This is a genomic window from Rhodanobacteraceae bacterium, from assembly GCA_024234055.1.
In the GTDB taxonomy this organism is placed as follows: Bacteria; Pseudomonadota; Gammaproteobacteria; order Xanthomonadales; family SZUA-5; genus JADKFD01.
Map to the genome: position 1 here is coordinate 115,344 of JACKOW010000006.1, position 57,671 is coordinate 173,014.

At 63.4% G+C, this 57,671-nt stretch carries 41 protein-coding genes and 1 pseudogene (2 of these 42 cut by a window edge); 16 read left to right on the forward strand and 26 right to left on the reverse strand.

The window, feature by feature from the left end:
- The 8 genes from H7A19_12235 to H7A19_12270 all read left to right on the forward strand — a co-directional run.
- On the forward strand, positions 1-834 hold the 3' portion of the coding sequence (locus tag H7A19_12235; GenBank protein ID MCP5475596.1) for a phytanoyl-CoA dioxygenase family protein. The gene continues 66 nt to the left of window position 1, outside the view; 834 of the gene's 900 nt are visible here — the last part of the coding sequence; its start codon lies off the left edge, out of view; its stop codon occupies positions 832-834.
- 68 nt (positions 835-902) lie between these two features.
- A complete protein-coding gene (locus H7A19_12240) occupies positions 903-1,676 on the forward strand; it encodes a phytanoyl-CoA dioxygenase family protein (protein MCP5475597.1) in 774 nt (257 codons plus the stop codon).
- Positions 1,677-1,741: 65 nt separating this feature from the next.
- The gene (locus tag H7A19_12245; GenBank protein MCP5475598.1) at positions 1,742-2,638 is read left to right on the forward strand and encodes a phytanoyl-CoA dioxygenase family protein; all 897 of its coding nucleotides are present in this window, start codon (positions 1,742-1,744) and stop codon (positions 2,636-2,638) included.
- Positions 2,635-3,732, forward strand: a complete 1,098-nt coding sequence (locus H7A19_12250) for a glycosyltransferase family 4 protein (protein ID MCP5475599.1) — start codon at positions 2,635-2,637, stop codon at positions 3,730-3,732. Before H7A19_12245 ends, H7A19_12250 begins: the two co-directional genes overlap by 4 nt.
- 12 nt (positions 3,733-3,744) lie before the next feature.
- On the forward strand, positions 3,745-4,704 hold the full coding sequence (locus H7A19_12255; GenBank protein MCP5475600.1) for a phytanoyl-CoA dioxygenase family protein: 960 nt from the start codon (positions 3,745-3,747) through the stop codon (positions 4,702-4,704).
- A 10-nt stretch (positions 4,705-4,714) separates the two neighbouring features.
- Positions 4,715-5,584, forward strand: a complete 870-nt coding sequence (locus tag H7A19_12260; GenBank protein MCP5475601.1) for a phytanoyl-CoA dioxygenase family protein — start codon at positions 4,715-4,717, stop codon at positions 5,582-5,584.
- Positions 5,585-5,762: 178 nt separating this feature from the next.
- Positions 5,763-7,019 (forward strand): twitch domain-containing radical SAM protein, encoded by a 1,257-nt coding sequence (locus H7A19_12265; GenBank protein MCP5475602.1) that lies wholly within the window; start codon positions 5,763-5,765, stop codon positions 7,017-7,019.
- The gene (locus H7A19_12270) at positions 7,016-8,398 is read left to right on the forward strand and encodes a radical SAM protein (protein MCP5475603.1); all 1,383 of its coding nucleotides are present in this window, start codon (positions 7,016-7,018) and stop codon (positions 8,396-8,398) included. The genes H7A19_12265 and H7A19_12270 overlap by 4 nt, the downstream gene beginning before the upstream one ends.
- Before the next feature lie 127 nt (positions 8,399-8,525).
- Here H7A19_12270 and H7A19_12275 read toward each other — a convergent pair whose 3' ends face one another.
- The 11 genes from H7A19_12275 to H7A19_12325 all read right to left on the reverse strand — a co-directional run bounded on the left by H7A19_12275 (position 8,526) and on the right by H7A19_12325 (position 25,845).
- Positions 8,526-9,476: a hypothetical protein gene (locus H7A19_12275; protein ID MCP5475604.1), complete on the reverse strand. Its 951-nt coding sequence runs from the start codon at positions 9,474-9,476 to the stop codon at positions 8,526-8,528.
- A 53-nt stretch (positions 9,477-9,529) separates the two neighbouring features.
- The gene (locus H7A19_12280; protein MCP5475605.1) at positions 9,530-10,534 is read right to left on the reverse strand and encodes a glycosyltransferase family 2 protein; all 1,005 of its coding nucleotides are present in this window, start codon (positions 10,532-10,534) and stop codon (positions 9,530-9,532) included.
- 66 nt (positions 10,535-10,600) lie between these two features.
- On the reverse strand, positions 10,601-11,431 hold the full coding sequence (locus tag H7A19_12285) for a glycosyltransferase family 2 protein (GenBank protein MCP5475606.1): 831 nt from the start codon (positions 11,429-11,431) through the stop codon (positions 10,601-10,603).
- Entirely contained in the window at positions 11,428-12,453 is a 1,026-nt protein-coding gene (locus tag H7A19_12290) for a UbiA family prenyltransferase (GenBank protein MCP5475607.1), read from the reverse strand. The genes H7A19_12285 and H7A19_12290 overlap by 4 nt, the downstream gene beginning before the upstream one ends.
- Before the next feature lie 117 nt (positions 12,454-12,570).
- Positions 12,571-15,783: a glycosyltransferase gene (locus H7A19_12295; GenBank protein MCP5475608.1), complete on the reverse strand. Its 3,213-nt coding sequence runs from the start codon at positions 15,781-15,783 to the stop codon at positions 12,571-12,573.
- A 44-nt stretch (positions 15,784-15,827) separates the two neighbouring features.
- Entirely contained in the window at positions 15,828-17,051 is a 1,224-nt protein-coding gene (locus tag H7A19_12300; GenBank protein ID MCP5475609.1) for a glycosyltransferase family 4 protein, read from the reverse strand.
- Positions 17,048-18,490 carry a glycosyltransferase family 4 protein gene (locus tag H7A19_12305; GenBank protein ID MCP5475610.1) on the reverse strand — a complete coding sequence of 481 codons (1,443 nt, stop codon included), beginning with the start codon at positions 18,488-18,490 and terminating at the stop codon, positions 17,048-17,050. Before H7A19_12305 ends, H7A19_12300 begins: the two co-directional genes overlap by 4 nt.
- Positions 18,444-19,514, reverse strand: a complete 1,071-nt coding sequence (locus H7A19_12310) for a glycosyltransferase family 2 protein (protein ID MCP5475611.1) — start codon at positions 19,512-19,514, stop codon at positions 18,444-18,446. The genes H7A19_12305 and H7A19_12310 overlap by 47 nt, the downstream gene beginning before the upstream one ends.
- Positions 19,511-21,787: a glycosyltransferase family 4 protein gene (locus H7A19_12315; GenBank protein MCP5475612.1), complete on the reverse strand. Its 2,277-nt coding sequence runs from the start codon at positions 21,785-21,787 to the stop codon at positions 19,511-19,513. The genes H7A19_12310 and H7A19_12315 overlap by 4 nt, the downstream gene beginning before the upstream one ends.
- A 50-nt stretch (positions 21,788-21,837) precedes the next feature.
- Positions 21,838-23,655: a carbohydrate binding domain-containing protein gene (locus tag H7A19_12320; protein ID MCP5475613.1), complete on the reverse strand. Its 1,818-nt coding sequence runs from the start codon at positions 23,653-23,655 to the stop codon at positions 21,838-21,840.
- Between the two features lie 129 nt (positions 23,656-23,784).
- Positions 23,785-25,845: a carbohydrate binding domain-containing protein gene (locus tag H7A19_12325; GenBank protein ID MCP5475614.1), complete on the reverse strand. Its 2,061-nt coding sequence runs from the start codon at positions 25,843-25,845 to the stop codon at positions 23,785-23,787.
- Positions 25,846-26,106: 261 nt separating this feature from the next.
- Here H7A19_12325 and H7A19_12330 point away from each other — a divergent pair, with 261 nt between their 5' ends.
- Positions 26,107-27,141, forward strand: a complete 1,035-nt coding sequence (locus tag H7A19_12330; GenBank protein ID MCP5475615.1) for a LacI family DNA-binding transcriptional regulator — start codon at positions 26,107-26,109, stop codon at positions 27,139-27,141.
- 223 nt (positions 27,142-27,364) lie between these two features.
- Here the strand turns inward: H7A19_12330 and H7A19_12335 are convergent, their stop codons facing one another.
- Both H7A19_12335 and H7A19_12340 read right to left on the reverse strand, forming a co-directional pair.
- Positions 27,365-29,155: a cyclomaltodextrin glucanotransferase gene (locus tag H7A19_12335; protein ID MCP5475616.1), complete on the reverse strand. Its 1,791-nt coding sequence runs from the start codon at positions 29,153-29,155 to the stop codon at positions 27,365-27,367.
- 13 nt (positions 29,156-29,168) lie between these two features.
- Positions 29,169-30,659: an MFS transporter gene (locus tag H7A19_12340; GenBank protein MCP5475617.1), complete on the reverse strand. Its 1,491-nt coding sequence runs from the start codon at positions 30,657-30,659 to the stop codon at positions 29,169-29,171.
- Positions 30,660-31,266: 607 nt separating this feature from the next.
- Here H7A19_12340 and icd point away from each other — a divergent pair.
- The 4 genes from icd to H7A19_12360 all read left to right on the forward strand — a co-directional run bounded on the left by icd (position 31,267) and on the right by H7A19_12360 (position 36,524).
- Positions 31,267-32,568: an NADP-dependent isocitrate dehydrogenase gene (gene icd, locus H7A19_12345; GenBank protein MCP5475618.1), complete on the forward strand. Its 1,302-nt coding sequence runs from the start codon at positions 31,267-31,269 to the stop codon at positions 32,566-32,568.
- Positions 32,569-32,890: 322 nt separating this feature from the next.
- Entirely contained in the window at positions 32,891-33,838 is a 948-nt protein-coding gene (locus H7A19_12350; GenBank protein ID MCP5475619.1) for a complex I NDUFA9 subunit family protein, read from the forward strand.
- Positions 33,839-34,926: 1,088 nt separating this feature from the next.
- Positions 34,927-35,367 carry a peptidoglycan-binding protein LysM gene (gene lysM, locus H7A19_12355; GenBank protein ID MCP5475620.1) on the forward strand — a complete coding sequence of 147 codons (441 nt, stop codon included), beginning with the start codon at positions 34,927-34,929 and terminating at the stop codon, positions 35,365-35,367.
- 11 nt (positions 35,368-35,378) lie between these two features.
- The gene (locus H7A19_12360; GenBank protein ID MCP5475621.1) at positions 35,379-36,524 is read left to right on the forward strand and encodes a hypothetical protein; all 1,146 of its coding nucleotides are present in this window, start codon (positions 35,379-35,381) and stop codon (positions 36,522-36,524) included.
- A gap of 337 nt (positions 36,525-36,861) precedes the next feature.
- Here the strand turns inward: H7A19_12360 and H7A19_12365 are convergent, their stop codons facing one another.
- Positions 36,862-37,605 (reverse strand): DUF3379 family protein, encoded by a 744-nt coding sequence (locus tag H7A19_12365; protein ID MCP5475622.1) that lies wholly within the window; start codon positions 37,603-37,605, stop codon positions 36,862-36,864.
- The gene (locus tag H7A19_12370; protein ID MCP5475623.1) at positions 37,592-38,107 is read right to left on the reverse strand and encodes a sigma-70 family RNA polymerase sigma factor; all 516 of its coding nucleotides are present in this window, start codon (positions 38,105-38,107) and stop codon (positions 37,592-37,594) included. Before H7A19_12370 ends, H7A19_12365 begins: the two co-directional genes overlap by 14 nt.
- Positions 38,108-38,178: 71 nt before the next feature.
- On the opposite strand from H7A19_12370, the gene H7A19_12375 reads away from it, so the two are divergent.
- Complete coding sequence (locus tag H7A19_12375) at positions 38,179-38,886, forward strand: DUF3592 domain-containing protein (GenBank protein ID MCP5475624.1); 708 nt, start codon at positions 38,179-38,181, stop codon at positions 38,884-38,886.
- Between the two features lie 180 nt (positions 38,887-39,066).
- On the opposite strand, the gene H7A19_12380 is transcribed toward H7A19_12375, so the two are convergent.
- The 6 genes from H7A19_12380 to pyrF form a co-directional block, all read right to left on the reverse strand.
- Positions 39,067-39,495: a PIN domain-containing protein gene (locus tag H7A19_12380; GenBank protein ID MCP5475625.1), complete on the reverse strand. Its 429-nt coding sequence runs from the start codon at positions 39,493-39,495 to the stop codon at positions 39,067-39,069.
- Positions 39,496-39,500: 5 nt separating this feature from the next.
- Positions 39,501-39,740 (reverse strand): antitoxin, encoded by a 240-nt coding sequence (locus H7A19_12385; GenBank protein MCP5475626.1) that lies wholly within the window; start codon positions 39,738-39,740, stop codon positions 39,501-39,503.
- 340 nt (positions 39,741-40,080) lie between these two features.
- Positions 40,081-41,388 carry a PQQ-dependent sugar dehydrogenase gene (locus tag H7A19_12390; GenBank protein ID MCP5475627.1) on the reverse strand — a complete coding sequence of 436 codons (1,308 nt, stop codon included), beginning with the start codon at positions 41,386-41,388 and terminating at the stop codon, positions 40,081-40,083.
- 118 nt (positions 41,389-41,506) lie between these two features.
- A complete protein-coding gene (gene plsB, locus H7A19_12395) occupies positions 41,507-44,077 on the reverse strand; it encodes a glycerol-3-phosphate 1-O-acyltransferase PlsB (GenBank protein ID MCP5475628.1) in 2,571 nt (856 codons plus the stop codon).
- A 102-nt stretch (positions 44,078-44,179) separates the two neighbouring features.
- On the reverse strand, positions 44,180-45,106 hold the full coding sequence (locus tag H7A19_12400; GenBank protein MCP5475629.1) for a hypothetical protein: 927 nt from the start codon (positions 45,104-45,106) through the stop codon (positions 44,180-44,182).
- A 1,028-nt stretch (positions 45,107-46,134) separates the two neighbouring features.
- Positions 46,135-46,848: an orotidine-5'-phosphate decarboxylase gene (pyrF, locus tag H7A19_12405; GenBank protein ID MCP5475630.1), complete on the reverse strand. Its 714-nt coding sequence runs from the start codon at positions 46,846-46,848 to the stop codon at positions 46,135-46,137.
- 200 nt (positions 46,849-47,048) lie between these two features.
- Here pyrF and H7A19_12410 point away from each other — a divergent pair.
- Positions 47,049-48,430: pseudogene (locus H7A19_12410) on the forward strand (IS1380 family transposase).
- Between the two features lie 443 nt (positions 48,431-48,873).
- Here H7A19_12410 and H7A19_12415 read toward each other — a convergent pair.
- The 3 genes from H7A19_12415 to maiA form a co-directional block, all read right to left on the reverse strand.
- The gene (locus H7A19_12415; GenBank protein MCP5475631.1) at positions 48,874-50,703 is read right to left on the reverse strand and encodes a M1 family metallopeptidase; all 1,830 of its coding nucleotides are present in this window, start codon (positions 50,701-50,703) and stop codon (positions 48,874-48,876) included.
- A gap of 221 nt (positions 50,704-50,924) precedes the next feature.
- The gene (locus H7A19_12420; protein ID MCP5475632.1) at positions 50,925-54,410 is read right to left on the reverse strand and encodes a PAS-domain containing protein; all 3,486 of its coding nucleotides are present in this window, start codon (positions 54,408-54,410) and stop codon (positions 50,925-50,927) included.
- A gap of 102 nt (positions 54,411-54,512) precedes the next feature.
- The gene (maiA, locus tag H7A19_12425) at positions 54,513-55,178 is read right to left on the reverse strand and encodes a maleylacetoacetate isomerase (GenBank protein ID MCP5475633.1); all 666 of its coding nucleotides are present in this window, start codon (positions 55,176-55,178) and stop codon (positions 54,513-54,515) included.
- Between the two features lie 139 nt (positions 55,179-55,317).
- Between maiA and H7A19_12430 the strand changes: the two genes are divergently transcribed.
- Complete coding sequence (locus H7A19_12430) at positions 55,318-56,178, forward strand: hypothetical protein (protein MCP5475634.1); 861 nt, start codon at positions 55,318-55,320, stop codon at positions 56,176-56,178.
- A 245-nt stretch (positions 56,179-56,423) separates the two neighbouring features.
- On the opposite strand, the gene H7A19_12435 is transcribed toward H7A19_12430, so the two are convergent.
- Together H7A19_12435 and H7A19_12440 are read right to left on the reverse strand one after the other, a co-directional pair.
- Positions 56,424-56,675, reverse strand: a complete 252-nt coding sequence (locus H7A19_12435; protein MCP5475635.1) for a sensor histidine kinase — start codon at positions 56,673-56,675, stop codon at positions 56,424-56,426.
- Positions 56,618-57,671, reverse strand: partial view of an ATP-binding protein gene (locus H7A19_12440; protein ID MCP5475636.1) — the 3' portion only. It continues 95 nt past the right edge of the window; only the last 1,054 of its 1,149 coding nucleotides appear in the window; its start codon lies off the right edge, out of view; its stop codon occupies positions 56,618-56,620. Before H7A19_12440 ends, H7A19_12435 begins: the two co-directional genes overlap by 58 nt.

Consider the following 57,671-nt stretch of genomic DNA (forward strand, 5'->3'; position numbering starts at 1 on the left):
GACGATGGTTGCGTCCAGATTCCCCTGCTGCCCCCCTCAGCCGTAGCCGCGTTGCTGGAGGCCTTCCGGCACTTTCACCCGCAGCTTCCCGCCAGCGGCTTCGTGTCCAGCACCTATTCTCCCGACCTTGGCTACAAGCGCGCGGTCAGTGAGTGCATCACCCAGATCATCCGCCCTCACCTCGATCCGATCTTTCAGCGGAATCGGATACTGGGCGCTGCCTTTCTCTACAAGATGCCGGGTCCGCATTCTCAGCTACCCTTGCATCAGGACTGGACGGTGGTCGACGAGGACCGTTTCATTGCCGCCAATGTCTGGATCCCGCTGGTGGATGCCAACGCCGAAAACGGCACGCTCCATGTGCTGCCAGGTAGCCATCGCGTCATGCGCAGCATACGGGCGCCAACCCTGCCTTTCTGCTACTCCGGCCATGAATATCTGATGCAACAGCACATGCGCCCGCTGCCGACCAGAGCCGGTGAGGCCGTAGTGGTCAATCAGGCAACTGCGCATTACTCGCCGGCGAACATGAGCGAATCCATACGGCCTGCCATTACGGTCGGGGTGGTGTCGTCCGAGGCTCGGCTGCGATTCTATTATCGCGATCGCCAACGCAATGACGGACGCCTGGAGATGTTCGAGCAGGAGGATGATTTCTTCCTGCGCTTTGACGATTTCCACCGCGACATCTTTGCCCGGCCGAGCTTCGGTCGTGCCGTTGCCGAGCTGGACTACGTGGATCCCAGCCTGTCCGCGACCGAGGTCAAGGCGCGGATAGACGAATGTCGGCGCTTGTGCCCGACGCCGCTGCGAGGTGAACACCTCTGCGCCTGAACAGTGCCCACCATCGACCACTGCTCGCGGACGTCGGCGCCGAGCGCGCGCTGACGCTGGATGGCTACGTGGTGCTCCCGCTGTGGACAGCCAGCGATGCCCGCCAGCTGCTCGATGAGCTCAGGCAGCGGGTACCTGCATTCCCCGATGGCTTTTACGCTTCGGTTCACGTGGCCGACGCCAGTCTTCGGGCAGCGGTCAATGCGCGTCTGATGGCCGTTTTCCAGCCGCGACTCGCGACGGTTTGCCGTAGCGCACGACTGTTGGGCGGCGCCTTCATCAACAAGGCGCCCGGTCCGCGTGGCGTGCTGCCGCCCCATCAGGACTGGAATATCGTCGAGGAAGGGCCGTACCGATCCTTCAATGTCTGGGCGCCACTGATCGACACCGACGCCGACAATGGCGCCATCCAGCTGATTCCCGGCAGCCACCGTTGGCAGGCGACCGTGCGCGGCCCCAACATCCCGTGTGGCTATCGCCTGGTGCATGAGCCATTGCGCAAGGCCATGAAGCTGCTGCCCATACGGGCCGGCGAGGTGCTGATCTACGACCATCGTGTCCTGCATTGTTCCGATGCCAACGACACCACGCACCACCGCCCGGCGGTGGTGATGGGGCTGGTACCGGAAGAAGCCGATCTGAAGCATTATTTCGGCGTGGCTGGACGCGTCCATCGATACCGCTCCAGCGTCGATTTCCTGCTGGGTGGTCAGACCCATCTGCGCCCGGACAGTCTGATGCTGGAAGATCAGTTCGACTATGACCCTGCACCGGTCGACCCTCTGCAATTGGCGCAGTTTCTGGCGAGCTCGGCGCTGGCAGACATCTCGAATTCAGCCTGATCGAAAGCGCAGCCCCCTCATCGCGCGGTCAGCAACCGGCCCTGTTTTCTGATGGACAATGCACCATGAGACGAGTCTTCAACGATGCCAGCCTGCAGAAAACCTTTGATCGAAAAGGGTACGTGCAGACGCCGTTTCTCGATGCCAGGCAGGTACGATCCCTGAAACAGGCGTATTTCGACACGCTCGGTCACAGCGGCGGCAGCTTGCTGGCGGCCGAAGCTGACTTCAAATCCAGCAGCGAAATCACCTACGAATTCACCTTTATCGATCGCAATCCGGCTTACAAGCGACTCGTCTTCGACATACTGACGGCGGCGTTGGACGGGCCACAACGTCAGCTGCTGGATGACTATCGTCCGATCATCGCCAATTTCATCCACAAGAAACCCGATGGTGGAGAGGTGCCGCTGCACCAGAACTGGGCCTTCGTGGATGAGCGGCGTTGCACCTCGGTCTCGATCTGGTGTCCGCTGGTCGACAGCTGCGAGGCCAATGGCACCTTGCAATTCGTGGAAGGCAGCCACAAGCGCTTTGGCGAGATGCGTGGGCCGATGGTGCCCTGGGAGCTGAGCCAGATCCAGCGCGAAATCATTGATGAGCATCTGGCGCCCGCGCAGGACATCGCGGCCGGACAGGCGGTGGTGCTGGATGACAGCATCGTGCACTACTCCAACATCAATCGCACCGAAGGCCTGCGACTGGCCATCCAGCTGATCCTGGTTCCCCGGGAAGAAGCCACGATCCACTTCCACATGAATCCCCACGAGAATCGCAACGTGGTGGAGAAACTGGAAGTCGACCTCGAGTTCTTCATGAACTTCCACCCGTGGAAAAAACCCGAGCATTTCAAGCATCTCGCCACCTTGCCGTACCAGCAGAACTTTCTTGGGGTCGACGAATTCAAGGCGCGCTTGCGACAGCCGCCATTTGATGCTCCTGCCGGCGAGCCGTCCCGATGACGGCGTTGGCCATCGCCTCGCCGGATCGGCAGGTCTACTCGCAGACTTTCATCCACCAGCAGATAGCCAATCTGCCCTTCGATATCCATCTGCTGTACGGCGGGAATCTGCCCACGCATCGAGCTGCCGGTGCCGACAGCGTGGGCTACCGTTTCCCTGGTGAGAACGCCGATCCCTGGGTGCGCGTGCGGGCCATGGCCGACTATCTGAACGAGCACCGGGTTGAGGCTGTACTTGCGCAGTTCGGACCTTGCGGTGTGGAGATGATGCCGGTGTGCGCCGTCGCCAAAGTGCCGCTGCTGGTCCACTTTCACGGCTATGACGCCTGGCGGACGGAGGTTCTGGCCAGCTATGGCACGCGCTATCGCGCACTTTTCGAGCAGGCTCATGCCGTGATAGCCGTGTCGCGTGAGATGCACGACCATCTTGCCGCCATGGGTGCGCATACTGCGCGCCTGCACCATGTGCCCTACGGCGTCGACACAGAACTGTTCACCGGAGCACAGCCTGCGGTCAGTGGGCGTGATTTCCTGATTGTGGGCCGACAGGTTGAGAAAAAGGGTCACCTGCTGGTCCTGCTCGCCTTTGCCGAGCTGCTGAAATTCGTGCCCGATTGCTCCCTGCGCATCATCGGAAGCGGAGCGCTGCGTGAATCCGGGGAAATGCTGGTGCGGGCCTTGGGCATTTCCGATCATGTGCGCTGGCTCGGTGTCCTGTCGCCCCAGGACGTTGCGCGTGAGTTGCAGTCGTCGCGGGCCTTGATCCAGTTCAGCCAGATCACACCATCAGGAGATCGCGAAGGCACGCCGGTGGCCATGCTCGAGGCCATGTCCAGCGGAGTGCCCGTGATTGGTACCCGCCATGCCGGCATCCCGGATGTGATCCAGGATGAGGTTCACGGCCTGCTGGTTGACCCGTTTGATCAGGCCGGGCTGACCCGGGCATTGCGCCGTCTGGCCACCGACCCCGAGCTGGCAGGAAGACTGGGCCGGGCTTCCGCCACACTGGTACATACTCGCTACAACCGCAAGCGCTATCTCGATGAGCTGACGGCGCTCATCCACACTGCACTGCCGAACCCTGACATCCACTGACCCGAGAGTGTCGTGAAAGATCTCACCCAATCCCAGCGATCACGCCCCAGTTGGCAACCGGTCCGCCATAGCGTCTTCAGGGACAGCGAGCTGGCCGAGCGCATCCACATGGATGGCTATGCCGTCGTCCCTTGGTGGAGCGAAGAGCAGCTCGACAGGCTGCAGGCCATTTGCGACCGAGAGCACCGGTTGCAGCCTGCTGAAGGCGGCATGTTCTACAGCGTCTACTCGCAGGATCTGAACTACCGACGACGGGTGCACGATGATATCGCCGCGGTCATGCAGCCGACTTTCGACCGGCATTTCGTCGACTACCGCAATGTCGTGAACATGTTCGTGGTGAAAGCGCCCGGTCCGGCCAGCGAGTTCGCCATTCATCAGGACACCACTGCCCTGGACGAATTCCGCTATTCGCCGCTGAGTCTGTGGTCGCCCCTGGGCGATGTTGACGCCAGCAATGGTTCGCTATGCCTGGTGCCGCGCAGCCACCGTTTTTTTTCACCCTACCGCGGCGTTTCCTTTCCCTTCCCCTTTGCACACATCCAGCACATCGTGCGTGAGTATCTGCAGCCTGTGCCCATGCGTCGGGGTGAGGTCCTGGTCTTTGACAACCGACTGGTGCACAGCTCTCTTCCCAATCACTCGCAATGCAACCGCGATGCCATCGTCTCGGGGATCTTCCCGGCCGAGGCTGCTTTTCAGGTGTGCTTCAAGCAGCCGGGCCAGACTGGCGCACCCATCGAGATCTTTGAGCAAGCCCCCGATTGGCTGCTGAACTACCCGAACTTTCTGCAGCATTGCCACGAGCGGCCGGTGACCGGTACCGTCGTGGGCCACGCGCTGTTCGATTTCGAGCCCATGGACGAGAGTGAATTCAGGGCCCTTTGCGCCAGCCATGGCGTGCCGGCAGTGAGGGCCCTGCCGACTGCATCACCCGAGCGCTGCAATATGATTGCCGAGCCCGTACTCTGAGCCGCCCGTCATGGAACCCCTGTTTCGCAGCATCGATTTGCAAGAGGGCCTCGATCAGGATGGCGTGGTCACGGTGCCTTTGCTGAACGCAGACGAACTTCAGGCCGTCCGCGATTTTTATTACACCGTCAATCCCGACGGCGTGGTGCCGCAGTTGCGCGAAGGCATCCACATGACCATCTGGTGCTCCGATCCAGACTACAAGGCACATATCCGCGAGGAACTGCAGCGTCTGCTGCAACCGGCGATGCAACGCCTGTTCCATGACTGTCGACTGGTGACACCGGTGTTCATCGTCAAGGTACCTGGCCAGCAAACGACCTTTCCGATTCACCAGGACTGGAGTGTGGTGGACGAAACCCGGCACACTGCACTGAATGTCTGGGTGCCGCTGCACGACGTCGATGAGCGCAACGGTGGCCTGTGGGCAGTACCGGGCAGCCACCGCCTGGGAAATCACATCCGTGGCCCCGGCCACCTGTTTCCGAACCTGCGCAGTATTGAATCGGCGGTACGCCCCAGGATGCGGGCTGCAGGCGGTCAGGCGGGAACGGCGACGGTGTTCTACCATCGCGTCATCCACGGGTCGCCTCCGAATCTCTCGGAAGCTCCGCGGGTTGCGCTGGCCTGCTCGATCTTGCCAAGAGATGTGCCCCTGCACATCTACTTCCAGCGCGACGCGGAGTCGCCACTACGGGTCTATCACCCACCCGACGACTTCATCTACGGTTTCGAGAACGTGCGTGACCAGACCGCGTTGCGCCCACCCGAAGGAGAGCCGGTCGCGTCACTGCCGCCTTACGTGCCAAGGCCGATCGTCGCCGCTGACGTCGATCTCTGCATCGGCAACGACCTTCGCCCCGTTGCTACCAACGGTTAGGACGGCCACTCCTTGTGCACGCCGCGGTCGCGTTCATCCCTCCCATGCTCGATCTGTCGAGGCAGACGCCGCGTCGATTCATCATTGGGCGCCTGCACAGCGCCAGCTCTTCATCGGCAGCGCCAGTTCTGCTGGCGAGCTTGCCTGATGCCTGTTCAAGCCATGGACATCACACTAGATGAGCGAGAACGCTCTGGACGATGGTGACGCCTTCTGCGTCATGCCTTTCGTGCACCTGCATATCACCCACGACGGTGCCGTTACGCCGTGCTGTGCGGCACCCACAACAGCAGACCTCAGCTTCGGCAATATCAATCAACAGCCGATAGCCGGGATCTGGAACGGCCCGGCGATGCAGGAGTTTCGCGCGCGCATGCGCGCCGGCCAGCGCGATGAGCGCTGCATCGGCTGCCATGACAAGGAGGGTGCGGGCTGGGTCAGCCTGCGCAACATCAGCAACCGCAAGTACGCCGAAGAGGCACGACGCGCACGAACCCAGCCCGATGGCCCGGCACCCATTCCAGCACCAATCTACGTCGACATTCGGTTCTCGAACTTCTGCAATCTTCGCTGCCGCATCTGTGGGCCGACATCCAGTTCAGCCTGGCACAGTGATGCCGTGGCTCTGGGCTGGACGCGGCCGGGTTCACCGGCTCGATTGAAGTGCTCCGAAGATCCGACCGAGCTTTGGCGACAATTGCGGGTGCTGGCGCCAGACCTCAAGGAGGTCTATTTCGCAGGCGGCGAACCGATGGTGATGGACGAGCACTACCAGTTTCTGGAGCTGTTGCGTGACGTTGGCAATACCGGAATCAAGCTGCAGTACAACACGAACTTCTCGCTGTTGAACTTCAAGCGCTGGGATGCGCCGACGCTGTGGCAGGACTTCAGCGACATCACCGTCTCGGCCAGTCTGGATGGCATGGGCGCACGGGGAGAGTACCAGCGCAGCAATCAGCGTTGGTCAGATGTGCTCGCCAACCGTGCGCGGCTGCGCACCGAGGTTCCGCATGTGAAATTCCTGATCACGCCTGCCGTCAGTGTGTTCAACCTGCTGCACCTCCCCGAGTTTGACCGTGCGGCCATCGAGTCGGGCCTGATCCAGCGTTTCGACCTGATCCCGTCGCTGTTGGTGCGGCCTGTCGAGTACAACATCCAGATATTGCCACCGGCATTGAAACGGTTGGCGCGCGAGCGCATCGAGGCGCATCTGACCTGGCTGACGCTGGATGACGGCTGCCGTGATGGCGAACAGCGGGCATTCGTCATCCAGCAATGGAAGAACATACTGCGCTATCTGGACGCCGGGTCGATGACGCAACGGATTCCGGCATTTCTCGAGCGCACTGCCGTCCTCGACAGATTGCGTGGCGAGAACTTCGCTACGGTATTCCCGGAGCTCGCCAGCCTGGCATCGGCGGACTGCGAGCCGTGACCGGACCGCTGCTGCTTGACGCCACGGATCTTGCCGCGCTGGATGCGCGGCGCAACCCCGCCCACCGGGGCCGCGCCTGCCACGCGGCCGAGAAGGGCCTGTTCTTTGGTCTGCGTGGCAAGGTCTACAGCTGCTGCTTCAACAAGATCCACCTGCTCGGTGTCTATCCGCGCGACTCCATCGACCAGATCTGGCACGGCCAGGCCGTGGCGCAGCAGCGCCAGGCATTGGATCTGGGCGACATGAGCCTGGGCTGTGGCGGGTGCTTCGATCTGGTCAAGGCGCGCAACCTCGCCGCCGCACCCATCCGCCTCTATGACCGCGTCGCCGACAGTCGTCAAGGCACGCCGGCGAAGATGGATTTCGAGCTGGTCAACACCTGCAACCTCGAATGCATCATGTGCCGCGGTGAATTCTCGTCGTCCATCCGCGAGAACAGGGAGCAACTGCCACCAATAGAGTCACCCTACGACGCGGCGTTCTTCGATCAGCTCGAACCCTATATCCCGCATCTGCGCAGCAGCACCTTTCTCGGCGGCGAACCACTGTTGGTACCGCAGTACCTGGACCTTTGGGATCGCATGGTGGAGCTCAATCCGGGCATGACGATCGGCCTGCAAACCAACGGCACAGTACTTAGCCGGCGGATCAAGGCGCTGCTTGAACGTATCGACTTCGAGATTTCGGTTTCGATCGACAGCCTTGATCCAGCGACCTATGGGCTGATACGCAAGAACGGGAACCTGACTCAGGTATTGCGAAACCTGCAGCATTTTCGCGACTACGCGCGGCTCCGCAACCGGCGAGTCGGGGTCGTGATGTGTCCGATGCAGCAGAACTGGCGCGAGCTGCCGAACTTCGTGGAGTTCTGCAACCAACAGGGCCTGGTCTTGAACCTGACCAAGGTCGAGACGCCTGCGCACTGCAGCCTGCTGAGCTTGCCGGCCGCGACGCTGGAACACATCGTCGCTGAGCTGAGCCAGTACGAGCCGCCGCAATCGAACCCACTGGAACTGTCCAATCGGCGTACCTATCTCGATCAGCTCGGACAGATGGCCGAATGGCAGGCCACCGCCAAACGCCGAGAGCAGGCCGGAATCCGGCATCAGCCACGCGATTTCGACGAGTTTGTCGAGCAGATCGGAAGCAGACTCCGGGCGGGCGGGCGCCACAGTCTGTCGGAGTGCGAGGCGCTGCAACGGGAGATCAAGACCAAGCTGCGCTACCTGCTCGATCGCGCCGGAGAGCAAGGTCTGGGTGCTGTTGCGGAGCAGCAGCTGATTCTGATTGCGCCCGAGCTCATGATCCGCAGCGTGCCAGGGCTCAAGGCCGAGGAACTGTTGCCGCTGTTCAGCGCCTATGTCATGCCACTCGAATGACCGTTCCGGCGAACGCCCGGCGCGGAGAACTCAGCACGGCCAGGACCCAGATCATTCGGCGCGTAGATCGACTCGGACCCTCCCCAGCCTATAGTCCCGGCGTAGCGTCAGGCAAGCAAACTGCTCTTCAGGTCCAGAAGTAGATGGATTGATCATCGTTCGAATTCGCCAGGAAACCTCCGAGTGTAATTCGGTCCCGCGGCCCTTCCACGGTTTCCACACGGTGCCAGATATGTCCGCCTCCGAAGATGATCAAATCACCGGGCTTCGGGTTGATCAGTTGCCGACGTACTTTGGAGGGATCATTCAGTTCATAGGTGCGTCCGTCTTCTCCCAAGAGATGCGCAGCATCTCCGTCTGACCGGATCTTCACGTGATCCCAGAGGGCATCGAAGAGAATCAGCTCGCCCCCCTGCTGCGCCTGCTGCAATACGACAAAGAAACTCAGTTGATCATGAATCTTGACCAACGGAGAGAGTTTCTCATAGAACTTCGGGAATTCGGCGTGGAACAGATTGCCGCAATGGTCATTGAATCGTCCGAGGCCCGACGTCAGAAGGCGGAAACTGCACGGTGCGAATGAGCCTACCCCGCCAAAACCCTGGGGTACATTGGAGCGGCGACCACCAGCCAGTGCATCAAATACGGTCTGCAGCCGTTGCTCCACTGACACGCCGAAGCGCTTGAGGAATCGCTGACGGAACAGCGCACAGGCCTGAAAGTAGGCGCGCAGGTTCTCGGATGGATCCCCAACCTTTTGATCCTGCTGAGAAAAACTCTCTGGATACAGGGTGATGCCATTTGGCAGTACGGTCAACTCGTTGGGAGCCGTTTCATCCAGTCCGTCCAGAAGACACTGGATTTCTTCCGGGTCAAGAACGCCACGAATCAGAAAGCCATCGATCTTGCGATCGTAGATGTCTGCAATGCCATTGGGGAAGTCGACAATGTCGCCGACATCCACGACCTTCCAGTGGTAGATATTTTCCCCTGAAATTCGGGGTGGGTCTGGATTGATCTCCGTTGCGCGGTTTGGCTTGAAGAATGTCTTTCGCAGCGCTGCAAACAGGTTCAGCAAAGGCCTTCCCCCGATATCCATTGAATTCGAGGCCCTACAGGCGGGCCCACTCGCTATTCATCCGTGCCTGAATGGGTGCTTGCCATCGGAGGGTTCAGGTATTCCCAGGACGCGCAGGGGCCGGCTTGCACTCCGCTGCTGAGAATTTCGCGTCGCAACCGGACAAAGTCCGATTCTTCGGCGATGGCAGGGTACTCGGTAGCCACCGATTGCCATGCTGCCATGCCATCACTGCCCTGCGCCATTCTTCGTCGCGCCACCTGGCACCCTTGCACCACCAATGCCGAGTGCAGCTGCGGACGCTGCAGCAACCAACGCCAGACGATCTCGTCCTTCAAATCCTCATAGTGCTGCTTCTCCGATCGCTGCCTGAGCACCCGGTTGTCGCCATGCACGACATAGACCGCGACCGGCTCATCCAGACGTCCCGCGACCAGCCGTCCGCAGGCCGCCATCTTCAGCCACATGGCACTGTCCTGACACATGGAGAGCTCAGTGTCGAAGGGACCCGTCCTCCGCAGCAGATGCCGGCGCACGGTGATGGCCGATGTATGCAGCCAGCCGTTATTGCCCTCAACGATGGATCGAAACAGTTCGTCCGGGTGAACGCGACGGTGCAAGCCATTGAGAACCCGAGCGTTGTAATGCTTGAGCCACCATGAGCGAAGCTCCACGGTCGCCCACCAGGTGCCTGCTGCTTCATGGACGCCGTCGACGCTCTCGTCCGCAGCCAGAACGGACACAGCGAGATCGAATCGTCCCGGGAGGTAGTAGTCATCCGCGTCAAGGAAGGCCAGCAGTTCGCACCGGGCACTCGTGATTCCAAGGTTTCGCGACGCGGAAACACCCAGCGTCTGCTGCCCGGGATGTTGCAGGCGCCTTACCCGCGGATCGCTACAGAGTATTCCCGCCTCCTCCCAGGTGGCATCACGCGATCCGTCGTCTATCACGATGACCTCGCCAACCTGGCTGGCCTCCAGCGCCGAGCTGACCGCTCGGCGCAAATGGGCGGCGCCATCGCGCACCGGCACGATCACACTGACCTCAGGTTGCCGCATGGGTGACGGTCCGGTGCAAGGATTGAGCACTCAGCAAGACTGTTGTCGACATGGCAGGGCAACCGGCTAGGCTTCGTAGTGAAGCGCAGGCACCGGGGCCATTTCAAGATCCTCGGCGGCGATACCGCCATGGGTCCGCAGGTGCTCACGCATGCGCCGGTATTCGACCATCACCACGGGATCGTCAGTGGCGTCGGAGTCACCGCCGAGACCGTTCAGCTTTGACTCCATGCGGTCAAGTACCGTCGAATCCCAGGCGAAATGGTCGATGTCGATGAAGCCGGGGCGGCCGCGTGCGTCGACGTAGGTCAACTGATAGTTCGTGACTCGGTCGTGGCCATACGCGAGGCAGTGCATCCCGCCCTCGTCGAATCGGAGCGTGGCTTTCGCGGCACAGACCTTTCGGTCCCAACCATGGCGAATACCGGCGGTGACGTTTGCGCGGAAGGGATACTGCTGCCATAGCGTCGGCGTCGGCGTCATCGGCAGCAACTCGCCCGCGGACGCCAGTCGATCGCGCATCCTCCCCGGGACGAAGCGATAGCCGGCCTCGTCGCAATCGGCGAGGAAATCGTGCAGCCTGCCCGGATAGGCGTGAAACTCGTCCATGTCGGCGTACAACACCCAGTCCTGCAGGCGGCAATGGGCATCGACCAGCGCGCGATAGCGTTCGAGCTTGAGTCGGGTATTGAACTCGCCAGTTCTGAGCAGAGGTCTGATTCCAAAGCGCGCCATGGACTCGATCATGGAGTCGGCGCGAGGATCCGACGGCCCGGCATGCAGGACGAGCAGGAACTCATCCACACCCAGGCGCACATAGTGATCAAGGAAATGGCCCAGCAGATGGGTACACGAAGACACACCTATGGGGCTCGCGAGAAAGACCCTGGGTTTCATGGCGTGGCTCGAAGGCGCGCCGCGACAATACCGATCTCACGCAAGGTACTGCGCACGGCGTTCTTGCGGAAAGCCACGAGGTGCAGCAGGAGCAGGGGCAGATACATTGGGTCGCAGGCCACCAGCGTCAGCAACAGCAGCACCGGAATCCATTCGTCATAGTAGTCACTGAGATACAGGATCAGTGATTCCTGCAGAGACAAGGGCAAGGAGCGGCGCCAGGAAATCTTGATCACGAGGATCGTCAATCCGAGAAAGATCGGGTAGATCAGAGTCACCGCAGGCGCCACGCTGTAGACGCTTGCGCAGAAGTAGACAAAGCCCCCGATCTCGAGCGGAACAATGTACTTGCGGGTCAAACGCTCCGCGCGGGACTTGCCGACGCTCAGCACCCAGGTCCGGGTCTCGCTGGCGATATCGTTGGCGCTGTCTTCAATCTGGTGCAGGATGATGTTGCGCAGGCCCAGGGGGGCCTGCCAGACAACCAGCGCTGTCAGCAGATGGGCGATGTCCCCGCGCGGCAGATCCCCGATGCTGGCAAAGGTCATCGCCGCCAGCAGCGCGGGGACCACATAGGCGTAGGTGGCGTCCGTCGCGAGTCCAAGGAACCCGCGCTCCTTGAATCGAAATGGAGGAACGGCGTAGAGAAAGAAGAGCATCAGTTCAGCGCCCAGAAGTATCCCGGCCAGACCACTGAACGGCAGCACGGTTGCCCAGGGAAGCAGCGCGGCGAGCAGCAGGATCAGCGCCGCAAGCACGATCGCCATGGGCGATGCTCCCTCGGTGCTGTTGGACTTGCCGGCCGCGCGGTCTGAAGTTTGATCCGCCAGATCGTTGATGAGATAGGCCAGACCTGCGATGCCGCCGACCGTCAGCATGGACGCGAGCACTGCAACCAAGGCCTTCAGGGCCGGCGTCCCGCTCAGGGCCAGAACGCAATAGGGTCCGGCCATCAGCAGCGGGCCCTTGTAGGCCCAGGTGCGATGAACTCTCAGCCGACGGAAGATGGAGATCAGGTGCATTCGGTCGTCGGCAGTGTGACATCAGTCGCCCAAGCATACCTGCCTGGATTCCTCCGCCAGCCCCACGCTCGGCGCCTGAATCATGGGCTTGTTGCCGGACCGACTGTCGCATGCATCTCAGATCATCGGATTCCATTCGCCCGCTTCGGCGATGAAGCGGCGCACGTCATCCGCAGCGGGGAATCTTCCCAGGTCATGGTCCTCAGACAGTTCAACGGGGAAAATCGGCTGTCCGTCCACGCTTGCGGGCGGAGGCAGGATGGGGCTGCGCCGTGGCCTGAGATTCATGGCCTCGGGCTCATCCAGGAGTCGTCCGAACAAGGCCAGAAATGCGTCGATCATCTGTTCGTTCCGCACCGAAGCCTTGCAGGCGACGGCGTGCGCTGCTGCTGCCAGACGGCGATGGCCCTCGGGTTTGCTGACGAGTTCCCGGATCTGAGCCATCAGGACGTCAAGATTCCCGTCGGCCGCCAATATTCCGCTGCTTCCGTGTTCGATCAGCAGACCGGCGGTCGGAACCGCTCCGATCCACAGAGGCACGCAACCATTGCCCATGGCCTCAAACCACGGTGAGCGCAGGTCATCACACCAATGACCGGCGAGTACGAAATCGCTGCTGCGGCACTGGACCAGCCACTCCTGGCGGTTACCATCGACGAGCAGCTCCACGCCGCCAGCGCGCAGGTCCGATCGGCATCCCGGCGGCGGGTCGACGACGACAATCCGGGAGTCGGCGACGCCCCGGCTCAGGTCCATGGCCACACGCAACAATTCGGCGCCGCCCAGGGATGCGTCGCCCAGGGCAAGCACCAGGATCTTCGGCCCGGTCCCCGATGACGGGCGCTCGCACCAGATAGCGGGAAAATCCAGGCCGTGATGAATCACCGCCAGTCGGCTCTCGATCCCCGGCACTTGTCGGCGCAGGTGTCGAGACATCGGATAGCTGGTCACCACGGCCGCGTCCCAATAGCCGCCAAGCCTTTGTGCATGTTCGGAATAGGGCGGCGTGCTGTCATGCACCGTGCCAACGACCTTCACTCGATCCGAGAGCGCCGGGATGATGCAGGCGTGGCGCCAATCGTAGTTGGGAATGTAGATGCAGGGGGCGGCCGATTCCAGTGTTCGGACCATCGCGCCCCAGCGTGCGCCCCAGTTGTCCTCGCCCGCTATCGCGAGAGACTCGAAAGGTATGTCCGTGGGTCGATGCAGTCTGGGTGCGTCGATTTGCACCAACTCAGTCGCTTCTTCGGTCAGCAGAATTCGCGCATCAAGCCCAACCTTGCGCAGGCCGCGTACCAGATCCTCCGCCCATCGATTGACGCCGTTGCTGGTCCACGCGGGTGTTGCCACGAAGACTGGCAGGCCGTCGAGCTTGCGAGCCGATGCACCCGCGGTCAGGCGCCGGTCGGGCCTGAACCCGATGGACTCACGGTCACGGGCCATGGCCGCGACATGCAGGACGTACTCCTCCGCGTCCTTCAAGGACGGAAATGCCCCCAGCCCGGGTTCATGGTGCACCAGGTCAAGGGGAAGCAGCCCAATTCCATCGATCTCTCTCGGGGGAGGTGAGAGTGCTCCGCGCGGTCTGCTATAGCGCCCGGCTCGGACCTCTTCCCAGGCGTCAGCGAAAGCACGCCTATAGGCCTTGACCATGTCCTCGATCCTGAAGCCGCCGTTTCGCACTGCGGCGTGAGCCCGGATCGACATGCGCTCGCGGCGCTCAGGCGATTCCCAGAGGACTCTCAGACGTTCGGCAAAAGCCACCGAATCACCGACCGGGACCATGAAGCCGTTGTCGCCATCGCCGATCAACTCGGGAATGCCGCTCTCCATCCGACTGACCACCGGGACACAGCCGTGTCCCATGGCCTCGATCAAGGCGTTTGGCATTCCCTCGAATTGCGAAGGCAGCACATACACGTCGTGCTGTTCGAGCAGGGTCGCCACGGCGTCCGGAGATGCCAGCCCCAGGAATCGGATCGCACCTCGATCGACCAGGCTGGCACAGGCCTCGCGTAGAGCAGCCTCGTCAGGGCCAGCCCCGGCGATGCTGAGCACCACAGGAACTCCCAGATCCAAGGTGCTCTGGACGATTCGGGGCAGATCCAGCACACGCTTCTGATGCTGCTTCAGCACGCCATGGTAGATCAGGCGCAATGAGCTGCCCGACCGGGCACGGGCCGGGCGTGTCGCAGGTATGCGGACGCCGATCGGAATTGTGATGATTCGATCGGCAATCTCCGGGCACAGGCGCGCGGTACGGCTGGCGATGGCCGAACTGACGGCAACAATGACATTCCAGTAGCGCCCCAGACGGCGCACGTGATCGTAGTGCAGAGGATCGTCACTGTGCACGACGCCCACGACGACGACCCTGTCAGATAGCTGCGGGCAGATGCAGGAATGGCGCCAGTCCGAGTTCGGGATGTAGACACAAGGCGCGGCCTCCTCCAGAACCCGCAACATGGCGCTCCAATGCGGCCCCCATCCCTGCGTGTACCCGACCGGCAGCTGAGCGAACGGTATGTCCGCAGGTCGCGGCAATTCTGCCTCGACGATCGTGATCAGCCGAGTTGCCTGTTCAGTCAGCAGGATTCTCGCCGGGACAGCCGATTGCATCAGGCCACGCACGAGATTGGTCGAAAAGACATTCACGCCGTTCACGGTCCAGGTGGTTGCCGCCACCAACACCTGAAAGTCCGAAGGGGCCGACAACAGCCTGCGCAATGCTCGCGAGAACCCGGGCGACAGCAGCGTGCCGCCGAATCCGAGCAGGCGACGACGCAATTCAGCCAGTGGCAGTGTCGCTTGCAACAAGACCAGCGACCATGCCCATGGATGCATCATGGCAATGTCCAGCGCGAGCGCCACCGGCAGACAGAGTGTGCAGATGCTTGATCGTGCGAGCGAGCAAAGGCGTGCATCTGCATCCGGGGTGCGCTCGCACACCGACTTGCGCCCGAATATGAACAAACGCAGGGCTTGCAGCGCCACGACCATCGCAACCAGGCTCGCGGCGATGACGGCCGAAGGCAGCAGCAGAATCAGCAGTAGTGTGAGTGCTACCAGCTCGACCCACAGCGATCGTGAGCGTAGCCGCTGCTGTGCGTGCGTGGCCCAGCGCGCGACGTCGCGATACCCGTCAGGCTTCGGGCCCCGCCGTGAAGGGTGCCCGATCCACGTGCGCCCGTGCTCCAGGACAACCATCAGGGCAAGCGTGGCCAGCGCGTAAATGGCGGTCTGCCACCAGCTGGCGCCGCGATCGTAGTGGATGAATCCTGTGCAGATCGCCGTTGAAAGTGGCAGCAGTCGGAGCAAGAGCCCACGCATGGCCCGAGCCGATGTCCAGAAGATCGTCGCAAGCGAAGGCTTCCTCATCGGGCCACTGCCCGACCCGCCTGCACTGACTGGTAGACCGCGACCGCATCCTGAGCCAGCCTGACGGCGTCGTGTGACCGCTGGATGGTCGCCCTCGCCTCGCGACCGAGGCGCAGGCGCAGTTCGGCATCCTCGATCAGGCGCTCGACGCAGGCAACAAATGCCGAAGCCTGGCCCACTGCCGCCAGCAGACCGTTGACGCCGTTCTGGATGATCTCCGGCATTCCACCCTGATCGGCGGCAACGACAGCGCGTCCCGCAGCCATGGCTTCCAGGCAAGAATACGGGCAGTTCTCCCAGAGACTGGGCAGCAGCACGATGTCAGCCGTTCGTACCAGCTCTCGCAGCTCCGCCATCTCCAGCTTGCCGAGAAAATGTATCGAGCCCTTCAGCTTCAGTCTGCCGAGTTCCGGCAGCAAGTCCTTGCTGACGTGGCCAAACAGGTCGTCACCGGCCAGCACCAGATTCACGCAATGTCGTTCGAGCAGCGCGCTCGCGATCGCGGTCATCAGGTGTATGCCCTTGCGCTGCTCCATACGTCCGGCAAACACAATGGTCAGTGTCTGCCGCGGGAGTCCATGACGGGCGTGGACATCCGTCCACTCGACCTCGCGATCCGTCCAATCCAGATCGAGACCGTTGCTGATCACCTGGCTGGGGCGCGTAACACCCAGAGATCGGCGGGTCGCATCTGCCAGGAATTGCGAGCAGGAGGTCAGCGTCGTGGCGGCCCGCATGGCGAGCTTTTCGATGATCGAGCACAGAAAGGTATCGGCGGCTGAAACATCGTAGTACGGCATGATCAAGGCCGAGGGCGAGTGCAGACGAACGACGGTAGGCAGGTCCAGCCAGCGGTTGATCAGCGCTCCTTCGGCGCCACACTCGGGCATTTCGAGAACGTCGAACCGGTGCCGACGGAGCAGGGTACGGAGCCCCTGAAACATGCTCCATGCGTTCTGCAAGCGCTGCTGTGTCCACCACCAGCGCGGCTTGCCGGCCAGGGCCAGCACGCGCATGACCGGTCCATCGGCCCAGAATCGGTGTACCTGCACGCCCCCCTGATCCTCGAAACGAAGCGCCGTGGGCACGCGGGCTCCGGCCAGCACGTGTACCTCGTGTCCCAGCGTGACGAGCGCCCGCGCGTGGTGCCAGGTGTAAGTGCCGATCCCGCCGAAGCCGGTCTCGGGTGGATACTCGAATGACAGCAGCGCGATCTTCATGTCTTGGCGCCGACCTTGTCGCGCTGCTCCCGATGCCTGCGGACGGTGCAGCGTACCTGCTGATGAAAACCGATCTCCGAAGTCGCAACATTGTATTCGCGGCGGGCCCGGTCCAGAGCCTGGGAACCGAGGCGTTGGCACAGATGCTCGTTCGCTGCCAATCGCTGCAGCGCTTCGGCCAGCGCGGCTGCATCCCGTTGCGACACCAGGATGCCGTGAACACCATCGTCGATGACCTCGGCTATCGAACCCGCATTGGTGGCAACGATGGCGCAACCGCCCGCCATGGCCTCCAGCAGCGCCGTCGGGATTCCGTCCTTGTCGCCGCTGGGCAGGTCGACAAATGGTGCCACGAAGACATCGGCTTCAGCGAGTTCTCGTCGAATCTCATGATTTCCCCGTTGGCCGGCAAAGATCACGGCGCTGTCAGTACCCAGCTTGTCAGCCAGTTCGCGCAGTGTATGTGCATAGCTCAGTGCTTGCGGTGATTGGCCGTCGGCGGCACCGATGATCCGGGCCTCGATGGCAAGGCCCTGATCCAGCAGCAGACGGACCGCTGCCATCAGATACTCGATACCCTTCTTCGGGTCGATTCGGCATACGCAGATCAATCGCAAGGGCTCGTCGCGGTTTCGTTGGCGGCGCACTCTGGGCAGGAATCCTGCTGTGTCGATGGCGTTTGGCTTGACCACCAGGCCCGACAGTGGAGCTCCATGAATCCCCTCGAGTTCCGCAGCGATGCGCCGGGAGGTCGCCACCACCACATCGCACTCCTTCAGGTGCAGACCCACGGCTTTCAGAGGGTAATCGTCGAGCATGTGATCTGCGTAGCAGCTGATACCTCTGGGAATACCCAGCAGCCGTGAAGCCACCCAGGCGAAAAGCGTCTGCTCGTAGAAGAAGTAGCTGTGCAGATAGTCAGTCCGCCACGCCCGAACCGCCCGGGCGAAGGAAAAGGCGTGCAGGAAATGTTCGTTGGTTTCAATGACCTCAGGGCGCAGTCCGGTGGCCTGCGCCAGATCCCGAATCAGGGCATCCACCAGCTCGGGTCGCTCACGTCGAAAACGGACCAGATCCCGGGCTCCGGTGCAGGCGTGCAGGATGATCCGTCTCTTGAGCCTCCACAAAGGCGCGCAGGCCTGGGCGAGTTCTGAACGCGGCGCCAGATTTGCATACAGGAATCTGACAGCAAATCCGGCACGCGCCAGAGCCAGAACCTCCTGATGCACGAAAGTCTGCGAGTAGATGGGGAATGACCAACAGGCACTGGCCAGGACTCGAGCCTGTCCAGACGCCTGGCCGAATCTCCCGATCCACGCATCCAGACGCAACCACAGGATGTTGAGCTCGTGGGCGGCGATCAATAGCGCAGGTTGAAGTTTGCGGATCACCTCACGCACGAATGCCCCTGCGCCAGCGGCGCGCGTAGATGCGGTCATAAGGAATCTGCGGATCCGCCGGGCAATGTTGCTCGAAGCCCCCGAGTTCTGCCACCAATCGGTGACCCTTGCCATGATCGTCAAAGACACGGCGCAGCAGCATGCGGAGCACGTGCGGAAAGACCGATAGTCCGAGGGCGAGCGATCTTGTCCGCAGTCCCCAGCGGCAAGCCTTGAGGTGGTCTCCAGACCAGAACGCCACGCCCGCGAGATGCAGCGCAAACTGACCCTGCGCTCTTTGCAGCGCGCCCTTCGAAATCGCCGGCTGTCGGGACGCGATCGTGCCCACGACCTCCTTGAATGATCGCCACATCGCCTCGCCGTCGGTGGACATGCTGTTCGCACAGCGCCGGTAGCCGACCAGCAGCGCCGGTACCGCGGCCACGGCGTGATGCTCTGCTATCCGAAGTGCAAGGTCCCAGTCCTCGCAGCCCTGACAACCCATGGCGCGCAGCTCGGTCCGATAGCCGCCCAGCTGCAGGACGATGGCTCGGCGGAACAGCGGTACGCTGGCGCTGCCGGTCATGTTGATCTCGACCAGACGCGGCAGGATGTGGCCTTCGACCCGCCAGCGTGGCGATCGATCCAGCACCCGGTTCTCCGCGTCCATCCAGACCCACCAGCAGTAGACCAGGCCGGTGTCCGGACCGGCCTCCAGGAGACGAGACACCTGGCGCGCAATCTTCGTTGGGTCCCAGATGTCATCGGCATCCAATGGCGCCAGAAATTCGCCGCTGGCAGCGGCGATTGCAGCGTTGCGTGCGGCCGCGACGCCCAGATTCGCTTGCCGAATCAGACGCAGGCGGCGATCAGTACGCGCGAGTGCAGCAACTACATCGGCGGTCGAGTCATCTGAGCCATCGTCCACGACGATGACTTCGAGATTGCGGTAGGTCTGAGCCAATGCCGACCGACAGGACTCGCCAATGAAACGCTCGGCATTGAATGCCGCGATAATCACCGAGACCAGCGGCGCGCCGGCCCCTCCGATCTCCGCGAAACGCACTGGTTCAGCGCTCGTCATCCGCGATCACTCCGCCTTTTCCCGCCGTTGCTCGTCGTCGTCGACCATGAACGGCGCAGATTGTCGGCGGAGCCGCGCATCCGAAACAGCAGGCGGCGGGCCAGCCACAGCACAGAGGTAGAAGGCGTGCTCAGCGCCTGCCGGAGCAGAGTGCGTCGCTGTTCGGGACTGCGCTGGCGCCACCATTCCCAGAGCGGCGTATGCAGGCGTTTCAGTGCGTCGGCCATGGATGAATAGCGCGCCGGCGCTGAAGCACTGAGCTGGCAGAACTCCTCGGCACTGATCGAACCGAGAATTGCCGGATAGGTCAGGGCCCGCCAGCCGGACTGGATCACCTGATCGAGCAGGTCAACGCAGGAGGCTGCGGATCCGGCTTCGACGGCCGCCCGCGTGGCCGCCCTCAGGGCCGAGGACTCCACGAAGACGGCGGGAGCCAGTGCGGCGTCCCGACCCAGATGCGGTCGCAATGGATCGGGCGGCAAGTGAATTCGACCTCCGGTAGGGCCAACGCTGATCCATGCACCCATCACCCCCAGTCTCGGAAGCCGCGCGAATGCCGAGGACCCGACCGCAAGGAAATCGCGATCGAGTTGCAGGCGTGCGTCGACAAATGCCACCGCCGCCAGGGATTCTCGGGCATCCAGCAAGGTCCTTGCCGCCAGCAGCTCGGGTGCGCTCACGGCCGCTCTGGGCGCGCACATGACTTCCAGACCTTCGGCCCGCAGCATTGCCAGATCCTCATCCGATGGAGCATGGCAAAGGACGATGACCGCGATCGGTGCCCGCGACTGCGCTTTGAGAGACGCCAGAAAGGCCTTGAGCGGGGCTTTCCCACCTCTGAATGTCACCACCACGCCGAGTTCCGCATCTGTCGCCTCGTCCGCGCAAGTCTGCATGGCTGTAGCAGCGGTGCGACCCGCGGTTGAGTCGTCAGCCTCAGTGGCCGGAACCTCGCACCTCGGCGCAGGGTTGCGCAGGAGCGAACGCTTCAGCTGCAGATGACGCTCGACCACCCGGTGGTTGTCGCAGGTGCGAATCACCGCAGCATGTGCGGCGGCTCCCATGCGTTCGCGCTCCTCGGCGCTGCATCGGAGCGCCCGCGTGAGCGCCTCGGCCAGACCCTGGGATGACCCGTCAGATGCAATCCAACCAGAGACCCCGTCCGTAATCAGTTCCCTCATTCCGCCATTGGGCGATGCAACGACGGGCAAGCCACTGGCCATGGACTCGATGCAGCTGTAGGGAAAGTTCTCCCAGCGCGAAGGCACGATCGCGGCGCTCGCACCGGCGAGCAGCAGAGAAACACCAGCAGCATCGCGGCTACCGTGAAAGTGCAAGCGACTGCGCACCTGCGGCGACAGGCGACGGCGAACGGCATCTCCCACGGTGGGTCCGCCGTCGACCGCCAACGGCGTGTCGCCACCGACGAACTCGACCCACAGATCCGGGTAGTCGGGGGCGATGGCCGCAACAGCATCCGCCAATTCGAGCACGCCCTTGCGCGGTTCCAGTCGGCCCGCATGGAAGATTGACCTGCCGGCCCAGACTGCAGCATCCCTGCGCAGGCGAGGCGCGTTACCCAGCGGATAGGGGATGACCGCAATTTTCGCGGGATCGATCCCGTAGCGAGTGACGGTCTGCGCGGACATGAATTGGCTTGGCGCGATCAGGGCGTCAGCCGCGAGAATTGAAAAGGCCTCGGCACTCACGGCCGGTGCGTAATCCAGAACCGCCCGGTCCCAGGTGTTGGCGGCGAAGATCTGCTCCGTCGAGGAATGCAGGTGCACCACACACGGTGGGCACCGCGTCGGACCCAAGCCCAACTGGCGCCGCAGCTGAAGGTAGTAGAGCGGCGCCTCCCATTCCTGAGCCTCGATGACATCGATCCCTTCCTGCTCGATCAGCGCTTCCGCCAGCAGCGCGGCTTGCCAGGAAAAGGCCTGCGCCGGATAGGTCGACGCAATCATTCCGCTCGCCACGCGCGGATCAGAACCCGCCTGGCGTGGCGAAAAGTGCGAGGCAACTTGATCAAATGCAACGCGATGGACGATCAGACGGCCGGGAATGAGCTCCTCGCAGGCCTTGGGCGAACCTGCCCAGCGGTGAGCGATCACATGCACCGATTCCCCGGCCTCGGCCAGAAGATTGGCCATGTGCCGGACATAGGTACCAATACCTCCCGGTGGATAGGCGGCAGGCGGGTACTCGCGGCAGATGAACAGATGTTTCAGGTGGACCTCGTCAATGATCGAATGCCGGCTGATGGTGTCCATGCGCCGAATCTGTCGCGCAGTGGAACCTGAGATCGATGTGCCAAGCGCCGTTACAAGATCTTCTGCGCGTGCAGCAAGTCGGCGATCTGCTCGGCGGCCGACAAGTGCGCTATCTCGTTCGGGTGCATGTCCCCGTCCGGATGAACTATCAAGCTCTGCCAATCATGTTGGCTGAGCAGCAGTTCTCCGACATCCAGCCACGGAACTCCAGAGCCACGCAGCCCCGGCGCTATCGTGTCAATCAGGGCCCGCCATGGCCCGGCATCCAGCGGGTGGGGCCTGAAGGCGAAGGCCACCAGTTTGGCGTCGATGCGCTGGGCGATGTCGCGCATCTGCAGGACCTGTTGCAGGCTTTCCCGGAAATCCGCCGGCGGCTTCTGCATTTCGTGACGATAGCTCTGGGTCAGGCCGAAAATATTGAAGAAATACTCGTACTTGTTCGGAGTATGAAAATAGCCATTGTTGACGTCGCTGCGCCAGGAGCTGTCGTCATTAGAGACCATGGCCAACACGACGACGTCCGGACGATATTCCGGACCGATGATTTCCAGCAGCGCTCGTTCCTGCGTCGTGGAATAACCGCTGACGCCGCAATTGATCACTTCGTATCGGATCTCCGGAGACTCTGAGAGATCCTTGTTGAGGGTTCTTTCCAGCTGGGCTGAGAAGGTGTCACGCTCGTGTACACCCACGCCCAGCGCAAAAGAGTCACCCAGCACCAGAATCCGGCGAACATTGGCTGGCTTTTCCACAGGATAATCTGGTCCGCGGCAGCCGTGATCGTTGAATCTATAACTGACCGCATACTCGGGTGGTGGCGTGCGGACCACACTTTGGCCAGAATCCAGCTGGTGAATGACGACGGTCTTGATCTCTACCGCAGGGATGGCATCGCCCAGGTCAAATGTCATTCTGGCCTCGTCATCCGTTGCAGTTGCCCGGAAAATCCGGCTGTACTCTTCCCATTCAGTACCAATGTCGATTTGTTCGTACCAGCCAAGATTATCCCAGGGCGGATGCGCCTGACTGACGCCATAGGAAAATGGGCGGACATTGTCCGCGCGTGCCTTGAAAGACAACTGATAGCGCACACCTCGCTTCAGTGCCAAGCCGTCATAGGTGAGTTGAACATGCCAGGTGGTCGGAACTTCAGCTCGATCGATCTCGACACGCACGACATCATGGAACTCTGATTCCGGAAGCAACAGGCGCGCGGCGCTGCCTGGGTGATTGCTGCCGAGGCGCCATTGGGTGGATCGCGGATCGCTTGTTTCGAAATATCCCCGGGGATTGGACAGATAGATGGTCCTGGCAACGCTGTTGGGCGGGTATGACTCTTCCAGTACGGGGTGGGGGCGCGTGCCGCCCTCCCAGCGTACGATATTGGCTTTCACGGTCCTATGAGGCCCGATGACTCCGAGTACTCCTTCAATCGCCACCAGGCCGGTCGCGCCGACAAACGCCGATACCAGCAACCCAGTCCCGATTCTGCGCCCCAGAAGTTGGCCAACAGCAGCGACCAGAAGACCCAGATAGCCGTAAATGACTGAAATCTGAAGCAGCCTTGCCGGAAAAGGGTCGGAGCTGACAAGCAAGTGCGAGATGAAGTTGCCGCAGGCAATCACGCCGAGCACGGCCAGCGCAAGAAAGCGCCGATTTGAGTTCAGCGGAATCAGAAACAACAGACCGCTTGATCCAGCCACCAGAACCCCAATGAGACGGTTTTCGAATGTGCCTGTCTGAACAAACACCAACCACTGCAGCAGTGCCATCAACATCAGCCAGATCATGGCGAAGGTGCGCGCCGGTGACGACGCTTGCCCTGCGTCGGGTGAATTGCGGTTGTGTTTGACGCTTTGGCTGGTCATCTTTCGTGTCTCGATAGGGTCCGCGGTCATGGGAATCGAGTTTCAACGGCGCCGCTCAGCGAATCTGAGGCAGGTGAGCGGGGCAGGGATCCATCGTCACCGGGGACCGGACGGAGTTCCTGGCGGTCATCATTGGTCTTGCAGCAACGCGTGTTCTCCTTGCCGTAGCACCACTTTGGCGATCTCGACGGGCTGGTCGCTGGCGCCCAGAGCAAGTGTCAGACGAGCACCGGAATCTGACCTTGTTGCCAGGAATTTCCTCGTGAGGGTCTGCCACTCGGCATTGATGTCCACCTTGCCCCAGAGGCCGAGGTTATCCCAGTCAGACCGATTCAGGGTCAGCGCATATTCCAGGTGCCTGAGTTGCGGCGCGCGCACGACCAGTTCAAAGATGTACTCCTGCCCGGCCACGATCCTCAGGCCGTCATGCTGGAGCTGAATGGCCCAGATGTCGCCATCGATGGAACTCTTGGGGCGAATCCGCATGGGTGGGTGCACGTCGGCGGAGGCGTGGGAAAGAGTCGCCTTCGCAGGCGCCGTCACGGCCAGTTTCCATCCGGGTTTGGCAAGCCTGATCAGTGCCTCTGCGGCCTGTCGCTGCGATAACTGTTCGAACTTCGGCTCATCGGCGATCTCAATGGCCTCGTTGCTGTCGCCCAGCAGCAGCATCAGCTTTGCTGCCGGGTCGTTGTCAGTGGCGATGAATACTCGACGGAAGCTCTGCCACTCCGGGGTCAGGTCGAAGCTTTCATCCAGTCCAAGGATTGCCCATGGCGGTTGCCGAGTGCTCAATGCCACACGCAGAGTCCGGGTGCCGACCGACCGCGCACTCAGCTCCAGTGAGTACATCTGACCCTTTGTGACGGCGAAGTCGCTGCGCTGAACCACCGCTTTCCAAGGATCGCCGGACGGCGTACCCAGGACATCGATGTGCAGCGGTGCACCCGCCTTGGCAGGATAGCCAATGATCGCTCTCATGCTGCCGCCATCTTGACGATTCCAGGATTCTTGCCAGGCACGCATGGGTGGATCCGGGATGGCGTTTGGTGCAAACAACGCGGGTGAGCGAGCGAGCTCGGCCAAAAGCGGATTGGCGGCAATGGCATGTGCGACCGTTTGATGCCACACCGCGGTGGGGTGTCCCTCGTTGGGAAAGAACGATGAGCTGAGATGACCCACATCGACGACGTGCAATCCCGGTTCGTTGCGAATCGGGTCCAGCATTCTGGCTTCAACGTCGTCCAGTAACAGCAGGACGAAGGGAACGCCATGTTCACGACTGAGTCGAGTCATCCCCCGGATCAGCGCTTCCGTCACACGGTACTCGGTCTCGTCCAGCTCGGGACCGTCTTCCCAGTCGGCTTGGCTGTTGACGAGCAAGCTCTTCCAGCGCAGCTGGCCGTTCTCCAGTTCAACATGTGGCAGCCAGCCGGCCTTGCCCTTCGCGAACCAACTCTTCCGAAGATAGTTTCTCTGACGATGGTGGGCGATCAGACCGTACACAACCAATCGTGGTGCCGGCCGGTGTTTGAGCTCATTCTCCAGAGCCAGAAAGGCCTGAGTAGTGCCCCATCCGGAAACCGAAAAGTTGCGTACCTGGATCCTTGGCCATGCCTGGGCTGCCAGCAGATAGGGGTAAGTTAGCTGATCCTCTACGCCGACTCCGAACGTGAAAGAGCACCCCAGAAACCAGACTTCGTCGTGGCCGGCCCCGGGCGACGCAACCGGAAGCCGACGCCATCCCTCGGAATCCAGGTTGTACGAAACGCTGAAGTCGCTGTTGACCTGACGGCCACTGGCATTGGGCGAGTTGCTCCAACCGTAGCGATCGTCATTGCGCACTATCAGTTCAGTCCACTCATGATCCGACTGCCAGACCCGAGGTTTGGCGCCCAACATCATCGAGACGTCGCCGGCCTCAATGGGTCGGTACCCCAGCACGAAGACGACGGTCAGCGTCCCCACGGAGCTCGCGAGCATCATCGAAAACGACGTAGGCAGCTTCCAGGAAGCCAGTCCAAGCAGCGTCACCAGCATCCCCAGAGCCAGAACGAACTTGTGATCTATCCGCATCCAGGTGAAAGGCACCAGGACCGAGGAAAGGACCAGACCCATGGTGATCAGCACCAGACCCAATGTCGTGGCCAGCGCGCAGAACAGGGCATGGAAATTTCGAGTTGGACGGGTCATGGGGACTCGTGTGTCCGACTGGCGCGATGGCCAGCCGGCAATCCATCGACGATCTCAGAGTGACCAGGATGATATCCGTCAGGACTATCGTCGGAACAATGGCCGGAACGTCGCGCAGCGATCGGCGGCGGATCGTTGAGCTCACCGGATTCACTGCCCGTGGATAGACCTGTATGTGCCTCCAGGGCACCAGGGCCGCCATCGACTTGCCTCAATCGCCGCCGAGGACAACAATGCGCGCCTTGCTTGAATGGGTCGCGCATGAAAGGCAAACCGACTTCTTTCGATATCGCCTACCACGCCGGCGTGTCCCAGGCGACAGTGTCGCGTGCGCTGCGGGGCAGTCCGCTGGTCAGTGCCGAAACCCGCAAGCGCATACAGGCCATCGCCAAGCAGCTGAACTACAAGGTCGACAAGAACGCCTCGAATCTGCGCCGCCAGCATTCGGTGACGTTGGCGCTGCTGCTGTTCGAAGACCCGACCTCGGACGATTCGCTGATCAATCCCTTCTTCCTGTCGATGCTGGGTTCGATCACTCGCGCCTGTGCCCGCCAGGGCTATGATCTGTTGATCTCCTTCCAGCAGCTCTCGGAGGACTGGCATGCCGATTTTCAGGACAGCCACAAGGCTGACGGCCTGATTCTGCTGGGCTACGGCGACTATCTGGTGGCCCGCCACAAGCTCGAACGCCTGGTCGAACAGGGTACGCATTTTGTCCGCTGGGGGGCGGTGGTCGAGGGTCAGCCCGGCATTTCGATCGGCTGCGACAATGTCCAGGGCGGCCGTGCGATGGCGGAGCATCTGCTGGCGCTGGGACGGCGACGCATCGCCTTCATCGGCGATGTCTCGCCGCATTGCCCGGAATTCTCGGATCGCTATCAGGGACTGGTTCAGGCGCTCAAGGCAGCTGGACTGGACGTCGATCCGGCCTTGCAGATCGATGCCGCCGATTCGACCGAACTGGTGGGTCAGAGCGCCATGCGCCAATTGCTGGCTCGTGGTGCCCGGGTCGACGCAGTCTTTGCCGCCAGCGACCTGCTCGCCATCGGCGCCATGCGGGCGCTGGAAGAGGCGGGCTTGAGCGTGCCCGGCGATGTCGCCGTGGTCGGCTTCGACGATATCCCGATGGCGAGCTTTGCCAGCCCGCCGCTGACCACGGTGGCCCAGGACACCAAGCGCGCCGGCGAGCTGCTGGTCGAAACCCTGCTGCATGAAATCAAGAACGAGCCGGTCACCAGCGTGATGCTGCCGGCGCGGGTGGTGGTGCGGCGGTCGTGCGGTGGGACTTCGTCCTAGCCCCACCTGTGGGAGCGGCTTCAGCCGCGATTGCACGAGGGCGAGAGGGCACGAGGGCACGCAAGATCAAGAGCTCGCGGTGAGGCTGCCTTTGCGTGCCCTCGTGCCCTCGCGCCCTCCTACGTTTGATGCGCGAATAAGCGCACCGCCAGGGGCGACCGGGACTCTCACGGGGACGCCGTCACGTAGGCCCTGCGGGCCAACGTGACCTACCACAGCTGGCTCAATGTTGATCGGCTGGCGGCACTTGCTGCACACCCAATCGATGGGCCATGGCATCGTCCAGGCTCGCCAGCAGTGTTGGGTCCGTCAGCACGGCGTCAAACAGAAAGACCTGCACGCCATGGGCCGGCACCTCGGCCTCGAAGGGCCTGCCCGGCGGCAACTCGATCAGGGTTCCGTCCAGGGCTGAACGCCAGGGTCCCGCCTGAAGCGCTTCGGTGATCTTGAACGTGGTCGGCGCGTCGGCCTTGTTCAACAACACCAGCGCCGTTTGGTTGACGCCTTCATGCTGGTACACCCGATAGAAGGCCGCGCGGTCGCCGGCGAATTCCAGATCCAGCTGCAATCCGCGCTGCAGCGCGATCGAATCGCGACGCACCTTGGCGATGCGTTTCAGATTCTCGTGGATCGGATGGCCAGAGGCGGCCGCGATACCCTCGACGCCGTAGTAGTTGCGATTGCCGGCATGCTCGGCGGCGCCGCGCATGAACCCGGTTTCCGAGCCGTAATAGAGCACCGGGATGCCGCGCAGCGTGAACAGCAGATGGTGGGCGTCGATGAAACCCTCGTCGCTGGCCTTCAGCCGTGGCATGTCGTGGTTGTCATAGAAGGTCGCCAGATCGTAGGGATTGGCGTAGGGCCCGTTCTCCAGAAACAGTGCATCGGCAATCTTCTCGAAGCCGGCGCCCTTCTCGAAGACCTCGCCAAACGCCGCCTTGAGCGGGAAATCGAGCACGCTGATGGCGCCGTTCTCCGGCCAGGTGTGCTGCGCCACCACCGGGGGATCGAAGGAATAGCGCTCGCCGAACATGTACAGCCCCGGTCGATGCTGGCGCAGTCGCTGGGCAAAATCGTGCCAGAAGGGATTGGGCACATGGCCGATGGTGTCGATGCGCAGGGCATCCGCGCCCTGATCCAGCCACTGCGTGTAGGCACCGACGAAATAGTCGAGCACCTCGGGGCGGGTGTCGTCGATGTTCGAGAGCTGCACCAGATCGCGGGTGTTGTGGAAGAAGCGATGGAGCGGAATCTCGTCCGGCTTGAGCTGCTCCGGCGGCAGGTTCTGATGGTCGGCCAGCAAGGTGCCGTCGGCCGCGTAGATCTCGCCGAATTTGGGCTGATCGATGGGCATCGTGAACGACGGCGAGCCGTGATTGGCGACCACATCCAGCACCGTCTTCAGGCCCTTGGCCTTGAGTCCGGCGGTGAGTTCGGCAAAGCCCAGACCCGGGCTCGGCAGATGTTCGTCCAGCTCATAGAAGTTGACGCCCCAGTAGCCGTGGTAACCGGTCTTGCCCTGATCACTCATCATGGCGCCGAAGACCGCCGGATCGCCGCCGGTGAAGGCTTCGTCCGGATTGTCGACGATGGGCGTCAGCCAGACCGCGCCGAAACCCATGTCGGCGATGTAATCAGCGTGATCAAGCAAGCCCTTGAAGTCGCCACCGAGGTAGCCGATGTTGTCATCCAGGCCTCCGGGCAGGCCCGGCGTCTTGCGGTCGAAGGTCGGGTGCGGGCCGCCCTGATCGCGCTGATCGTTGGACTCGTCACCATTGACGAAACGATCGGTCAGCACGAAGTAGATGGCGTTGCTGGCGAAGGGTTCGAGCGTGCCGTAGTAGTCCTTGGTCGCAGCTGGCGCTCCGACTTCAGGAGTGGCTTGTGGTGTGTCTTGAGAGCAAGCGCCGAGGGCCAACGCCGCAACCAGCGCCAGTGCCAGCCGTAGGTCACGATGTGCGCAAAGCGCGCTACGTGACGCGTTCTGTTCACCGCGGAAAGGATGTCGGGCCATGCCCTTGATCGACTCAAGCATGCGCCACCACCCTTTCCGCACTGGGCTCACGCACCCTCAGCACGCACAAGCCGGCGATCAGGAAGCTGACGCCACCAATCACCAGCGCATAGATCGGTTGGTTGGCGAAGACCGTCTTCAATATGACGCCGAGCACACTGGCCGCCAGTAACTGCGGGATCACGATGAAGAAATTGAAGATGCCCATGTACACGCCCATCTTCTCCGCCGGCAGGCTGTCGGACAGCATCGCGTACGGCAGAGCCAGGATCGAGGCCCAGGCGATGCCGATGCCGACCATCGACAGCAGTAGCCAGTTCGGGTCGCGGATGATCAGGAAGGACAGCAGCGCGCCGGCGCCTATCCACAGATTGATCAGATGGGCCATGCGCAAACCGACCTTGCGCACCAGGAAGGGAATGCCGATCGCGGCGACTGCAGCAAAGCCGTTGTAGGCGCCAAACAGCACATTCACCCAGTCCGCTCCGTTGTTGTAGGCGGCGCTGGTCGGGTCGCTGGAGCCAAAGTGCACCGAGGTCACGGCACTGGTGGTGTAGATCCACATCGAAAACAGCGCGAACCAGGAGAAGAACTGCACCAGCGCCAGCTTGCGCATGGCATCGGGCATGGCATGCAGATCGGCCATGACGTGGGCAAAAACGAAGTCGCGCGGTACCAGCCCCTGAATCAGCAGCGCCAGCCCGTAGGCCGTGACCATGCCGGCAGCCACATAGAGATCATTGCGCAGATCGTAATGGGTCACTGCCCAGAATCCGGCGATGCCTATCGCCAGCCAGATCCAGCCATCCTGCCGGGCCTGGATGGGAGCCAGTTCGGCGTGCGCAGGCGCCACCTCAGCGTCATCAAAGGCGCGCAGTTCTTCCGGCGGATACTCCCGCGAGCGCAAGATCGTCCAGCCCATGGCCAGCAGCAGCACCATGCCGCCGGCATAGAAGGAATAGCGCACGTTGTCGGGAATCTCTCCGGCGGCCGCGGTATTGGCCACGCCCAGCTTCTGCAGTGCCCAAGGCATCAGCCCGGCAACGACCGCGCCGACGCCAATGAAGAAGCTCTGCATGGAATAGCCGGTGGCGCGCTGCTGCTTGGGCAGGTTGTCGCCGACAAAGGCGCGGAAGGGTTCCATCGAGATGTTGATCGAGGCATCCAGCAGCCACAGCATCAGTGCGGCCACCCACAGCGCTGGTGAGTTGGGCATCACCATCAGGGCGCAGGTGGTCAGGATGGCGCCAGCGAGGAAGTAGGGTCGGCGCCTGCCCAGCCGGTTCCAGGTCCGGTCCGAGTAGTAGCCGACCAACGGTTGCACCAGCAAGCCGGTCAGCGGTGCCGCAATCCACAGGATCGGAATCTCGTCGATCTGCGCACCCAGGGTCTGGAAGATGCGCGAGACGTTGCCGTTCTGGAGGGCAAAGGCAAACTGGATGCCCAGAAAGCCAAAGCACATGTTCCAGATCTGCCAGAACGTCAGCTGCGGTTTGCTCTTCATTGCACGCTCCCCAGACACCCATGCCTGCGCCCGTGCATCTTAGAGTGTGCAAGCCCAGACGGCAGGGCGTGCATTCGTATTCATGGCTGCGGCGGCGCGTGCAGGCGCCCGTACGGCAGCCGCCCGCGCTGCGAACCGTCATGCGACGATCCGTATCAACCGCCGGCGTCATTGCGACCCACCTGTTTCGGCCTGAAACTGCCCACCGGCCATGAACCCCCGGCGTCATTGCGACCCCGGACTTGATCCGGGGGAAGCAATCCAGGGATGTGCGCCGCTACCCTGGATTGCTTCGTCGCTTCGCTCCTCGCAATGACGCCCGGTTCCGACCTGTGTAGGTCCAGACTTGTCTGGACGCTTCTTCACCACCGGGCCAACAGGGTCCAGACAAGTCTGGACCTACAAGAGCCCAAAGCCCGTAGCCTTTCCCGTGCCCCGTGCCCCGTGCCCCGTGCCCCGTGCCCCGTGCCCCGTGCCCATAACCAACAACCAACAACCAACAACCAACAACCAACAACCAACAACCAACAACCAACAACCAACAACCAACAACCGGGCTTCACGCGGCGGGGCTATCATCATGGATCAATTTCAAGGAGGAACGCCGATGAGTATGGGAGCCCCTGTAGTCCCCGCCGCTGGTGCCAAGATCACGATTGATGATGCCGGCAAGCTGACGGTACCCAATAACCCGATCATTCCCTTCATTGAAGGCGACGGCACCGGTCGCGACATCTGGGCGGCCAGTGTGCGCGTCTTCGATGCGGCCGTGGCCAAGTGCTATGGCGGCGAGCGCAAGATCCACTGGATGGAGGTCTACGCCGGCCAGAAATCCAACGACGAGTTCGGCACCTGGTTGCCCGAAGCCACCGTGCAGGCCTGCCGCGACTATCTGGTGTCGATCAAGGGTCCGCTGACCACGCCGATCGGCGGTGGCATCCGCTCGCTCAACGTGGCGCTGCGGCAGATGCTGGATCTGTACGTGTGCCTGCGCCCGGTGCGTTGGTTCAAGGGTGTGCCGAGTCCGGTCAAGCATCCGGGCAAGGTCGACATGGTGATCTTCCGCGAGAACTGCGAGGACATCTATGCCGGCATCGAGTTCGAAGCCGGCACCGAGGCCTGCAAGAAATTCCTCGGCCTGCTGAAGGAGAATTTCCCCAAGGAATACGGCAAGATCCGCTTCCCGGACAGCTCCGGCGTGGGCATCAAGCCGGTGTCCAAGGACGGTTCCGAGCGCCTGATTCGCGCCGCCATCGAGTACGCCATCATCAATGGCCGCAAGTCGGTGACCCTGGTGCACAAGGGCAACATCATGAAGTTCACCGAGGGCGCCTTCCGCAACTGGGGCTACGCCCTGGCCGAGCGCGAATTCGCCGACAAGGTCTACACCTGGGATCAGTGGGAACGCACCAAGGCCAAGCAGGGCGAAGCGGCAGCCAATGCCGAGCAGAAGGACGCCATTGCCGCCGGCAAGGTCATCATCAAGGACGCGATTGCCGACATCACGCTGCAGCAGGTACTGACCCGCCCCGAAGAGTTCGACGTGATCGCCACCCTCAACCTCAACGGCGACTATCTGTCCGACGCGCTGGCGGCGCAGGTCGGCGGTATCGGCATCGCGCCGGGTGGCAACGTCAACTACATGACTGGCCACGCCGTGTTCGAAGCCACCCACGGCACCGCACCCAAGTACGCCGATCTGGACAAGGTCAATCCAGGTTCGGTGATCCTGTCGGGCGAGATGATGCTGCGCTACATGGGCTGGACCGAAGCGGCTGATGCGCTGATCCGGGCCATGGACGTGGCCATCGGCAACAAGGAAGTGACCTACGATTTCGCCCGTCTGATGGAAGGCGCCACCGAGGTCAAGTGCTCCGAGTTCGCCGATCGTTTGATTGCGGCGATGTAATCGTAGGGCGGATCCGCCAAAGGCGTATCCGCCGCTAACCCTGCGGCGAGGGTGAATGGTGGAATCCGCTACGCGGGTTCTACCCTACCGGAGCTCCGCCTTCGTAGAGCGGAGCTTGCTCCGCTGCCGTGGCTTGGCTTGTGCTCTTGGCATCTGCGCCCGACTGGAGTGCTGCACATCCTGCCGAGCAAGCTCGGCACTACAAGAGCCTCGTACACCGCAGCCCTGATACTGCGATGCTCGCCCAGCCAATTTGACCCTGCTCCATACAGGCGCCCTTCCACCCGGCATACTTGACGCATCACTGTCCGGACCGGACCTCATGAACAAGTCTCTGAAAATCGTCATTCTCGGCGGCACCGGCTTTGTCGGTCGCTCCATCGTCCACGAGCTGCAGGCGGCCGGTCACCAGATCGATGTACTCAGCCGTAATCGCGAACTGCAGCGCGACCTCGGCATCTATCCGAGCGTGCGCACGCTGTCCACCGATGTCTACGACCAGGCGGCGTTGACCCGACGATTCGCCGGCGCCGATGCCGTCATCAATCTGGTCGGCGTGCTCCAGAACAACGGCTTTGGTGGCAAGGATTTCGACACCGCCCACGTCCAACTCACCGACACCGTCATCGCTGCGATGAAGGCCGCCAAGGTTTCGCGACTGCTGCAAATGAGTTCGCTGTGCGCCGGCGAAGGCGACAGTCACTATCTGCGCTCGCGCGGTGAGGCCGAAGCCCACGTCAAGGCCTCGGGCCTCAACTGGACGCTGTTCCAGCCCTCGGTGATCTTCGGGCCGGGGGACGGTCTGTTCTGCCGCTTCGCGCCCTTGCTGAAGATCGCGCCGGTGCTGCCGCTGGCCCGCGCCGGTGCCCGCTTCCAGCCGGTGTACGTCAAGGATGTGGCCGCAGCCTTCGCGGCGGCGTTGAGCAGCAAGGAGGCGGTCGGCAAGAGCTACCCGCTGGTCGGTCCGCGCACCTACACCCTGTCCGAACTGGTGCGCTACACCGCGAAGGTGTTGGGCGTGAAGCGCCTGGTGCTGCCCCTGCCGAATCTGTTCGGGCGCATTCAGGGTCTGCTGTTCGACGCACTGCCGGCAGCCTTGAAGCCTTTCTCCAGCGACAACTACAAGTCACTGGCCATCGACAGCACCAGCGAACACGACGGACTGGGTGAACTCGGCATCCGCCGCACCCCGCTGGAACTGGTCGTGCCCGAATACATCGGCCGCAGCGAACATCAGCGCCATCTGGATACCTACCGGGCCGAGCGCTAATTTCCCGCTTGGGAGGGCGCCGCGCTGCGGCGCCGCTTTGCGCCGAGCGGAGATCAAGAGCGGCCGCGCAGGCGCGCGTCCCTCCCAGGAGCCGAGGCGATGCAGCACCGGCGTCATTGCGAGCCGCCTGTATCGGCCCAACGCTGCGCACGGGCCATGAACCCTCGGCGTCATTGCGACCCCGGACTTGATCCGGGGAAGCAATCCAGGGGCGTGCGGCGCTACCCTGGATTGCTTCGTCGCTGCGCTCCTCGCAATGACGCATCAACAACTTACGATATGAGTTCATGGAGAGGCGATGCAGCACCGGCGTTATTGGCAGCCACCTGTATCAGCCCGACACTGCCCACGGGCCATGAACCCCCGGCGTCATTGCGACCCCGGACTTGATCCGGGGGAAGCAATCCAGTGGTGTGCGGCGCTACCCTGGATTGCTTCGTCGCTGCGCTCCTCGCAATGACGCATCAACTACTTACGATATGGGCTCATGGAGAGCGTAGCGAAGCAATCCAGATGCACCGCCGCAAGCTACGGCCGAGTGCCCTGGCCGAGGTGACGGGCAAAATCGCAGGATCACGCGGAGGCGCGGAGGCGCGGAGGCGCGGAGAAGTGCGATCCATACTGCCGGCTTATGGCTCTTCTCCGCGGCCTCCGCGCCTCCGCGTGAGATATCCGCACTGCGCTCCAGAGCCGCCCGCGTTCGCCGGTTGCAGAAGTAGGCCGGGTCCGCGCGCCCGGCAGCTTGGGCTGCACGCAGCGATGACGAGCGCGCGGCGCCCGGCAGGCCAAGCCGCGGCCGCCGGCGCGAACATCCCTCGCGCCCATCCCGATACGCCGCGCGCCGGAGCCGCGCTACTCACACACGGGTTCTGGCGGACCGACACGCCGGCCGATAGTGACAGACGATCCAGGGCTTCCCGAAGACGTGACGGGCATTCTTCGCGTTCTCTCTGCTCTTCCTTTGCGTTCTCTGCGCCTGCTTCTGGCCACGACCTGCCTCAGGACTAGATCTTAGCGACGACGCCCTCGCCGCAAGCGTGCTCCTCGCTGGCGTATGCTCCAGCCTGGATCATCAACGGAGCAGGCCCATGGGTGTACTGGATTTCATGAAGTCGGCGGGCGAGAAAGTCCTGGGTGCGGCCACGGCCGGCAACACGGCGGGCGCCTTGCTGGATCATCTCAAGGCCAAGGGTCTGGCCAGCACCGATCTCAAGGTCGAGTACGACGCCGCCTCGGCCACGGTCAAGGTGATCGGCAAGGCCGGCACCCAGGAAGACAAGGAAAAGGTGCTGCTGGCGCTGGGCAATGTCGCCGGCGTGGAGAAGGTCGATGACGGCATCGACGCCGGTCAGGCCGGTACGCCGGCCGGCTTCTACACCGTGCAAGCGGGAGACACGCTGGGATCCATCGCCAAGAAGCACTACGGCAAATCCGGCGCCTATGTGCAGATCTTCGAAGCCAACAAGCCGCTGCTCAAGGATCCCGACAAGATCTATCCCGGCCAGATGCTGCGCATGCCGGTGCTCTGATCGGGGCGCGCATGTTCAGACGGATCTCGCTCTGTCTGGGGCTGGTCGCGCTGCAGGCCCACGCGGCGCCGAGCTGGCAACCCTTTGTCGAGCCCTACAACCAGCTGTTTCCCAGCCTCGAGATCGCCACCGCCACACTGGCCAGCGATCCCGACGATGCAGATCCGGCGGTCCTGGGCGATCAGCAAGGGCTGATAGGCGTTGAATTGTCCGGCGCTCCGGCCGGCGCCCGCTTCGAACTGGTGGTGCGGGTGCCGGGCTTGGCCCGGGACAGTCGGCTGGCCGGAACCATTCCGGATCTGGATCAGAGTCTCAACCTGGCCCCGACCATGGCCTGGGATTTCCCGGCGCTGGCGGCTATCCGCCAGCCCCGCCCGGCCAATATCGAGTTCGAACTGAGCCTGGACGGGCAGTCGCTCGGCACGCGCATCCAGCGGGTGCGGGTGCGTTCGGTCAATGACGCGCTCTATTACATCGACGAGGAAGGCGAAGACGACGATCTGGACTTCAACTGGCTGTTTGCCGCCTACGTCAACGAAGACCATCCGGCGGTCGATGCCATCCTCAAGGAAGCGTTGGACAGCGGCGTGGTGGATCAGTTCGACGGCTACCAGAGCGAAGACGCCGACAGCGTGCTCAAGCAGGTTTACGCCATCTGGCATGTGCTGCAGCAGCGCGGCATCCGCTATTCCTCGATCACCCGCACCGCCAGCGCCCACGACAAGGTGCTGAGCCAGCACGTGCGCTTCATCGACGAGTCCCTGGCCATGAGCCAGGCCAACTGCGTCGATGGCAGCGTGCTGATCGCCTCGGTGCTGCGCAAGATCGACATCGATCCGGTGCTGGTGCTGGTGCCCGGGCACATGCTGCTGGGGTTTGCGCTGGATGCCGAGGGCAGCGAGATGGCCTACCTCGAAACCACAATGCTCGGCGATGTCCAGCCCAAGGCGGAGGACGTCAAGGTCCATCTGAAGGGGCGCGCAGGACTGTCGGTGGACCTGGAAGCCTCGCTGGCCAATTTCGAGGCCGCGCTGTCCGCGGGACAGGAGCAGATCGACGACGCCGGGGATGCCTTTGACGATGAGGACAACGCCGACTACCAGATCATCGACATCGAGGCGGCCCGCGAGTACGGGGTGATGCCGATCACGCGCTGATCGGGGTATCGCCTTCTGTGCGGGCGCCCTTCTGTGGGAGCGGCTTCAGCCGCGACAGCCCGTTCGCGGCTGAAGCCGCTCTCTCACCAAACACGTCGCAAGTCCTTGAATAGAAAATTTTCCGCAAAGGACGCAAAGGACGCAAAGGACGCAAAGTAGGGCGATTCCAAGATTTCGGTTGGCGGTGTCGCCAGAGACCGTGCTCAACCGGACAACCATTGAAATCTTCGCGTCCTTTGCGTCCTTTGCGGACAAAAGAATGAACTCTGAGATCGCCCACACTTCGATGCGCGAACACGCGCACCGCCAGGGGCGACCGGGACTTCCACAGGGGCAGCTACAAGCTCCCTGCCGCAACCACCAGGGCCTCGCCGGCTGCGCTGTGCCAGGCGTTCTCGATGTCATCGAAATCGCGATTGCTTTCGGCCAGCAGCACCAGCGCGCCATCACCGAAGGGCAGTGCGCGAACGGCCACTGTGTCGCGGCGGGTGTCCATGCGCTCCACCCGTGGCTCGTTGGGCAGGTACATGACCGTCACCGGGCCTTCCGGCGCCTGCATGACCATGTGTACCGACCAGCGCTTGTCCAGCGGACAGCGGTTCAGATAGTTCAGGGTCAAGCGGCTTTCATCCACGCGCAGGCCGGCCTCGGTGAACATGCGCTCCACCAGCGGCCCTGGCACGCGCGTGGTCCGCGTCAGCGCGTAGGGCTCGTGCGACAGGTGATCAACGCTGGCGACGATCAGTTCATCGGTGGGGTTGGGCGCGCGCAGCAGACTGGTGGATACCAGCGCCACCACCGCCAGCGACGCCGCCAGCGCCAAGGGCCACCAGCGCGCGCTGGAACGCTGGCGCGCGGGCGGCTGAGCCTGCGCCGCATCCTCCGGCACGGCCGCCAGTATTCGATCCACCAGGCCTGTCGGCACCGGCACATCCAGCGCCGCTTCCAGCTGATTTTCGAAGGCCAGCGCTTCGGTCAAGCGCGCGGCAGCGTCATCGCAGACGCGGGCCTGTGCCGCCTTGGCCAGTTCCGGCGAACGCGGGTCGATCAACAGTTGCCTGCGGAACTCAGAGCAGTTCATGGACTGTCCCCTGACTCTCGCCGCGCAGCAAGGCCTTGAGCTTGGCGCGCGCACGGAACAGCTGGGTCATGACCGCCGAAGCGGTGATCCCCAGTTGTTCGGCGATCTCGTCGCAGCTGAAGCCCCCGACCAGCTGCAACAGCAGCGGTTCGCGGTATTTTTCGTCGATGCGGCCGATGGCATCGCGCATCTCCTGGATCTCACTCATCTCGTGTGCGCTTGGGCTGTCCTGATCTTCAACGACGACATCGGCGATGTCGTCCAGCGGTGGCACCTTGCGTTCGAACAACCGTGCGTGTTCACGGCGCACGATGGTCATCAACCAGGCCTTGGCCTTCTTCTCGTCACGCAGATCCGCCAGCGATCGCCAGGCCCGCAAGAAGGTCTCCTGCACCAGATCCTGAGCCACCGCCGAGTCGTGACAGAGCCAGAAGGCAAAGCGATACAGATCGGGCGAAAGCCGCCGGACCAGTTGATCGAATTCGCTACGTTTGGCATCCATGGCAAGCTAGACCGGCCCAAGTGGCGATGGCTTTCGTAGACTAATGTATCGGCACCGCGGCGGAGAGCGACATGCGCTGGTTCATCGTGATCTTCGGCTTGGTTGGCCTGGCCATGGCCGTTGCCGACTTCTTTGTCATTCGCCACACGCTCAACTTTCGTGATGGCGCCGTCACCACCGAAGGCGAAGTGATCGACTTCGTCAGCTCCCGCGGCAGCAAGGGCGGCACCATGTACGCGCCACGGGTGCGCTACAGCGTGCCGCTGCCCGAAGGCGGCGCGGGTGCCAGCTACGAGATCGTCGGCAGCGTGCGCTCCTCCAGCCGCGGCTACGATGTGGGTGAGAAGGTGAAGGTGCTGTTCCGACCCGATCGACCCGCTGACGGACAGATCGGAAGCTTCATGGAACAGTGGTTCGTCGCCACGATCCTCAGCGTGTTCACGCTGGTTTTTGGCGGAGTGGCGATCGGCATGATCGTGTCCGCCATCCGCCGCAAGCGCATGTACGACTGGCTGGAGCACAGCGGCATGACCGTGCAGGCGCGCATCGTGGAAGTCGGCAAGAACACCAGCCTCAAGGTCAACGGCCGCTCGCCCTGGGTCATCCGCGCCCAGTGGCAACATCCGGTGACCAGCAAGGTGCACATGTTCCAGAGCGAGAACCTGTGGTTCGATCCGAGCGAGTTCATCGGCGATCGCGAGCAGATCGGCATACGCATCGACGCCGATCAACCCGAACGCCACCGCGTGGACATCAGCTGGTTGCCCAAATCGGCATAAGCGCTCTTGTAGCCCGAACTGCGCGCAGCGCTGTCCGGGCGGTGACGCGAAGAGTCCCCCTGAGCCGCTACGCGGCACAACGGGCTACAAATGCTCTTGTAGCCCGAACTGCGCGCAGCGCTGTCCGGGCGGCGACGCGGAAGAGCCCCGCTGAGCCGCTGCGCGGCACAACGGGCTACGCTACAGCACTACCCGATGTTCTTCGGCCGCCCCGCGTACCGCGCTCAGCGCAATGCGCTGATCAAAGGTCACCAGCCGGCCTTGGTGTTTCACGGCCAGCGCCAGCAGGTACACGTCGGTCAGCTGCCTTGGCCCATGTACACGACTCGAATCGACATGGTTTTCATCCAGCAGACTGATCGAATCGGGCCAGAGTTCATGGTGCGGCGCATTGGTGGCGCCGCGCAGTCGCGCCATGGCGTCGTAGAGGCTGGTGGCATTCGGATAATTCGGCTGGGAAACGATGCGCAGGTAGCCGTTCTGGGTGATGGGGCACGAGGCCCAGCCGTGAGCGATATTGGCGTCCAGCCAGTTCCAGGCCAGCGCGTGATGCTGATGCGCCCCATCCAGCAGCGCAATCAGCACATTCACATCGAACAGCGCACGCAATCCGGCTAGTCCTCGCCCAGCGCTTCGCGCAGGGCGTTGATCTGGGCATTGCTCACGGTGACGCCGCTGCCGGGCTTGGGCGCAAAACCGTAGCGCGGCGAGGATTCAGCCACGGCCGAAGTCCTGGCCTGCAAGCCCATCCGCGCCAGTGCGCTCAGCACCGCACCGGCAGTACTCTTCTGGCGCTGAGCCAGATCCTTCACTGCCAGCAGCACGTCTTCATCGATGTCGAGTGTGGTGCGCATGCATCTGATGCTAACACATCAGTTTTCGTCGAAAACCGTCGCAGCGAAAGCCAGTCGCGGCCGGCGTAGGGCGGGACCCGCCCGCGACGTGGTGGCAATGAGCGGGGCATTTCGCAGGCGGATCCCGCCGCCCGACTCGCGTGTGGTCGAAATCGTCTCCGGGCCATCGGCAATCGGCCTACAAAAGATTCCACCTTACGCGTTACGAAGGCCCGGAACCCAAGCTCTTGTAGCCCGAACTGCGCGTAGCGCTGTCCGGGCAGTGACGCGAGGAGCCCCGCTGAGCCGCTGCGCGGCACAACGGGCTACGCCCACAGGAGCCGACGATGGTCGGGTCGCTTCAGCCCTCGAAGCCGTGTTCGAAGATGGCGCTGTTGTCACTGGCCGAGGTGAATACGTAGACGCCGCCGCCGCCGATGTTGGTGACGTAGACGTTGCCGGCCTCATCCTCACCGAAGCCGGCGATGCTGTAGGGCGTGTCCTGCCAGACGTTGACCTGGGTCAGGCCAGGCGACCAGGTGCCGTTCGCCGCACGGGTGGAGAAGTACAGCTCGCCGGTGCAGTAGTCGGAATTGATGTAGGTGCCCCGCAGCGCGCCGATCGGGCCGCGATAGCGGTAGCCGCCAGTGATGGAGCAACGCCCCGACAGGTGCTGATAGGTCTGGAATGGAGGCAGATAGTTCACGAGCGGCACATTGCAGGGCGCGGCGGTGGTGAATGTCGTGGTGCCTTCAAAGCACTTCCAGCCCAGATTCACGCCCGAGGAACCGGCGGGCAGGTAGGTGACTTCTTCCCAGGCATTCTGGCCAACGTCGGCGATGAACAGATCACCGGTGACCTTGTCGAAGCTGATGCGCCAGGGATTGCGCATGCCGTAGTGCATGATCTCGTCGCAGGTCTGGTTGCTGCCGACAAAGGGATTGTCCGGCGGGATGCGATAGCCGGCCGGCTGTCCGGCGGTCGCCGCGCACATCTCGCTGCTGGCACTGGCAGTGGTCTGGGTGGGATCGATGCGGATGATCTTGCCCAGCAGGAAGTAGTTGGTGCCGCCGCCCGGTGAGCAATTCGACGGCGTGCCATCCAGCGGCTTCTTCCACAGGCATTGGGCAAAGCCGTTGGGATCGCCCTGCGGTCCGCCATCGCCCATCGACCAGTACAGGTAGCCGTCAGGACCGAACACAATGTCGCCGCCGTTGTGGTTGCCAGCCACATCCGGCACCTGGATGACTTCCCGCCGCGACGTGAGATCTGCCACATCGGGGTTGCCGACGGTGGTTCGGAACTCGGCAATGGCCTGCGGGTTGCCGGAGGTGGTTTGGGTGTAGGCCACATAGAAGCGGCGCTCGTTGACGCCATCGTAGTCCGGGTGAAAAGCCAGGCCCAGCAGTCCTTGCTCGCTGGAAGTAGCCACCGATATCGTCAGCAGGGGCGTGGCCACGAGCGCGCCATTCTTGTACACGCGGATGACGCCGTTCTTCTGCACGATGAAGATTCGGCCTGAGCCATCGCCAGCGTGACGCACGGCAAGGGGCTGACTCACGGCACCAGGCGCGACTATCTGGGTCAGGGTCAGATCTGGTGGCGGCGTCTGCGCCAAGGCGCAAGGAGCCACCAGCATGGCGGTCAGAAGCAGAGCAAAACGCAGCATGAGTATCCCCGGGGCGTCCGATCGACAGAACCCGAGGATAACGTCAGCCCACCGGCCGGGGTGTGAAACCTGGCCCGATTCGCGCGGCGCGCCCCTCCTTGGGCGCGAGAATCTGCGGTCAGGCGCCGGGCTTGTCCGGGCCTTCCAGACTGGGCGTCGTGTTCGTGTCTGGCTGTGGCTCCGGCGGCGCCAGCTGCGCCCGCGCTTCCGGCGTGATCGCCACGATGCCCTGGCGCAACTCGCGCGAGAGGATGATGCGGGCGTCGGAGCCGAGCTGGTTGAGTTCTGGGCCGAAGGTCAGTTTGCCGTTGTCGTCGACGCTGACGATGCCTTCGGCCTTGAGCATCTGGATGAAACTCTTGAACAGGGCGCGATCGCCGAACTCGGGGCCGGACAGCTCGTGCAGCAGGGCCATGCGCTGAGCGGTGACGGTACACAGGGTTTCCAGTTCGCCCGATGACAGCACACCGGGGCCATTCTTGCCGAGCACGGCGATAACCACGTAATAGCGCTGGAAGGTCTGCAGCAGGCTGTGGGCGAGCACGCGCAAGCCGAAGAAGGCGTCGCCGCCATCCGCCGGGCGTGAGATCCAGCCGCCTTCGCTGTCGACATTGACCAGTCCGCGCTGGGCCATGAAATCGGCGGCAGCATCGATGCGCTCGACGAAACCGTCGGCATCCCAGGGCAGGAACAGCTCGGTCTTGATGAAGGGATAGACCATGCGCCCCAGGCGCCCCAGACCCTGTCGCGACAGTCGGCGGGTGTTGAGCAGGCAGCACGCCACCCAGGACACCGCCGCGAACACATGGGTGACGTTGTTACGGTAATAGGACAACAGCACGCCCTGATCACCCTCAGCCCTGAGGACATCGCCGAGCGGGTGCTTGAGCCGCCCGATCCAGCCCATGCTCTCGCCGTAGGCGACGATCTCGGTCGGCGTCATGGTGGTGATCGTGATGCGATCGCTGAACGGCAGCTCGCGGGCCAGGTCCAGGAATATCTGCAGGTGGGCGACCAGATCGGCTTCGCCGATGGCGTGCTTGGGGGTGCCGAGGATCACCAGCGCCAGCAGCGCCACCGGATTCAAATCGGCCGCGCCGTTGATGTTTTCGAGAATGCGGTGGGAGAGGTCGTCAACAGCCGACGAGAACCAGGCCGGCCGGTCGTTCTCGCCGGTCTGCTGCTCGCGCCAGTCGGGGGCGTGATCCTGCAGCACCTGATCGAGTTCGATCGGCTCGCCGAAGTTGACCACCACGCGGCCGTAGCGGTGGCGCAGCACCGACAGCGAGCGCAGCAGCCCGATCCACGATTCCTTGGCCTTGGGCTGTCCGGAGAGTTCGCCGAGGTATGACTTGCCCTCGATCAGCTTCTCGTAGCCGATGTAGACCGGCTGGAACAGCACCGGCCGCGCGCGTTCGCGCAGGAAGGCGCGCACGGTCAGCGCCAGCATGCCGGCGCGCGGCGGCAGCAGCCGGCCGGTACGGCTGCGACCGCCTTCGATGAAGTACTCCAGGGCCACACCCTGGCGCACCAGCCGGGTCACGTATTCGCTGAACACCGCCGAATACAGCGCATTGGCCTTGAAGCTGCGGCGCAGGAAGAAGGCACCGCCACGTCGCAGGATCGGCCCGACCACCGGCAGGTTCAGATTGACGCCAGCGGCAATATGCGGCGGCACCAGACCATTGCGATACAGCAGATAGGACAACAGCAGATAATCGATATGGCTGCGGTGACAGGGCACGTAGACCACTTCATAGCCGGGCGCCCGCTGCCGGAAGGCGTCGAAATGGTGCAGGGTCACACCGTCGTAGATGCGGTTCCAGAAGCCCTGCAGGATGAAACTCAGCGAGCGCACCACCGGATGCGAATAGTCGGCGGCGATCTCACGGGCATAGGCGTTGGCCTTCTTGGCCGCCGCCTTGTAACCGCCCTTTTCCTTGTTGGCCTGGGCGGCAATCGCGGCGCGTACCGCATCGGCGCGCAGCAGATCGCCCACCAGCGTGCGCCGGTGTGAAAGGTCGGGCCCGATCACCGCGCCACGAATGCGCCGGAAATGCACGCGCATCAGCAGCGACAGCTTGTGCGCTGCGCGCTTGAGGTCCTCGCTCTCGCCGATGGCCTGATCCAGCGTCACCGGGGGACTGAACTGCAGTAACGTGTTGCGGCCGTTGAAGAGAATCGCCAGCAGCCGCCGGAAGCGGCCCACCACCACCCAGTTTTCACTGAACAGCACCTTGAACCAGCCGGCGCTGCGGTCCGGCGCGCGACCCACGAAGATCGAAACCGGCACCAGTTGCACCTGCACATCGGGATCGCGGCGGATCGCCCCGAGCAGGCGCTCCAGTCGCACCGTGCGATCGCGCAGCTGGCGTCGGTTGAGCAGCCAGCCCGTGCGTTTTTCGATGGCGAAGATCGCCGGCGGCGGCCGGCTCAGGGTGGCCAGTGGCAGAGGATCGATTGGACGTGGCCAGCCGGCTTCGCGGCAGGCGCGGTCGAGGATGGCCACATTCGAGAGGCCCTGCCGATCCAGGATGTAGCAGACCGGCTTGCCCGGATCAAAGGGCGGCTGATCGGTCTCCGGCGTGATCCGGGTCAGCCGCAGAAAGGGGTGCAGCACGGTATCGACCAGCGCCAGCAGGGCGCGTCGGAACCATGGCGCCTTGACGACGATATTCGCTTCGCTCATGCGGGTATGGCTGATTGCGGGGTACAGACGCAAGCTTAGCGCGGGCCGCTGGTGCCCGCGCCAAAGCAGTGGTCGACGGTCAGCTTGTGCTGACGCTTGAGCTTACTCGTCGGAGGCGTCGTCGTCGCCGTCTTCATCGCCGCCCGCAGCGGCGGCGGCTTCTTCGGCCTTGGCCTTCTCGATCTGCTCCAGCATGTCCTTGCCGTACCACTTGCCGTCAACCTTCTTCATCTCGCTCTCGAAACTCAGCGGCGCATCGAACAGCGCGTAGCTGACCTTGAGCTTGGCGACGTCGCCGGTCTCGCTGACGACCTCGGTCTTGACGCTGTCGGCGATGGCATCGAGCGAGAAGCCATAGGCGGCCAGAGCGTTCTTGACACCGCCGACAGCCGGGCCGGCCTTGACCAGCATCTCGTCGAAGGACAGGGCCTTGATGTCATCAAGCTTGGTAATGCCGGTTGCACGCAGACCCTCGGCCAACGCCGTAAGGGCATTGCGCATCAGCGCCGGATCGGCAAAATCGGTCTTGGTCAGCCAGCCCGACAGGCCGTTCATGAATTGCGTGGCCTGCGTCTTCTGCTGATCGGTCAGCTCGGTGCTCTGTTGAATGCTCATCGTGGCCATGCCCTGACCCATGCCGATGATGCCGGCCAGCTGCGGCTTCATTTCGGCCAGCTGCGGCTCGATCTCAGCCATGATCTTGTCGACGCCGTCGGGCGCCGTGATCTTGCCCCAGCTCTCGGCGAACTCGGCGCGCTCTTCGTCGGTGATGGGCTCGGCGCGCTGCTTGTCCCAGTCAGCGCGGATGCGCTCCAGCTCAGCCGGCGGCATCGACGCCTGCAGCAGCGCCTTCAGATCATTGTTGCGAAAGGCCTTGACCTGAGTTTCCAGTGCGCTTGAGGCGGTAGCCTGGGTGGCGACCATGGCTTTTTCAGCCGGTGCCGCGCCCGGCGCGGGTTCATCCTTGCCGCAACCGGCAAGCAGGGCGCAGCCAAGCGCGACGGCAATCAGGGAATGGCGGAAGGACATGGGGAAACTCCTGAGTATCGAAAAGGGGGCAGTGCCTGCCGGTCGATGCGCTCCGGATCCGAGATCCGGCGCACCAAGGCGGCCTCAACGGCAGCTGCAGGGCGGGACTCTAGCCCGGAGACGAGATCGTGCGCAAACGCCAAGTGCGTTAAGCGAGCGTCCGGGTCGCCTCTGGCAGTGCGCTTGTTCGCGCCTCAATCAGGGGCGGGGGGCGGGGGGCAGGGGACCCACGTCGCGGCACGGTCAGATCATGCGTCGTGATTGGACACCTGCCCCCTGCCCCTTGCCCCTTCCTTGCAGCTCAACAAATCAATGAACCAGGGAATGTTCGGTGAGAACCGGGGTCGTCCCCTCTGGCCGCGCCCGAAGCTCTGCCGGGCCGTCCCGTCGATTCACCAAAGAAAAAGGCGGAGAGGGCCTCCGCCTTTATGGGCCTTTTCGGCCTTGTTGTTATGAGCGCTTCCTGCGCTGGCTGTAATCGTCACAGCAATGTGTGTATTGATAGTAAGTTAGATGATATTCCTAAGTCAACACCTTAGGTAAGTGCGCTAAGGTGGTGAACGGGGCACGGGGCACGGGGCACGGGACACGGGGCACGGGACACTGGCAAGAGGGCAGGACGGCACACCGAGACTCCCGCCGGGGATGGCGTCATTGCGAGCCACCTGTGTCGGCCCGACACCGCGCACGGGCCATGAACCCGCCTGGTGCGCGTAGCCCGTTGTGCCGCGCAGCGGCTCAGCGGGGCTCTTTGGCGTCACCTCCCGGAGAGCGCTACGCGCACTTTGGGCTACAAAAGCCGGCTCTTGCCGGAATATGGGAATTCAATGACCTAGGACATGGGTTCATGGAGAGCGTAGCGAAGCAATCCAGAAGCATGGCGTCAATAGCGTTGGATTGCTTCGTCACTCCGTTCCTCGCAATGACGCGGCTGTTGTGGGTCCAGACAAGTCTGGACCCACAACAGCCCGAAGCCCGCAGCCTTTCCCGTGCCCCGTGCCCCGTGCCCCGTGCCCCGCAAATACCTGCTACGCAAAGATCTCGGCGATGGTGCGCTGTATGGCCTGCGCGGCGGCGCGGGGGTCTTCGGCCTGGCGGATGGGGCGACCAACCACGATGTAGTCGGCGCCGTTGGCGAAGGCTGTGGCAACGTCGACGGTGCGCTGCTGATCATCGCCGCCGGCGCTGGCGCGGATGCCCGGACAGACGATCAGCGCTGCCGAGCCGAGTTCGCTGCGCAGGCGGGCGGCCTCCAGGCCGGAGCAGACCAACCCGGCGGCGCCAGCGGCAATGGCCTCGGCGGCGCGCGCCGATACGCAGCTGGCGAGCGGCTGACTCACGCCGCTGGCCTGAAGTTCGCCTTCACTGATGCTGGTCAGCACCGTGACCGCCAGCAGGCGCATGGATCCGGCCTGGCCAGCCGCCGCCTTGATCGCGGCTGGATAGGCGTGCAGGGTCAGCAGATCAGGTTGATGGCGGGCCATGCCGGCGACGGCCGCGGCCACGGTCGCCGGAATATCGTGCAGCTTGAGATCGGCGAACACGCGTTTGCCAGCGGCCTTGAGTTCGGCCAGCAGCTCGAAATAGCCACCGCTGCTGAGCAGTTCCAGTCCGATCTTGTAATGACTGACGGCATCCCCCAGGCGCGCGATCCATTGCCTGGCCTGATCAAGGTCGGCCACATCCAGCGCGAAGATCAGGCGTTCGGCCAGCGGGATTTCGGGGTGGTGCACGGTGGTCATGGCATTCGGTCCGGCCCGGAGTCGCCGCAAAGATACAGGGGCCGCCGTGTGCTGGCCCGCGTCGCTCTCATTGCCCAACGGACATCTGGCTGCTTTGCGCCCTAGCCCGCATTTCTCACACTAAGTAGTGCACCGGGGTTCTCAAATCAGATAAAGTTGAGTTGCGAGAACAACTTAGCTGAGATTTGCGGAGAACCCCGATGCCGACACAGTGTAGCGCGACGAGCACGATTTTTGAGCAAGTGGATGGTCGTCAGGTGGTTGCCGGATTTGATGGCGGCGAGATCACGTCGGATGCGGGCGCACTGCTTCTGGGTCGCGTCGATGATTCGATCAAGCTCATGGATCGGCTGGCCGGGTGCTTTCAAGATGGTCGAGATCCCGAGTTGATCGAGCATTCGGTGCGGACGCTGGTGATGCAGCGTGTGGTTGGGATCGCACTGGGCTACGAGGATCTGAACGATCACGATCAGTTGCGGCACGATCCGGTGTTGGCGGTGCTGGCGGGCAAGCTCAAAGCGCAGCGCAAGGACTGTGCGCCGTTGGCGGGCAAGTCAACGCTGAATCGGTTGGAGCATGCGCCGAAGGCGACGCCGGGTGAGCGTTATCGAAAGATTGCGCATCATCCGGAGCAGATCGAGTCGTTGTTTGTGGATTTGTTTTTGAGGCGCACGAGACGCCGCCGGAGTCGATCGTTCTGGATTTGGATGCGACCGACGACCCGCTCCATGGGGATCAGGAGGGGCGGTTCTTTCATGGTTATTACGATGGTTACTGCTACCTGCCGTTGTACGTGTTTTGCGGCAAGCATCTGCTGGCAGCGAAGCTGCGCCGGTCGAACATCGACGGCAGCGCGGGCGCGGTTGAAGAGATGGATCGGGTGGTGGGACAGATCCGCAAGCGCTGGCCCAAGGTGCGGATCACGCTTCGGGCGGACAGCGGTTTTGCACGCGAGGAGCTGATGGCGTGGTGCGAGAGCAACGCCGTTGACTACGTGTTTGGACTGGCCAAGAACGCGCGTTTGATCGAGGTGCTCGAGCCGGCTTTGGCGCGGGCTCAGGCGCGCCAGGCGCGCAGCGGAAAGGCGGAGCGGGAGTTCACGGATTTCCGTTATTCGACGCGCAAGAGTTGGAGTCGTGAGCGCCGCGTGGTGGGCAAGGCAGAGCAGTTACCGGGTCTAAGCAATCCGCGCTTTGTGGTGACCTCGCTGACATCCGAGACGTGGTCAGCGCGAGCGCTGTACGAAGATCTGTATTGCGCTCGCGGGGAGATGGAGAACCGCATCAAGGAATGCCAAGGGGACCTGTTCGCGGATCGCACGTCGACGGCCACCATGCTCGGCAACCAGTTGCGTCTGTGGTTGTCGTCGTTTGCCTATGTCCTGATGGACGCGCTGCGGCGAAAAGCACTCGCCGGCACTGAATTGGCTCAGGCAACCTGCGGCACGCTGCGTTTGAAGTTGCTGAAGATCGGCGCCTGGGTCGTTCGGAGCGTTCGTCGGGTTCGTATCGCGATGGCGTCGAGTTTCCCGTACCAGGACTTGTGGAGCGCCAGCTACGCTCGTCTTGCCGACAGCGGCTGATTGAAACCAGCGATCCTGCGTCAACGGCCCCTTCCGGGGCTACGGCCGTCGGCGGCGGGCAATAAAGTCAAACAAATCAGCAAGAAAAGCCACGGCATCCCGCGCCAAAATGAGCGGAAATCGAACACCAAGCGCCGTTCTGCCGCCGGTGCGGACGAACGATCTTCAACCACCGCAAGAAACAACGTCCCGCAACCGTTGAAGCGAGGGGGTGTGAGAAATGCGGGCTAGGCAAGCGGGGCAGGGGGCAGGGGACCAAGCTCGCTTCACGGTCAGAGCTTGAGTCAGGATTGGAAACCTGCCCGCTGCCCCCACGCCCGGCACAACAAGTCGTCATTCCCGCGAAAGCGCGCGAAAGCGGGAATCCACGCATGCGCAAGAACCTGAAAGCACTGGATTCCCGCTTGCGCTGGAATGACGGTATCGACTTGTTCAGAGCTTCCCTACCGCATCACGTCATCGACGCTGGCGCGGGTGATCGGGTGGTAGCTGCCGCGGGCACTGGCGTAGACCTTGCGGGCGTAATCCTGTTGCCCCGGGTTGCGCATCAGCGCGGTGTACAGGGGCAGTACGAACTTGCGGCGACCGATGCGCTGCAGGAAATCCTGCATCGGTGCGAAGGCCGGGCGGTAGTCGTGTTCGATGGCCTTCATGTACCAGGCGAAGGCGATCTCGCTGTTGCCGACCATGCTCACCTGATAGGCCAGGTCGAACTCGGCCAGCTGCGCCGGCGTCGTCGATTCGGGCAGTCCTTCGATCCAGCGCATCCATTCCTGGGTGCTCCAGGCGCTGGTGTCGATGGCCGCAAGCGCTGTCTTGCCCGAGAGCCAGTCGCTGCGCGCGGCGTCGATGGCATCGAAGCGGGTGGCGTGGGTGCGCGGCGCGAAGTCCGGCAGACCCGGGCCCTCGATGAAAGCTGCCAACTCCTCGCCACTGACTTTGCCGGGATGGCGATCAAGCAGCTCGGACTTGAGGAAGGCGAGGAAGTCGTTGGTTCCGACTGTGCCGAAGGCATGCCGGTCGAACCACGCTCGGACGAAGGGATCGAAGACTTCGCGCCCGAATCGTTGTTCCAGAAAACGCAGGAAGACCATGCCCTTGGTGTAGGCCACCTCGGTCAGACCGTCATCCGGATCGCGCCCGCGCAGATCCAGGCGCAGATGCTGATCGGCCTCCGACAACGCTTCCAGCTCTTCCTGCAGATCACGTTCGGCCAGTTGCCGCTCCATGTCGGCACGCTCGCTGCCAAAGGCCGCTTCGACGATGCGGTTCTCGACGTAGGTGGTGAAGCCCTCGTTCAACCAGAAATCATCCCAGCTGCGATTGGTGACCAGATTGCCCGACCAGGAATGCGCCAGCTCGTGGGCAATCAGCGCCACCAGGCTGCGGTCGCCAGCGATCACGGTGGGCGTGAGGAAGGTCAGTCGCGGGTTTTCCATGCCGCCGAAGGGAAAGGAGGCCGGCAGCACCAGCAAATCGTAGCGGCCCCAGCGATAGGGGCCGTACAGCGACTCGGTGATCTCGATCATGCGCTCGGTGTCTTCGAACTCGTAGGCGGCCGCTTCGAGCACATTGGGCTCTGCATACACGCCGCTGCGCTCGCCCAAGGCAGCGAACTTGAGCTCGCCCACGGCCAAGGCCAGCAGGTAGCTCGGAATCGCCTGCTGCATGATGAAGCGGTAGTCGCCATTGGCGGCATCAAGCGGATTGTTGTTGGCACTCATCCGCGCCAGTAGTCCTGGCGGTGTGCTGATGCGGGCGGAATAACTGAAGCGCACCGCGGGCGTGTCCTGGATCGGCACCCAGGAGCGGGCATGGATGGCCTGCGACTGGGTGAACAGGAAGGGCTGTTTCTTGCCGGCGGTCAGCTCCGGCGGCAACCACTGCAAGCCGCTGGCATCCGGCGAGGTGCGGTAGCGGACGCGGATGCGCTCGACGCCCTGGGGAAGCTCGATGCGCAGCGCCTGACCGAAAATCGGATCGGCCCTGGACAGGCTGAAGGCGGTCGGCGTGTAGCGCTGCTGGGCATCGACGGCGAGTACCTGATCGATGTGCAGCTCGCGCGTGTCCAGCACTACCTCGGTGGCGGCCGGATCCTTGCGCAGCAGATCCAGATCGACAAATCCGGAGAGCTCGCGGCGCTCGAAGGACACCGCGAGATCCAGGTGCGCATGGCTCACCCGCACCGCATCGATGTTGGCGTAGGAATGCGGATCGGGTGCAGCGCAGGCAGTGCTCACGGTGAATACCAGCAGGGTCAGAAAGGCGCGCATGGCAGCTTCAGTACATCGCGGGGCCGCCGAGTATGCCGCGGGTGCGATGAATATGCCGCTCGCGCCATTGCGGGCTTCCATGAACTTCGTCCATCACCTCAGGACTGTTCGGGCCGTTGCTGTGGAGGGCGCCGCGCTGCGGCGCCGCTCTTGCGCCTCTGGCAGATCAAGAGCGGCCACCCAGGCGCGCGTCCCTCCTCAAAGCCGCTGATCAGACCTGGTCAGGCGGCCTGACACACCGAGGCCATCATCGCCCGCAGCGCTGCTGGTTTGACCGGCTTGTGCAGCACCGGCAGTCGCGCTGCGGCAGCAGCTTTCAGGAAGGCCTCGTTGCGATCGGCGCTGACCATGACGATGGCCGCGGGTGCGCAGCCGATCCGGCGCCAGTTCAGGACCAGATCAATGCCATTCTCGTCGCCGTCCAACTGGTGATCGACCAGCGCCAGATCAAAGCTGCCCGATTGCAACAATTGCACTGCCGGCAGCCCTGAGGATGCGGTCTGCACCTGATGGCCCCAGCGCTGGAGCAGACCGGACGTGGCCTCCAGCACCTCCGGTTCATTGTCGATCACCAGGATCCGCAGGCCTTGCCGGTTCGCCGTGGCGGTCTGGGCGTCGGCGCTCGCGCGATCGCGGCTGGCCAGTTCGGCCCGGCGGGCGCTGACGAAGAACATGCTGCCGTGTTCGGCGCGCGAGCGCAGGTCCAGCTGCGCGCCCATCAGGTGCGCCAGACGCATGCAACCCGCCAGACCCAGTCCCAGGCCGCGCTCGCCCCAGGGCGAGCCCTCGGGGCCACGCTCGAAATCACTGAATACCCGGGAGCGGACCGTGTCGGGGATGCCCGGACCGCTGTCCCAGACTTCGATCCGCACGCGCTCACCCTGACGACGCGCCCCTACCACCACACCACCCTTGCGGGTGTAGCGCAGCGCATTGGAAATGAAGTTCTGCAGGATTCGCCGCAGCAGTTTGCGATCACTGTGGATCACCAGCCGCGTGGCCAGAAAGCGTAGTCGCAGGCCCCGACTTTGCGCCAGTGAGGCAAATTGCGACTGCATCGACTCGAACAACTCGCCGAGGGCAAAGGGCTGCATCTCGGGTTCCAGCACGCCGGCATCCAGTCGCGCCAGATCGATCAGTCCGTCCAGCATCTCCTCGGCGGCCGACAAGGAGGAATCGACCCGATCGACCAGTCCGCTGGCGTCCGTCCCCAGGCGTGGGTCATCCCGCAGGGAAGACAGGAACAGGCGCGCGGCCGACAGCGGCTGCAACAGATCATGGCTGGCAGCAGCGATGAAGCGGGTGCGCGTTTCCTGCGCCGCCTGGGCCAGCCGCCGGGCCTGCTCCTGCGCCTTCAGCGAGGCCCGCAACTCGAAGGTGCGCTGTTCGACCCGATCTTCCAGATGCTCGTTGGCTTCGCGCAGGGCGTCCTCGGCGCGCTTGAATTCGGTGATGTCGTTGAAACTCATGACGAAGCCACCGCCGGGCAGGGGTTCGCCGCGCATTTCCACCACATGGCCATCAGCACGTTCGCGCACATAGCGATGCGAACTGCCGGCGCGCATATGGGCCAGTCGACGCTCCACCTGATCGTCGACATCACCGGGTCCGATCTGGCCGCGCTCAGCGTTGTAGCGAATCAGGTCGGCCACCGGCCGACCGACGAAGAGCATGCCGTCGGGATAGTCGAAGAGTTCGCTGTAGCGCCGATTCCAGGCCACCAGACGCATCTCGCCATCGACCACGCTGATGCCCTGGCTCATGTGCTCGAAGGTGGTCTGCAGCAGTTCGCGGTTGAAGCGCAGAGCCTGGCTGGTCTCGTCCAGCACCGAGACCACCTCGCCCAGCTCCAGACCGCTGCCGCGCAGTACCGAGGTCAGCATCAGCCGCGCCGAGCCGGGGCCGACGGCACCGGCCAGCAGCCGCTCGGTGAACTGTAGCGCCCTGCGGTCAGCCGGGGCCGAAAGATCAGGGTCGCGCTGGTGCGTGAGGAAAAAGCGCTCGAAGGCGGCAGTCGCCGATTCCCGTCCGAGGATGCGCTGCGCCAGTTCCACCAGATCGCGCAGGTGCACATGCGGCACCAGCTCTTGCACGGCGCTGGCCCGCAGCGCGTAGGGGTCCAGATAGGCCGTGGCCTGCAGGCGTTCGCCCAGATGCGGTCGTTGTCGCAGCGACACCGCCATCAGCAGCGCCGAATTCACCAGCAGGGACCAGAGCGTGCCGTGGGTCAGCGGATCGGGCCCGGCCACGCCCAGCAGCGCCTGCGGCGCCAGCGGTGCAAATCCCCACGGGCCTTTTTGCAGGAATTCGCCGCCAACCCAACCCGCCAGCGACAGCTGCGGCAGCAGCAGGGTGTAGATCCAGACCGCGAAACCGCCGGCCAGGCCCCAGGCCACGCCGCGCTGACTGGCATTGCGCCAGTACAGCGAGGCCACCAGCGCCGGGGCGAACTGGGCGACGGCGCTGAAAGCCAGCAAGCCGTAGCTGGCGAGCGTGCCGCTGCCACCGTCGATGCGATAGAAGGCGAAAGCCAATGCCGCCAGCAGCGCAATCGACACCCGCTTGCAGCCCAGCACCCAGGCGGACAGATCGGCGTTCTGCTGCAGTCGCAGCGACCGTATCCGCATCAGCAGCGGCATCAGCAGATCGTTGCTGATCATGGTCGACAGTGCCACGCAGACGACGATGACCATCGCCGTACCCGCCGACAGACCACCGATGAAGGCCAGCATGGCGATGCCGGGATGGCCGTTTTCCAGGGGCAGGCGCAGCAGCAGGTGATCGGGGTTCCCAGCCGGGACCAGGTCCTGCGCCAGCCAGGCCACCGGCAGCACGCAGATCGACACCAGCACCAGATAGCCGATGAATACCCGCCGCGCCAGTTTCAGATCGGCAGGATCGGTGCACTCCACCACCCCAACCTGGAACTGCCGCGGCAGACAGAAGATGGCGCAGGCGGCGAGAAGGGTCTGGGTGAGAAAGGTCAGCGTGCCAAATTGCTCGGGCGACCACACCGGGTCGGCAGCCACGCGCGCCAGCGCTCCCGGCCAGGCGTTCTTGCCGAGCACCAGGGCCAGCAGCGCAACCACGATCAGCGCCGCCAGCTTGACCACCGACTCCAGCGCCACCGCCACCAACAGGCCGCGACGGTGTGCCGTGGCGCTGGCCTCGCGGGCGCCGAAGAGCATGGCGAACAGGGCCATGGTCACCGCCACGTAGAGCGCGGTATCGGTGTACAGGCTGCTGCCATGATCGCTGCTGGCCGGTGCCAATACCTGGATGCTGGCGCTGATGGCCTTGAACTGCAGGGCCACATAGGGCACGGCGGCGAACAAGGCGATGATCGTCACCAATGCGGCCAGTGGCCGCGAGCGCCCGAAGCGCGCCGAGATCAGATGCGAGATCGAGCTGATGTTCTGCTGGCGCGCGATCAACACCAGCCGCTCCAGCAGGCCGCTGGCGAAGGCGAAGATCAGGATCGGGCCGAGATAGATCGGCAGGAAGGCCCAGCCGCTGCCGCGCGCCGTGCCGACCGCGCCGTACAGCGTCCAGGTGGTGCAATAGACCCCGAGCGCCAGGCTGTAGATCCACGCGCGCAGGGCTGGCTGGCTGGTCAGTCGGGCACGGCGATCTCCCCAGGCAGCGACCGAAAACAACGCCACCAGATAGGTGAGGGCCGCGAGCAGCAACAACCAGGGGGCGATCACGGCGGCGTTGGACCAGCTTGCAAGTGGCAGTTGACCCATTTCGGCCAGCGCCCGCAGGTCGATCGGACCTCTCTGCTGCCCTCAGCCATCACCATCGCCGACTCAGCGCGGGGCGTCGGGCTGCTTCTCCGGCTGTGCCAGATCGAATTCGGACATCTGCAGGCAGCGCTCGTAGATGCGGTTGACGGTGGGATAGGGCGCCATGTCCATGCCATAGCGCAGGGCGTTGTAGACCTGCGGGATCAGGCAGCAGTCGGCCATCGTCGGCTCATCGCCCTCGCAGAACTCGCCGGTGGACGGATTGTTGCCGAGCAGCTCCTCCAGCGCCACAAAGCCCTCGCTCATCCAGTGGCGCATCCAGGCCTGTTTCTGGGCCAGATCGGCGCCGAGTTCGCTTTGCAGGTAGTCCAGCACCCGCAGATTGTTCAGCGGGTGGATATCGCAACCGATGACCTGGGAAATGCCGCGCACCCGGGCGCGCTCACGGGCGTTGGCCGGCATCAGCACGTAGCCGGCGCCGTGGTAGACGTCGGCCAGATATTCGATGATGGCCATCGACTGGCGGATGACCCGCTCACCGTCCACCAGCACGGGGATCAGCTTCTGCGGATTGAGTTGGGCATAGTTCTCGCTGCGCTGCTCGCCGCCTGCAGCCAACAAGTGCACCGGCTGGTAGTCATAGGCCAGTCCCTTGAGGTTCAGCGCGATCCGTACCCGGTACGCGGCGCTCGAACGCCAATAGCTGTAGAGCCTGATCAAGTCGGTCATGACGCGCCCCCGCCCGCTGGAGCCACAAGCATAATGCAGTGGCGCCTCGCCAGCACGTCCGCGCCGCCGTCGATTCCATGCCTTGCAGTTCGGGCGGCGGCGACTGATGCTTCCCGCCCCCGTTTTCCGTGGACCACCCATGCTCGCCCTGGTCAGTGCCCGCGCCGCTCGCGCGCTCGATGAAGACCTGCCACTCCTCGGCGCCGCGCTGGCCGCGCGCGGCATCGACTTCGAGATCTGTGACTGGGACGATCCGGACGTGGACTGGTCGCGCTATCGCCTGGCACTGTTGCGTTCGACCTGGGACTACATCGATCGTTATGCCGAGTTCGGCGACTGGATCACCCGGGTGTCGAGTCAGACGCGTCTGCTCAACCCGCCAGACGTGGTGCGCTGGAATACCCACAAGGGCTATCTGCTGGATCTGGCCCGGAAGGGTGTGGCGATCGTGCCCTCGACCTTGCTGCGACCGGGCGATGCCATCGAATTTGTCGAGTTGCCGGAGCTGGTGGTGAAGCCAGCCATAGGCGCCGGCTCGCGCGATGCCCGCCGCTTCCGCAACGACCTGGCAGGCGCCCGCGCCCATGCCCGGAAGCTGCTCGACGCCGGCCGCGATGTGCTGGTGCAGCCCTATCTGGAACGGGTTGATGAGGCCGGTGAAACGGCGCTGGTGTACTTCGGCGGCCGTTACTCGCATGCACTCCGCAAGGGCCCGATGCTGGGCATCAATGCCGAGGCCACCAATGCACTGTTTGCGCCTGAATCGATCACCGCGCGTGTACCCGACGCCGCCGAGTACGCACTGGCCGAGCAGGTGCTGGCCGCCATTCCCTTCCCCGGGCCGATGACCTATGCCCGCGTCGATCTGCTGCGCGACGGCGCCGGCGATCCGGTCCTGCTGGAGCTGGAACTGACCGAGCCCTCGCTGTTTCTGACGATCGTGCCGGCCGCGGCCGAGCGCTTTGCCGAGCTGATCGGCCAGCTCAGCGCTGCCCGCTGAGGTTACGCACGGAGTGCGCCTGCTGCCGAGCGCGGGTGCGGTCCGTTCTCACCAGACATACCGCAAGTGATTGATTTTGCGAATTCGAGAGAATGGGGCAGGGGGCAAGGGGCAGGGGACCCAGCCCGCCGCACGATCTGACTTTGCAGCGAGGTTGGGCCCCCGCCCCCTGCCCCTCACCCCGGTTGGTGCGCCTACAAGCGCACCGCCCATTGCGACCGGGACTCCCACCCACGGGGGCCTTGCTAACCCGAACCCACCCGCGCCGGTGGTTTCGGCAGCCAGATCGACACGATCAAGCCGCCCTCAGGCCGGTTGCTGAGGCGGATGCGGCCGCCGTGGGCCTCGGCGATTTCCCGGGCCAACGCCAGTCCCAGACCGGTACCGGAACGCTTGGTGGAATAAAAGGGCAGCAGCGCCTGCTCAAGCACGGTGTCGGTCATGCCGGTGCCGCGGTCGCGCACCTGCAGCAGGAACTGTTGGCCGGCGTCGAGCACCGCGATTTCGACGTCGGCGGTGCCGATCCTGCCTCCACCGCGTTCTTGCACAGATTGATCAGCACCTGTTCGATCTGGGCGCGGTCGACGAAGGCGCTGGCTTCGGGCAGAGGCAGCACGATCCGCGCCGACTGCGACTGCACCACGGTGTCCAGCAAGGCCGTCCAGGGCACCGCCTGCAGCCGTGGACTGGGCAGCTTGGCAAAGCGCGCATAGCCGCCGATGAACGCACCCAGATGCTGGGCGCGTTCGTCGATGGTGGCGAAGATCTTCTGCAGGCTGGCCTTGTCGCCGCGTTCGGCATAGACGCGGCCGGTGTGGGCCATCGAGGCAATCGGCCCCAGGGCATTGTTGAGTTCGTGACTGATCACCCGGATGACCTTCTTCCAGGTCGCCACTTCCTGGCGGGCCAGTTCGCGCGTCAGTCGCCTGAGCATGGTCAGCTGATGGCGGCGGCCGTGCAGATCGAAGGACCGGCGGGTCAGATGGAACACATCCTCATCGCCATCGACGGTCAGGGTCACCAGGCCATCCAGTCCCGAGCGCAGCGGTTCGGCCAGGGCCTCGGGCAGGCGAGCCACCAGATCCTCGAAGGCGTGACCTTCCAGTTTGCCCTGCAGGCCGAACAACTCGCGCGCCGCCAGATTGCCGTAGATCACGTGTCCGCGTGGATCGGTCAGCAGCAGCGCCGTGGGCGTGTTCTGAACCACGGTATCGAGCAGCAATTCGCGCTGCACCAGGCGCTGACGTTCATCGCGCAACTGCGCGCCGAGGGCGTTCAGTGCGGTCGTCAGATCGGCCAGATCAGGGTCGCCCGGGACCCGAATCGAGGTGGCGAAATCGGCGTCAGCCCAGGCCGCCACCAGTGTCGACAGCGCCCGCAGATGATCGGCCGACGGCGTGCGCTCGCGGCGGATGGCGATCAGCGCAAAACCCAGTCCGAGCGCCAATGCCGCCGCCAGGGTCGACCACAGGCCGAGTTCGCGCGTGAGCCAC

What these genes read in the sequence shown, in the direction of transcription:
- H7A19_12245 (MCP5475598.1), top strand. Translation starts at nt 1,742, where the DNA reads ATGAGACGAGTCTTCAACGATGCCAGCCTGCAGAAAACCTTTGATCGA.
- H7A19_12250 (MCP5475599.1), top strand. Translation starts at nt 2,635, where the DNA reads ATGACGGCGTTGGCCATCGCCTCGCCGGATCGGCAGGTCTACTCGCAG.
- H7A19_12260 (MCP5475601.1), top strand. Translation starts at nt 4,715, where the DNA reads ATGGAACCCCTGTTTCGCAGCATCGATTTGCAAGAGGGCCTCGATCAG.
- H7A19_12265 (MCP5475602.1), top strand. Translation starts at nt 5,763, where the DNA reads ATGAGCGAGAACGCTCTGGACGATGGTGACGCCTTCTGCGTCATGCCT.
- H7A19_12280 (MCP5475605.1), bottom strand. Translation starts at nt 10,534, where the DNA reads ATGCGGCAACCTGAGGTCAGTGTGATCGTGCCGGTGCGCGATGGCGCC.
- H7A19_12285 (MCP5475606.1), bottom strand. Translation starts at nt 11,431, where the DNA reads ATGAAACCCAGGGTCTTTCTCGCGAGCCCCATAGGTGTGTCTTCGTGT.
- H7A19_12290 (MCP5475607.1), bottom strand. Translation starts at nt 12,453, where the DNA reads ATGCACCTGATCTCCATCTTCCGTCGGCTGAGAGTTCATCGCACCTGG.
- H7A19_12295 (MCP5475608.1), bottom strand. Translation starts at nt 15,783, where the DNA reads ATGCGTGGGCTCTTGCTCCGACTGCTGCCACTTTCAACGGCGATCTGC.
- H7A19_12300 (MCP5475609.1), bottom strand. Translation starts at nt 17,051, where the DNA reads ATGAAGATCGCGCTGCTGTCATTCGAGTATCCACCCGAGACCGGCTTC.
- H7A19_12305 (MCP5475610.1), bottom strand. Translation starts at nt 18,490, where the DNA reads ATGACCGCATCTACGCGCGCCGCTGGCGCAGGGGCATTCGTGCGTGAG.
- H7A19_12310 (MCP5475611.1), bottom strand. Translation starts at nt 19,514, where the DNA reads ATGACGAGCGCTGAACCAGTGCGTTTCGCGGAGATCGGAGGGGCCGGC.
- H7A19_12315 (MCP5475612.1), bottom strand. Translation starts at nt 21,787, where the DNA reads ATGGACACCATCAGCCGGCATTCGATCATTGACGAGGTCCACCTGAAA.
- H7A19_12320 (MCP5475613.1), bottom strand. Translation starts at nt 23,655, where the DNA reads ATGACCAGCCAAAGCGTCAAACACAACCGCAATTCACCCGACGCAGGG.
- H7A19_12325 (MCP5475614.1), bottom strand. Translation starts at nt 25,845, where the DNA reads ATGACCCGTCCAACTCGAAATTTCCATGCCCTGTTCTGCGCGCTGGCC.
- H7A19_12330 (MCP5475615.1), top strand. Translation starts at nt 26,107, where the DNA reads ATGAAAGGCAAACCGACTTCTTTCGATATCGCCTACCACGCCGGCGTG.
- H7A19_12335 (MCP5475616.1), bottom strand. Translation starts at nt 29,155, where the DNA reads ATGGCCCGACATCCTTTCCGCGGTGAACAGAACGCGTCACGTAGCGCG.
- H7A19_12340 (MCP5475617.1), bottom strand. Translation starts at nt 30,659, where the DNA reads ATGAAGAGCAAACCGCAGCTGACGTTCTGGCAGATCTGGAACATGTGC.
- icd (MCP5475618.1), top strand. Translation starts at nt 31,267, where the DNA reads ATGAGTATGGGAGCCCCTGTAGTCCCCGCCGCTGGTGCCAAGATCACG.
- H7A19_12350 (MCP5475619.1), top strand. Translation starts at nt 32,891, where the DNA reads ATGAACAAGTCTCTGAAAATCGTCATTCTCGGCGGCACCGGCTTTGTC.
- lysM (MCP5475620.1), top strand. Translation starts at nt 34,927, where the DNA reads ATGGGTGTACTGGATTTCATGAAGTCGGCGGGCGAGAAAGTCCTGGGT.
- H7A19_12360 (MCP5475621.1), top strand. Translation starts at nt 35,379, where the DNA reads ATGTTCAGACGGATCTCGCTCTGTCTGGGGCTGGTCGCGCTGCAGGCC.
- H7A19_12365 (MCP5475622.1), bottom strand. Translation starts at nt 37,605, where the DNA reads ATGAACTGCTCTGAGTTCCGCAGGCAACTGTTGATCGACCCGCGTTCG.
- H7A19_12370 (MCP5475623.1), bottom strand. Translation starts at nt 38,107, where the DNA reads ATGGATGCCAAACGTAGCGAATTCGATCAACTGGTCCGGCGGCTTTCG.
- H7A19_12375 (MCP5475624.1), top strand. Translation starts at nt 38,179, where the DNA reads ATGCGCTGGTTCATCGTGATCTTCGGCTTGGTTGGCCTGGCCATGGCC.
- H7A19_12385 (MCP5475626.1), bottom strand. Translation starts at nt 39,740, where the DNA reads ATGCGCACCACACTCGACATCGATGAAGACGTGCTGCTGGCAGTGAAG.
- H7A19_12390 (MCP5475627.1), bottom strand. Translation starts at nt 41,388, where the DNA reads ATGCTGCGTTTTGCTCTGCTTCTGACCGCCATGCTGGTGGCTCCTTGC.
- plsB (MCP5475628.1), bottom strand. Translation starts at nt 44,077, where the DNA reads ATGAGCGAAGCGAATATCGTCGTCAAGGCGCCATGGTTCCGACGCGCC.
- H7A19_12400 (MCP5475629.1), bottom strand. Translation starts at nt 45,106, where the DNA reads ATGTCCTTCCGCCATTCCCTGATTGCCGTCGCGCTTGGCTGCGCCCTG.
- pyrF (MCP5475630.1), bottom strand. Translation starts at nt 46,848, where the DNA reads ATGACCACCGTGCACCACCCCGAAATCCCGCTGGCCGAACGCCTGATC.
- H7A19_12415 (MCP5475631.1), bottom strand. Translation starts at nt 50,703, where the DNA reads ATGCGCGCCTTTCTGACCCTGCTGGTATTCACCGTGAGCACTGCCTGC.
- maiA (MCP5475633.1), bottom strand. Translation starts at nt 55,178, where the DNA reads ATGACCGACTTGATCAGGCTCTACAGCTATTGGCGTTCGAGCGCCGCG.
- H7A19_12430 (MCP5475634.1), top strand. Translation starts at nt 55,318, where the DNA reads ATGCTCGCCCTGGTCAGTGCCCGCGCCGCTCGCGCGCTCGATGAAGAC.